Genomic DNA, 42,407 nt, shown 5'->3' with positions numbered 1-42,407 from the left:
CTCTTGGGCCGACGGCACTGATCCGCCAGCTCATGGTCCCCAGCCCGCCAACGCCTCAGCCATTTGTAGCCCACGTCGGGGCTGATCCCGAACCGCCGGCACAGCTCCCGCCGGTTCGTTCCGTCCTGCAAGGCAAGTCGCACAAACTCGCGCCGCTGATCCATTACCGACACCTCGTTCCAGGGCATGGACGGCCTCCCGAATCGACCAATCCAGCCCAGTTTGATGTGTCAGCTATGTCTCCGAACACCTCTCAGTGATCTGTCCGGGCTAAACACTTGATCGGGCGATCCAGTATTCCAGAGACGGTTGTGATTGAGCCGAGACGCCTCGGCGTACTGGATGCCCCGGTCAAGCCGGGGCATGACAGTATCTCTTGTCGCTAAGAGAAGCTTACAGCTGCCCCAGCAGCGTATCGCCGCCGGAGACCTCGACCTTGCCGGGCATCGCTTCGAGGTTCAGCTTCTTCACCACGCCGTCCTCGACCAGCATCGAATAGCGCTTGGAGCGGATGCCGAGGCCGTTGGCGGAGGCGTCCAGCTCCATGCCGATCGCCTTGGTGAAATCGGCGTTGCCGTCGGCGAGGAAGATGGCTTCGTCGCGCTGGTCGGTGTCGCGCTTCCAGGCGTTCATGACGAAGGCGTCGTTGACGGACACGATGGCGATGCTGTCGACGCCCTTGTCCTTCAAGGCATAGGCGTTGAGGAAGATGCTCGGCAGATGCATCTTGTGGCAGGTGCCGGTGTAGGCGCCGGGCACCGCGAACAGCGCCACCTTCTTGCCCTTGAAGATATCGTCGGTGGTCTTCACCTGCGGGCCTTCCGCCGTCATCACGCGGAATTTCGCCTCGGGCAGCTTGTCGCCAGTCTGGATCGCCATTGTCGGTCTCCCTGAATATCGATCCCGCTTATTAGACCGTGCGGCGGGCCTGCACAATATTGCCGGCGGGCGAAGCGGTGAGGGTGGGGCCCCTTCACCGTGATGTCATCAACCGGCGAAGCCGCCCTTGTCGAGGAAGGCCTGCTCTTCCGCGGTGCTGTCGCGGCCGAGCAGGCGGTTGCGGTGGGGAAACCGGCCGAACCGCTGGATGATGTCGGCGTGCTCCCGGGCGTATTTCAGGTTTTCGGCATTCTCGGTGTTCTGAAACAGCGCGACGCAATGCAGCTGGTCGGGCAGGTGCTCGGAATGCATGAAGGGCAAATAAAGGAATTCGAGCAGGACCGGATCGACCCTGGCATCGACACCGCGATCGATCGCCCGGCGGGCGACGTCGCGCGCCAGCGCATCGCTGGCAAAGGCCTGGGGCGTGCCGCGGAACATGTTGCGGGGGAATTGGTCGAGCACGATGACCAGCGCGAGTGCGCCGTCGTCGCTGCCTTCCCATGATGCCAGCTCTCCGGCGATCGCCTTCTGCCACAAAGCAAGAAAGCGGCGCCTGACTTCCGCGTCGAAAGCGTCGCTGCGCTCGTACCAGCGCTCGCGGCCGGCCTCGCGCCAGAAGGCGAGAATGCCCGATGGCGTGATATCGCCGACCGCGGTCATGACCCGGCGACGCGCTTACGCCGCCTGAGCCTTCTTCTCGTCGCGCAGCTCGCGTCGCAGGATCTTGCCGACATTGGTCTTGGGCAGGTCGCTCCGGAATTCGATGTGCTTGGGCACCTTGTAGCCGGTGAGCTGCTCGTGACAGAATTTGATCACGGCGTCGGCGGTGAGGTCTTGATCCTTCTTCACCACGAAAGCCTTCACCGCCTCGCCCGACTTGGAATCGGGGATGCCGATCACGGCGCATTCGAGCACGCCCGGATGGCTCGCGATCACTTCCTCGATCTCGTTCGGATAGACGTTGAAGCCCGAGACCAGGATCATGTCCTTCTTGCGGTCGACGATCTTGGTGTAGCCCTTCTCGTCCATGATGCCGATGTCGCCGGTGCGGAAATAGCCGTCCGCGGTCATCACCTTGGCGGTCTCCTCTGGCCTGTTCCAGTAGCCCGACATCACTTGCGGGCCCTTGGCGCAGATCTCGCCGGCCTGGCCGAGCGGCACCTCGTTGCCGTCGTCGTCGCGGATCGAGATGTAGGTCGACGGCACGGGAATGCCGATCGTCCCCGTGAACTCGGTTGCCGTTGCCGGATTGCAGGTCAGCGTCGGCGAAGTCTCCGACAGGCCGTAACCCTCGGCGATGAAGCAGCCCGTGATCGCCTTCCATTGATCGGCCACGGGGCGCTGCACCGCCATGCCGCCGCCGTTGGAGATCTTCAGCTTCGAGAAGTCGAGCTTCTTGAAATCAGGATGGTGCATCAGGCCGTTGTAGAGCGTGTTCACGGCCGGGAAGCTGTTGACCTGGTATTTTGCCAGCTCCTTGACGAAGCCGGCGATGTCGCGCGGGTTGGGGATCAGGAGATTGCAGCCGCCGGCGCGCACCGCGAGCAGGTAGCAGGCCGTCAGCGCGAAGATGTGATAGAGCGGCAGCGCGCAGACGATCATGAGCTGGTCGACATGCGGCGGCGCGGCGAGCGCCGGCTGCAGCCAGGCGTCGTTCTGCAGGACGTTGGCGACGATGTTGCGGTGGAGCAGGGTGGCGCCCTTGGAGACGCCGGTGGTGCCGCCGGTATATTGCAAGAAGGCGACGTCGCCCGGCGAGAGTTTTGGCTTGTTGAACGTCATGCCGCGGCCGGCCGACAGCGCATCGTTGAAAGAGACCGAGCCGGGCAGCGACCACGCCGGTACCATCTTCTTGACGCGGCGGACGACGAGATTGACGATCACGCCCTTGAAGCCGAGCAGGTCGCCCATGCTGGCGACGATGACGTGCTTCACCTGCGTCCTGGCGATCACCTGCTCGACGGTGTGGGCGAAATTCTCCAGCACGATGATGGCTTCGGCGCCGGAATCCTTGAGCTGGTGCTCGAGCTCGCGCGGGGTGTAGAGCGGATTGACGTTGACCACCGCGAAACCGGCGCGCAGCGCGGCGGCGGTCGCGATCGGATATTGCAGCACGTTCGGCATCATGATGGCGATGCGGGCGCCGCGCTGCAGCCCGCGGCCCTGCAAATAGGCGGCGAGCGCGACCGACATCTGGTCGAGGTCGCGATAGCTGATGGACTTGTCCATGCAGATGAACGCCTTGCGGTCGGCGAACTTGGTGAAGCTCTCTTCAAGAAGATCGACCAGCGATGCGTATTGGGTCGGCTCGATATCGGCGGGCACGCCGGGCGGATATTGCTTGAGCCAGATGCGCTCCATGGAAAACTCCCCTCATCTACCAGAGCCCGCTGTGTCCCGGGCTTGCCTCATTGCCGCCAGTATCGAGCCTGCCGGAACGGGTGGCAAGTCGTCGAGGCTTAAGACATAGGTCAGGGAGTAGCTACTGGAATCGTCGAGAAACCGCGCTGCCGCAGGTGCGAAGCGCGGGAGCCCGGCTCGGCGCGCCGTTAACTGTTGTTGGCCGGCTTGGCGGCGGGCTTGGTCGCGGCCTTGGGCTTGGCGGGCTTCTGATCGCTGCTGGCCGCGGGTTTCTCGGCGGGTTTTGCCGCCGCGTCGTGCTTGGCGGCAGCATGCTTGGGCGCTGTCGGCTTCGCTGCAGTCTTGGCGTCGCTCTTGCCGGCGTTCTTATCGTTGTTCTTGGCCTCAGCCGGCTTGGCAACAGGCTTCGCAGCCGCCGTCTTGGTGTCCTTGGCGCCGTCCTTGCCCGCGTCTTTCGGCTTGTCGGCCGCGTCGGGCTTCTTAGCCACGCGCGACTTCTTGCCACGCGGCTTTGAGGCGGCCTGCTGGTCGGCATCGGCCGCGACCGCCGCGATCAGGGCGGTGCCGGTGCGGGTCGGGCCGGTATAGACCAGCACGGGCTCGGCCGCCGCGGGAGCCGAGGCCATCAGCTCGGAGGCCTTCATCAGAGGCGGCTGGAGGCCGGCGGTGAAGAAGGTCACCTGGGCTTCGCCGCCGGTGGCCGAGGCCGATCCGCTGGTGCCGCCATTGGCCGCAATCAGCGCATCGTCGTCGTCGCTGGCCGGCCGCTTGCGATGGCCGCCGCACATCTCGTCGCGCAGGTTCGGCGGCGAGGCGTCGACCGGCACGAGGTTGTCGACCGTGCCGAGCGAGGGACGCAGCCACGTCAGATTGTCCTGGCTGAAGCCGCGCTCGAGCAGCTGCGCCGCCTTCACCGCGCGCGCCGTGCCGGAATTGGCGCCGAGCACCACCGCGATCAGCCGGCGGCCGTTGCGCGTGGCCGAGGCGACGAGGTTGTAGCCGGAGGCGCAGATGAAGCCGGTCTTGAAACCGTCGGCGCCGGGATAGCGGCCGATCAGCTTGTTGAAATTGCCGGTGGTGCGCTTGCCGAAGCGGATCGCCGGGATGTGCACGAAGTATTCGTATTCCGGCAGGTCGCGCAGGAACGAGCGTGCGAGGATGCCGAGGTCGCGCGCGGACGTGATCTGGCCGTCGGCGGGCAGGCCGTTCGGATTGACGTAGCTGGTCTGCGTCATGCCGAGCTTCTTCGCGGTATCGTTCATCATCGCGGAGAAGCCGTCGATCGAACCGCCGACGCCTTCGGCGAGCACCACGGCCATGTCGTTCGCCGACTTGACCATCATCATCTTCAGCGCGTTGTCGACGGTAAGCTGCGTTCCCGGACGGAACCCCATCTTGGAGGGCGATTGCGAGGCTGCCGTCGGCGATACCGTGAGCAGCGTGTCGAGCGTCAGCCTGCCGTCCTTGACTGCCCTCAGCGTCACATAGGCGGTCATGATCTTGGTGACGGAGGCCGGATACCAGGGAATGGTCGCGTTATCGGCCTGCAACACCTTACCGCTGTCGGCCTCGATCAGCAGCAGCGCTTCGGCGCTGGCCGCGCGCGGCGCAAGCAGCGCGGCACATGCGAGCGTCGCAGCGAACAGGTTGAACAGGGATTTGCGAAGCAGCGGGCGTAGGGCGTGCACTATCCGATTCCGGTCCTTGGAGACCCGCCTGATACGGGCGGTGCTCGTGATCTGATTGTCGGTTCTGAAATCCAGCGCCGCCGCTCGCGGCGTCGCAAACCTATACCGGCTGGTGCGTCGAGAACAGGGGCATGAGCGGGGTATTCCGCAATGAAATAGGCCGAATTTCGACGATCCTGTGGGGACTTGCTAGGGGGATTTGGCAGCAGTCGCAGCAGCCTCAGCGGCTGTCACACTGGCCCGCGTGGTCTCGTGAACCATGAATTGGGCCCTGGCGAGCTCGGCGAAATGGCCGCTCTTGGCCACGAGTTCGTCGAAAGTTCCGCTTTCGATCACCCGCCCGTTCTCGAACACCAGGATCCGCGTGGCGTTGCGGATGGTGGAGAGCCGGTGCGCGATCACGAAGGTGGTGCGGCCCTTCATCACTTCGTCGAGAGCGGCATTCACCTTGGCCTCGGTGACGGCGTCGAGCGCGGAGGTAGCCTCGTCCAGGATCAGGATCGGGGGATCCTTCAACAGCGCGCGGGCGATCGACAGCCGCTGCCGCTCGCCGCCGGACAGCATGCGGCCGCGCTCGCCGGCATTGGTCTCGAAACCGCCGCTGCGCTCGATGAAATCGAGCGCCTGCGCACGCTCGGCCGCCTTGCGCAACTCGGCCTCGGTCGCGTCCGGCTTGCCGACGCGCAGATTCTCCTCGATCGAACGGTTGAACAGCAGCGCCTCCTGGAACACGACGCCGATATTCCGGCGCAGCGAGGTCAGCGTGACGCCGCGCACGTCCATGCCGTCGATCTTGATCAAGCCGGATTGCGGGTCGAAGGCGCGATGCAGGAGCGCGATCGCGGTGGATTTGCCGGCGCCGGTCGGGCCGACCAGCGCGATGGTCTGGCCGGGCAGCGCGGTGAAGGTGAGGTCCTCGATCGCCGGCCGCTTGCCGTCATAGGAGAAGGTGACGTCGTTGAACTCGACGAGGCCGGACAGCCTGCCGGCGTCGATTGCGTCGGGCCGGTCGTGCACCGCGGGCACGGCGTCGAGCACATTGAAGAACTCGCGCAGGCGGGGCGCCTCCATGAACACGTTGTTGATGAAGCTCACCACCTGCTCGAGCTTCTGGATCAGCAGCGTCGCAAAGCTCACGAACATCACGATCTCGCCGACCGAGGTCAGCCCCTGGTCGTGGAGCGCGATGCCGAGCGTGAAGATCGCGAGCACGGTGATGGTGGTGGAGGCGCGCGTGATGACGGTGACGAGCGCCCACCACGACAGCACCGGCATTTGCGCGGCCAGCAACTCGTCGGCGACGGAGCGCAGTCCCTTCACCTCGGATTCGACGCGCACGAAGCTCTGCACCAGCGCGACATTGCCAAGCGCGTCGGAGGCGCGTGCGGACAGCTCGCTATATTGCTCCTCGACCGCCATCTGCATGCCGAAGGTCTTGCGCACCACGAAGGTCGTCAGCGCGGTGAAGACGATGCAGAGCAGGAACAGCAGGATCGCGAGCCGCCAGTTCAGGTAGAGCGACAACGGCAGCAGCACCACGACCGAGAGGATCGCGGCAAAGTGCTCGCGGAAGAAACCGAGCCACAGCCGCCACAAGGCGTCGGTGCCGTTGAGCATCACCTTCATCAGCCGGCCCGAATGGGTGCCGGAATGGAAAGTCAGCGGCAATTGCAGGATGTGCTCGAAATAGTCGGTCAGCACCGCCTGGCGCTGGCGGTGCGAGAGCCGGTCGGCCTGCAAGGCCACGAGCGCGCTGCACATGATGGTGAAGAGCCCGAACGCGACCCAGGCGATGAGGAACGGCCAGGCCGAGCTCGATCCGGCGACCGTCTTGCCCGAGAGTACGTCGACGATGCGGCCGAACAGGACGGGCTCGGCGAATTGCGAGGCGGCGAGCAGGAGATTGGCAAACGCCAGCAGCCAGCCCAGCCGCGCCTCCCTGCCGAGCAGTTCGAGAACACGTGTGTAGAGACGGAGGATGGGCATGCGGCGAGGAACTCGAGCGGATGACGGAGCCCGCATTTTAAGCAGGGATCGCGCGGGAGATATAGCGGAAGAAGTCAGTTTTTCTCAGTTGATCAGCCGCGCCGCCACCGGCGGCAGGAACCGGTCGTCGAAGATGTCGCCCGCCGTGGGCCGCTTGCGGAATTTGAAATCCTGCGCGACCTGCTCGATCGAGCGCTCCAGGCGCGCCGGCTCGACGCCGCCGAGGCCGTTGCGCTTGACCTCGTCGGTCAGGATGTTGTCGACGAGGACGGTGCGCAGGCGCTCCAGCTCCAGGTCGCGGTCGCCGTCGTCGATGCGGCTCGCGGCCTCGTCCGCCGCGCGCGCCGGCTCCTTGATGGTCGCATTGATGCCGGCGATCAAGGCGCGGACGAAGCCCTTCACGGCGTCGGGCTTTGCTGCGGCGAAGGCGGGATTGACCACCACGGCGAAGCCATAGGCCTCGCAGCCATAGTCGGCATAACGCAGCACGACGAGATCGGCTCCGGGCACACCGCGATCGCGCAGGTTCACCGCGGAGAGATAGTTGAAGCCCGCGACGGCATCGACCTGTCCCGCGGACAGGATCGGCTCGCGGACCGCAGCGCCAATCTTGTGGAATTTGACGCGCGATGCCTTGATGCCGTTCTGCTGCGCCAGCGCCGGCCACAGCCGCATCGACAGATCGCCGTCGGCAACGCCGACGGTCTTGCCGTCGAGATCGGGCAAGACATGGATGCCGCGGCTCCGGCGCGCGACGATCGCGTAGGGCGCGCGGTTGAACAGCACGAACACGGCCTTGACCGGCGCGGAGTCCTCCTTGTCGCGAAAGCGGATCAACTCGTTGATGTCGACCAGCGCAAGCTCGCTGTCGCCCTTGGCGACGCGTACGAGCGCCTCCGGCGATCCGGTTGCGCTGTTGAAGGACAGGTTGAGACGTTCGGCGCTGAACCTGCCGTCCTTCGCCGCAAGGAAGAACGGCGCCATGCTCGCGTCGAGCGGGCGGTCGAAGGTGAAATGGATCGCAACGGACGGCGCAGCGGTCTCGGCCGCACTGACATCGCGTGCAACGAGCGTTGCAAGCGAGATCGAGAGAGCCAGCAGGCAACGGAGGGCGGTCGTGTTGAATCCTGACATCAGTTGCGCCGGTTCCGCATTGTTATGGTTTCGTGACGCTTGCGGCGCCGGCCGTGGTCAGTGTGTCCGCGCCAATATGAACGGCGGATGAGCGGCGGTTGCGTCACGATCACGCAACCCCGTTCAGCTTGTGTTGGGGTTGGGGAACCCAACATGGGATGCGGGTGTTTGACAGACATGAGCCTGTCTGCAGGCACCATTCGAGGTCCCAAGGAGGGTCCAGGAGATGTTTGACAGCCTTTCGAAGTTTGCCGGCCGCAAGGCCGTTCTTGCCACTGCCGCGGTGCTGGCGTTGACCGCGGCTGCTCCGACCGCTTCATACGCTGGCGGTCGCCATTGGCACGGCGGTGGAGGCGGTGCGGCCGCAGCTGCGGCTTTCGCGGCCATCGGCACCGGTCTTGCCATCGCCGCGACCCGTGACTCCTACGCCTATGACTACGGTCCGGGCTATGGCTATTACGGCGGCCCCGCCTATTACAGCGGCCCGGCCTACGGCCCCTATTACGGCCCGGGCCCGAACTACCAGTATCAGCGCTATGGCGGCACGGCTCCGTCGGAGCTGTGTGGCCAGGGATATCACCAGAACTGCTACTAGCTCTGGCAGCTGGAGTTGACCATGACAGGCCGTCGCGCTTGCCGCGCCGGCCTGTTTTCTGCTTTTATTGTCGGGCGTTAACACGCCCGCCATTTGTTTAGAGTAGTTTTGAGTACCATGAGTGATTCGCTTGAGCGGCTATATCTGGCTGTGCTCGCGGCCAGGGATCTTGATCCGGCAACATCGCGTACGGCCCGGCTGTTTCAGCGCGGGCCCTCGAAAATGGCAAAAAAGCTCGCCGAAGAGGCCATCGAGGTCGTGATCGATGCCGTCAATGGCGACACCGATGCCGTGATCCGGGAAAGCGCCGACCTCCTGTACAATCTCACCGTGCTCTGGGCCTCTGCGGGCGTCCGCCCCGAGGACGTCTGGCGCGAGATGACGCGGCGGGAAGACATGCTCGGCATCGCCGAGAAGCTGCCGAAATCGTCGATGAAACTGCCTAAGGTCGCGTCACCGCGCGTGGCCGCCAGGCGGCCTATTGTCGCGCTCGAGGGCCGTACCGCGCGCAAGCGCCACTAGAACGTCACAAACTCGCGATGGACAAATCCGTCCTATGGTGCTTCATCGCGGCGCCATGCTGAAACGTATCTACGACTGGTGCATCGACGCCGCCCACAAGCCCTACGCGCTCTGGATCATGGGCGTCGTGTCTTTCGCCGAAAGCTCCTTCTTTCCGGTCCCTCCGGATGTGATGCTGATCCCGATGTCCCTGGCGCGCCCGCAGCGCGCCTGGGTCTATGCGATGGTCTGTACCATCACCTCGGTGCTCGGCGGCCTGTTGGGCTATGCCATCGGCGCACTGTTGTTTGACTCGGTCGGTCATTGGCTGATCCAGGTCTATGGCCTCGGCGACAAGGTCGACGCCTTTCGCGCCTCCTATGCGGAATGGGGCGCGGTGATCATCCTGCTCAAGGGGCTGACGCCGATCCCCTACAAGCTCGTGACGATCACCTCGGGCTTTGCCGGCTACAACGTCGTCCTGTTCATCCTGTGCTCGATCGTTGCGCGCGGCGGGCGCTTCTTCATCGTCGCCATCCTGCTCAACCGCTATGGCGACTGGATCCGGGTCCGGATCGAAAAGCATCTCGGACTCGTCGTGGCGATCGGTGCCGTCGTGCTGGTGCTCGGCTTCGTGGTGGCGATCAAGCTGATCTAGATCCACAGCGCTTTGCCGCCGGGCCGGGTTCGGCTACGGTCGCCGTCATGATGGTTCGATCCGGCAATCCAGCCTTGCGGCTCGGGACGCTGATATCAGCGGTGCTGCTGGTCCTGCTCGGTGCCGCCGGGACCGGATGGCCGCAATCCGCTCCGCCGGCGCTTGGCCTGCAGGAGCAGGGGCCGCAGGCCGCGCCTCAGCCGTCGACGCCCGCTCCATCGGCGCCGCCGGCGCGCGAGGAAAATCCCGGGCTGATCAATGAAATGGGCAAGCTGTTCGACAAGCTGCCCTCGATCCTGCCGCCGATCAAAAGCCCCAGTGAAACCATGAACGACCTGTCGCGGCTGGCCAAGCCCTCGACCATGGTGTCGGGCCGGGTAGCCTGTCCGGCCTCGTCCAACGGCGCGCCCGATTGCAAGCAGGCCGCCGACCAGCTTTGCCAGAGCAAGGGTTACAAGGACGGCAAGAGCCTGAGTGCCGACTCCGCGGAGAAATGCTCGGCCAAGGTCCTGATTCCCGGCAGGGCCCGCAAGCCGGACGACTGCCGCACCGATACTTTCGTGACCAGCGCGCTGTGCCAGAACTGAAGGACGTCGCGCGAGCAGCAAGGAGCGCCCATGAGCCGTACGGAGCAGGACTTCCTCGGACAGCGTGAGATCGCCGACGACATCTATTACGGCGTCCAGACCATCCGGGGTAAGGAGAACTTCCACATCACCGGCATTCCGATGAACCAGGAGCCTTACTTCGTGAAGGCGCTCGGGTACGTCAAGAAGGCCGCCGCCATGGCCAATCGCGACCTCGGCGCGATCGACGCCAAGGTCGCGGATGCGATCATCCTCGGCTGCGACCGCGTCATCGCCGGCGACATGATGGACCAGTTCGTCACCGACTTCATCCAGGGCGGCGCCGGCACCTCCACCAACATGAACGCCAACGAGGTGATCGCCAACCTCGCACTGGAATCGCTCGGCTTCGGCAAGGGTGACTATCAGCACGTCAGTCCCAACGATCACGTCAATTACGGCCAGTCGACCAACGACACCTATCCGACCGCGTTTCGGCTGGCACTGATCCTGCGGCTCGAGAGCTATATGACCGCGCTGCGCCAGCTCCAGGAAGCCTTCTTCACCAAGGGGCGCGAGTTCGACCGTGTCCTGAAGATGGGCCGCACGCATCTCCAGGACGCAGTGCCGATGTCGCTCGGCGCCGAATTCCGGGGATGGGGTACCACCATGGGCGAGGAGGTCGATCGCATCTCCGAGGCACGGGCGCTGCTGCGCGAGATCAATCTCGGCGCCACTGCGATCGGAACCTCCGTCACCGCGGCGCACGGTTATCCCAAGCTCGCCGTCCGGCATTTGAGCGCGCTGACCGGCGTCGACTTCATTCTCGCCGGCGACCTCGTCGAGGCGACCTCCGACACCGGCGCCTATGTGCAGCTCTCGGGCGTGCTCAAGCGCACCGCGAGCAAGCTGACCAAGATCTGCAACGACATCCGCCTGCTCGCCTCCGGCCCGCGCGCCGGCTTCAACGAGATCAACCTGCCGCAGCTGCAGCCGGGCTCCTCGATCATGCCCGGCAAGGTCAATCCTGTGATCCCCGAGGTCGTCAACCAGACCAGCTTCCTCGTCATCGGCCTCGACACCACGGTGACGCTGGCCGCGTCAGCGGGCCAGCTCCAGCTCAACGTGATGGAGCCGGTGATCTCGTTCGCGCTGTTCTTCTCGATCCGCACCATGGAGCGCGCCGTCAACAGCCTGCGCGAGAATTGCGTCGTCGGCATCACCGCCAACGAGGAGCACACCCGCAACATGGTGCTCAACTCGCTCGGGATCGTCACGGTGCTGAAGCCGCTGCTCGGCTACAAGCAATGCGCCGAGATCGCGCGCGAGGGCTATAAGAGCGGCAAGTCGCTGCACCAGATCGTCGTGGTCGAGCGCAAGCTGCTGACGCAGGACAAGTGGGACGAGATGTTCTCGTTCGAGCGGCTGATCAATCCGGATTTGATCGGGTAGGCGTCGCTGTCATTCCGGGGCGCGCGTAGCGCGAGCCCGGAATCCATTTCGCTACGCACATTGATGCCCGATGGATTCCGGGTTCGACGCTGACGCGTCGCCCCGGAATGACGAGGAGAGAATTCCGCACCTTGGAATAGTGTCGCGGCATCCGCCACGGCGACAAAACGCAATACTTGACAGTGGAAAGATTGCCTTGTTGGTATGGCGGTCAACCTTCCATTGACCTGCCAACAGAGGATCGTCCCGCAATGTCCATGCCTGCCTTGTTCAAAGGACGCCTGTCGATCCCCGTGATCGGCTCGCCGCTCTTCATCATCTCGGTGCCCGATCTCGTGATCGCGCAGTGCAAGGCAGGTGTGGTCGGCTCGTTTCCGTCGCTGAACGCGCGGCCGCCGGAGCTGCTCGACGAATGGCTGGCGCGGATCACCGAGGAGCTCGCGGCCTATGACCGCGCCCATCCCGACAAGCCGTCGGCGCCGTTCGCGGTCAACCAGATCGTGCACAAGTCGAACAACCGGCTCGACCACGACATGCAGCTCTGCGCCAAGTACAAGGTGCCGATGATCATCTCCTCGCTCGGCGCACGCGAGGAGCTGAACCAGGCCGTGCACGGCTGGGGCGGCATCGTCTTCCACGACGTGATCAACCAGAAATTCGCCCACAAGGCGATCGAGAAGGGCGCCGATGGCCTGATCCTGGTCGCGGCCGGCGCCGGCGGCCATGCCGGCACCATTTCGCCGCTGGCCTTCGTCGCCGAGACGCGAAAATGGTTCGACGGCCCGATCGCGCTGTCGGGCGCCATCGGCAACGGCAAGGCGATCCGCGCCGCGCGCATCTTAGGGGCCGACTTCGCCTATATCGGCTCGGCCTTCATCGCGACCAAGGAAGCCAACGCGGTGGAGAAGTACAAGGAGATGATCGCGGGATCGACCGCCGACGACATCGTCTATTCCAACCTCTTCACCGGCGTGCACGGCAATTATCTGAAACCCTCGATCCTCGCCGCCGGCATGGATCCGGAAAACCTGCCGACCTCCGATCCCTCCAAGATGAATTTCGGCACCGACGCTTCCGGCGAGCGCGCCAAGCCGAAGGCCTGGAAGGAAATCTGGGGCTCGGGCCAGGGCATCGGCAGCGTCGACGGCATCCTGCCCGCCGCCGAATTGATCGCGCGCTTCAAGAAGGAATACGACGAAGCGATCGATCCGCCGTTGTAGTTTCTCGTGTCCCGGACGCGGTGCAATGCGTAGCATTGCTCCGCAGAGCCGGGGCCCATCGCCGCAAGGCACGGACCCCGGATCAGCAGCGCCCCGCTACGCGCTGCGCAGCGTCCGGGGAACGTCAACCAAGACTGATTAAAACATGCCCCCCATCTACCGCGTCGACGGCAACAGCGTCGTCACCAGTCCGGATGCCGCTGGCCCCTGGGACCGGCGCATGCAGCACGGCTCGGCGCCGGCTTCGCTGGTGACATGGGCGGCCGAGCGCATTCCGACGCCTGTCGCGATGGACATCGCGCGCGTCACCATCGATCTGATGCGGCCTGTTCCGGTGGCGCCGCTCACGATCGTGACCGACGTCTTGCGCGAGGGCCGCAAGATCCAGCTCTGCGAGATCAAGCTGCTGGCCGACGGTGTGCAGGTCGTCGGCGCAACCGTGCTCAAGATCAGGCGCCAGGCGCTGTCGTTGCCCGACGACGTCAAGGCGCTGCCGGTGACGCTGCCCTCGCCGGAGGACTCGCTGGTCGAGGACGGTCACGCCGCCACCAGCCCGTTCGTGCGTTCGGTCTCGATGCGCGCCGCGCGCGGCCGCTTCGGCCAGGCCGGCGCCGGCGCAATCTGGTTTCGTGTCGACCATCCCCTGATCGAGGGCGAAGCGATCTCGCAGGCCATGCGCGCCGTGGTCGCCGCCGATTTTTCCAACGGCACCGCCTCGACGCTCGATTTTCGCGCCTGGACCTACATCAACGCCGACCTCACCGTGAGCTTTGCGCGCCAGCCCGTCGGCGAGTGGATCCTGCTCGACGGCGACTCCTGGATCGGACCCGACGGCGCGGGGCTCGCAATGTCGCGGCTTGCGGACCGGCAAGGCTATTTCGGCCGCGCCGTGCAGAGCCTGGTGATCGAGAAGCGGTAAGCGTGACGGCGGGGCCGCGATGGCTCCTTCCGAATGAACGGCAGACTTCCGCCGCCGCGGAAGGGATGCTCGGCATCCTGCCGGTTCACATTCCGTAGAAGATCTTGATCTCCCACAGCACCACGATGATGGCCGTGATCAACGTGACCGCGGCGACTGCACTTTCCAGGGAAGCGACTCTCATGTCTTACTCCGCTTCCCAGCCCCACCAGAGGTCTAGGTGATTCCCCGATTCGCGGGCAATCGGGCGGGCATCGTCGGCGCGCACTCAGTGGCGCGCTGTGGTGCCGGGGCCACAACGATCACCGTAAAATCCCGGGGTTTTACCCCACCATCCGGTCCCGCCCGCTCCAGAAGCCCGCACGGAGCACCTTCTTGTCCACCTTGCCGACACCGGTCATCGGCAGCTGCTTCACGAACTGGATTTGCTTCGGCGCATGCGCCGAGCCTTTTCGCGTCTTCACGAGGTTGATCAGTTCGTCCGGATCGGGCCTTGCGCCCTCGCGCGGCACCACGATCGCGGTGACGGCCTCGCCCCATTTCTCGTCGGGGATGCCGACGACCGCGACCATGGCGACATCGGCGTGCTGCGACAGCACGTCCTCGACCTCGCGCGGGAAGATGTTGAAGCCGCCGGACACGATCATGTCCTTCTTGCGGTCGAGGATGAACATGTAGCCGCGCTCGTCCTTGCGCGCGATGTCGCCGGTGTGGACCCAGCCGTTCTTCAGCGTCTCGGCGGTGATGTCGGGCCGCTTCCAGTATTCCGCCATCACGTGCGGCGCGCGCACGCAGATTTCGCCGGCCTCGCCGGTCTTCACCTCCTGGTCGTTATCGTCGAGGATCTTGACCTCGCAGGCTGCGATCGGGAAGCCGCAGGACAAAAACAGCTCGGGCGCCTTAAGATCGTGATCGGCCTTGCGCAGCACCGAGACCGGATAGCATTCGGTCTGCCCGTAGAGCTGCGAGAACACCGGACCGATGCGCTCGATACCCTCGACCAGCCGGCTCGGCGACATCGCCGACGCCCCGTAGAGCACCAGCTCGAGCGAGGAAAGGTCGGTCTTATCAAGCGCGGGATGATCGAGCAGCACGTAGATCATGGTCGGCACGAACAGCGTGAAGTTGATGCGCTCGCGCGCGATCGTGGCCAGCACGGCCTCGGGGTCGAATCCCCTCAGCATGTGCACGGTGCCGCCACGCATCAGGGTCGGCAGCACCTTCGTGCCGGCGACATGACTGATCGGGGCGACCGTAAGATAGCGTGCCGCGTCGGGGATCTCGAAATCGGCGAGGATCGCAGCGGCGGCTCCGGCATTCTCGCGGTGATAGCGCAGCGCGCCTTTGGATTTGCCGGTGGTGCCGCCGGTGTAGTTCAGTGTGGAGAGATCGTCGAGACCGGCGAGACACTGCGCGCTGGCGTGTCCCGCGCTCTCGATCGCCGCGAGCAGATCGACACCGTAACCGGCCGGCCCCATGGTGAAGACCGCCTTCAGCCGGGTCGCCCTCGCGGAGAGCTCGCCGCCGCGGTCGCGGAAGGCGGCCGCATCGACCACCAGCATCTCGGCCTCGGAATCCTCGAGCTGGAACAGCTGGTCCTCCAGCGATCCCAGCGGATGCAGCCAGGTGATGCAGAGCCGCGACAATTGAGCGGCGACGCCGGCGCACCAGCTGTCGGCGCGGTTCGCGGTGAGGAAGGCGACGCGCGCGCCCGCCTGCAGTCCAAGCCGCATGAACACGCCCTGGATGCGTCCGATCAGGTCGATCGTGCCCTGATAGCTCAGCGATCCCTCGGGCCACGCGAAAGCGGTGCGGCCGGGATAGCGCGACAGCGCCCGTAGCGTCTGCGCGCAAGTCGGGGACGATGCGTGGAGCGGATCGGACATATGTTTCCTCGTTGCTTTGTCATCGGCTTCTGGCGTGCCAATGTTGCCGGTGACGCTAGCACAGAGACTGCGGGAGAAAACGACAAAGCCCGCACGGCGAGGCGAGAGTGACGAGGAGATTTGCGTGAGGTCGGATCGACTGCAACGTTTCGGCGATCGTCTCGGCCTGCCGCTGATCGCGGCGCCGATGTTCCTGGTGTCGGGCGTCGAGCTCATGGTCGCGGCCTGCAGCCATGGGGTGATCGGAAGCTTCCCCACCGCGAATTGCCGCAGCACGGAGCAGCTGGATGAATGGCTCACCGCGATTGCGACGCGGCTGCGGCAGCACGAAGACCAAACCGGCCGCAAGGCCGCGCCGCTCTGTCCGAACCTGATCGTGCATCGCTCCAATGCGCGGCTCGCGCAGGATCTCGCCGTACTGCTGCAACACAAGCCGGAGATCGTCATCACCTCGGTCGGCTCGCCCGCGCCGGTCTTGGAGCCGCTGCATGACGCAGGCGCGCTGGTGCTGGCGGACGTCGCTTCGATCCGCCACGCCGAACGGGCGGCGGAAGCAGGTGTCGACGGGCTCGTGCTGCTCACGGCGGGCGCGGGCGGGCAGACCGGCTGGCTCAACCCGTTTGCCTTCGTTCGCGCGGTGCGCGCGTTCTACGACGGCATCATCGTGCTCGCCGGCGGCATCAGCGATGGCCGTGCGCTGCACGCGGCAAAAGTGCTCGGCTGCGATCTGGCCTATATGGGCACGAAGTTCATCGCGACGCGCGAGAGCATGGCGGACGAACGCTACAAGCGGATGCTGGTCGAGAGCTGCGCCGACGACATTCTGCTCACCACGGCGTTCACGGGTTTGCAGACCAGCATGCTGAGGCCGTCGATCGTGGCCGCCGGCCTCGATCCCGACGATCTCCCGGCACGGGGCGCGATCGACATCGCCGAGGATATCGACGTTGCCGCGCGCGAGAGCCGGCCAAAGCGCTGGCGCGACATCTGGAGCGGCGGGCACTCGACCTCGGGGGTGACGGACGTGCCGGCGGTTGACGAGCTGGTTGCGCGGACGCTCGCCGAATATCGTGCGGCGGGCGGGCCGTAGGCGCAGCCCGTCGAGCCCGGCCACGACGGTGTGGATCACGGTTAATCCCGGGCTCCTCCGCCCCCCTTATTTAACGGCAGATTAACCAACGCCGGCCAAGAATCCCCCTCACGGCCTGCCAATCAGGGCCGAGAGGGACAGGCGATGGACTTCGATTTTCTCAACAGCAAGACAGCGGCTTCGCTGGACGAAATCCGCGTCCGCGTCGCTCATGCCCTGGCGCGCCACCCGCTGTGCCGCAACGTCCGGTTCGACATCGTCAGCGTCCCCCGCACCCGCCGGGGCGGCAACTGGACGGTGACGCTGCAATCGGTCGAGCCGCGCGCGGTGTGGGAGGCCTCGGAGATCGTCGCCGACATCCAGGACGCCTACGACCTTTCGGCAGCTGCCTGATTTCCTTGAGTTTTCCAGGCGATGTCGCCGCAGTCCGCGCGATTGCCGCCGCGATGGCACGGTTAGGCCTTAATTATCGCCCAGTTTCCGGGCAGTGATCACGTGGACTTGAAGTTGGGCGCGGAGAGACGTTTGTCCAAAGCCATCACCATCGTTGTGCTGACCTGTTTCCTCGTCCTTGGCGCCGCCACCACTGCCATTCTTGGCCGGGACAGCGTGCCCAGCGTCAGCGAAGAGATGATCGCGCAGACGCCTCCGGCCAAGCCGCTCGCCACCAACCGCGCCGCCAAGGCCGACCGTCTGGTTCCGACCCTGGCGCTGGCTTCGGCCGCGATCGAGCCGGTCCAGGTGCCGGCCGACAGGCTTTCGCAGGCACCCGTGCTGGCCGAGCCGTTGCGCCAGGCCTTCGCCGCCGCCACGCCATCCGATTTCCCGATGCCCAAGGCGTCGAGCCTGTCCGAAGCGCCCGCCGCGGCGGAGGTTCCCGCCGTCGAAGTTCCGGCCAAGCCGAAGGTTGTGGCCAAGCCGCAGCCGCAGAAACATTATACCCTGCTGTCCGACGCGCAGATTTCCGGCATCAGGGATCGCCTGAAGCTGTCCTCGTCGCAGGAATATTACTGGCCTTCGGTCGAGACCGCGCTGCGCAACGTTGTTCGCAAGATCTCGGCCAACAAGCTCTCCAATCCGAACGCGCCACCCAGCGCGCAGATCGATCCGAATTGCGACGAGGTCCAGCAGTTGAAGTCGGCCGCCATGCCGCTGCTGTTCCAACTGCGTGACGATCAGAAGGAAGAAGTGCGCAAGCTCGCCCGCCTCATCGGGCTCGAAAAAGTCGCGCAGCAGATCTGACGCGCGGGTTTCCTCCGGGAACCGCTCCTGTATCAGGAACATCTGGCAATCGACGTGCGTTGCTCGCCCCAAAGAGGGAGTGGATCAATGCGCGCCTCGACAGCCTATTTCGTCGGTGCCGGAACTATCGTCGCGGCCATTGCCATCGGTGTTGGCGGCGGCATCGTTGCCGGCAACATCATGAATCCGGTCGCGTCCAAACAGGGCCCGGATACCAGCAAGATGGCGCAGCGCGCCGAATCCGCTGGTGCGCCGGCACAGACGAGCGCTCCGTCGGAACGCGTCAATTATCTCGCCGGCTCGAAAGCCTTCGGCGCAATGATCGCCGCGCCCGCGCAAGCCGAAGCGAAGTCGGAAGCCGCAAAGCCCGACACGCAGCCCACCCAGGCGAATGCCGAACCGCCCGCACCGCCGCCTTCACAAGCGGCCGCGGTTGAGCCACCCAAGGAACAATCCAAGGAACAGTTCAAGGAACAGTCGAGGCCAGCAATCGCATCGTCCTCAAGGGCCGCAAAACCTGCCGAGCAGCAGGCATCGGCCGACCCGGCCTCTTCACCCGATAACGCCTATGCCAAGGCGAGGGAGTCCGACGTGAAGCGCGCTGCGTCAGAGCGGCGCCGGATGGAGCGCCGCGAGCGCTGGGCCGAGCGCCGCCACTACGACACCCGCGAGCAGCGCGGCCTGCGCGACCGCACCGATTGGGACGACGTCGCGCGCAACATCCGGGAAGATTCCGATGCGCATGATTACGCCAGCCGGCCGCGCGGCGGCTTCCCGCAGATCAGGCTGTTCGGATCCGACGACGACTAGCTCAGCCTGCGATGGCGCCTGCAATGGAGAAGGCGCGCCGCCGTCACGTCATTCCCGCGCGCCGCAATCCTTCGAGATAATGCGCACGATCCTCGTCCCGCAACATCGGCAGTTCGCGCGTGATCCAGGCGAGCGAGACCTCGGGTTGGGCCCGGCGCAGACCTTCCAGGGCGGAAGCTGCCAGCGCCGGATCTCCTGACATTCCGGCCGCCGCCGTCAAGACACGGTGCGCGCCGACGAAATCGCCGCGCTGCCGCATCGATTCCCGCGCCATCTGCACGGCTCCGTCATAGTCACGGCCGACGAACCGGGCATAGGCCGCAACCCCGCAATAGATCGCCGCGAGCGGATCGCGCGGGCTCAGCCGCAGCGCGCGACGTGCGGCGGCATCGCCCTCCTGCCATCGTCCGGCGTAGCATAGCGTCACGCCGTAAAAGGCGTGCGCCATCGCGAAGTTCGGATTGAGCGTCAGCGCCAGCTCGAACTCCGCCAGCGCGTCGTCGAAGCGGCGGCGGAACAGATAGGTGTAGGCGAGGCCGTGATGGGCCCAGGCATCCTCGCGATCCGCCTCCACCGCAGCGAGCGCCGCGCGTTCGGCGATCGGCACTGTCGCGGCCATGTCGGCCCAGCCCATATGCGCGCCGAAGATATGGCTGGTCGCGAGCAGGCCCAGCGCCTTGCCATAGGCGGGATCGATCGCGACAGCCTTTTCGAGCAGCCCTTGCGCGGCGGCATTGTCCTCGCGCGTGCTGCGCCAGTGATGCGACAAGGCGCGCATCACGAGGTCCCAGGCATCCAGGCTCCCGGGCGGCTTCTGCTGGGCGCGAAAACTTTCGGCTGCATAGAGCTGCGGCTCGATCGCGGCGACGATCGCCTCGGTGATCTCGTCTTGCACGGCGAAGATGTCGGCGAGCTCACGGTCGTAGCGCTCGGCCCAGAGATGGCTCCCGGTCGAGACGTCATTGAGCTGGGCCGAGATGCGCAGGCGCTCGCCGCTCCGCCGCACGCTGCCTTCGACCACGTAACGCACCCCGAGCTCCTGCGCGACCTCGCGGATGTGCACGGCGCGGCCCTTGTAGACGAAGGAGGAGTTGCGCGCGATGACGAAGAACCAGCGCAGCTTCGACAGCGCGGTGATGATGTCCTCGCTGATGCCGTCGGAAAAATAATCCTGCTCGGCCGCGCCGCTCATATTGGTGAAGGGCAGCACGGCGATCGCCGGCCGCTCGGGAAGCGCGAGTGCGGCGCGCTGCACCCGCGCGGCGTAGCCGGGCTCCGGCGCGATTGCGCCACCCATCGTGCTACCTTTGGCCTCGACATCGCCGACGAAGCGAAAGCCCTTGCGGGCGATGGTGCGGATCAGCGCCTGGCTCGCGCCACTGTCGCCGACGGCCTTGCGCGCCGCGTTGATCCGGCTGGTCAAGGTGGATTCGGAGACGCTGCGCCCATGCCAGATCTTGTCGATCAGCTCGTCCTTGCTGACCACCCGGTCGCGGTTCTGCATGAGGTGGACGACGAGATCGAAGACCTGCGGCTCCACGGCAACGGGAACCTGCTCGCGGCTCAGCTCGCGCCGGTCGGTATCGAGAAGGTGGTCCCGGAACAGAAACTGCACGTTGAAACTCAGGCCTCACTACGAATTGGGCTAGCAAAAAACAAAATGAAATTTGGGTCGAAAACTGTGAGTCTGCCGAAGGGGACACTTGGTTCATCGCGATCGCGTGATGGCAGCCATGCCGTGCGATTGGGGCAGGTTGCCGTGGACGACGTGTCGACCGGATATCTCCGTCCGCAATCGATCCGTCATCCTGAGGTGCGAGGCACGCGCTGCTCCGAATCGCACGCCTCGCACCTCAGGATGACGGAGTAACGGGGGGACGTGTGCCTAACCTCGCCGCGCGGGAGACGCGACGAACTGCGAATCTCCCTTTGCCGAACCGCGTGCCCTGCGTAAGCTATCGCCTACACAAACACCAACCACGAAGAAACGCCCATGCCCGCCTTTGCTGCCTCCACCACCGTGCTCGATTCCATGTTGTTCCGCGACGCCTTCGGTACGCCCGAGATGCGGGAGGTGTTCTCCGACGTCGCGCTGGTGGCTCGCTACGCCGAGGTCGAGGTGGCGCTGGCGAAGGCTGAGGCGAAATGCGGCGTGATCCCGCAGGAGGCCGCCGATCAGATCGCGGCGCGGACCGACGTCGCCGCTTTCGATTTCGATCTGCTCAGGCAGGAGACCGACATCGTCGGTTATCCGATCCTGCCTCTGGTGCATCAGATGGTGAAGCAGTGCGGCGAGGCCGGCCGCTACGTGCATTGGGGCGCGACCACGCAGGACATCATGGACACTGCCGTGGTGCTGCAACTGCGCGCCGCGCTCGGGATCGTCGAACGCGACATCGCCGAACTCCGCCGCATCCTCGCCGATCTCTCGAAGCGCTATCGCGATACGCCAATGGCCGGCCGCACCCATCTCCAGCAGGCGCTGCCGGTGACCTTCGGCTACAAGACCGCGATCTGGCTCGCGATGTTCGACCGCCACGCCGAGCGCCTGGCGCAATTGAAGCCGCGCGTGCTGGTCGGTCAGTTCGCCGGCGCCGCCGGCACGCTGGCCTCGCTCGGCGACAAGGGCTTTGTCGTGCAGGAAGCGCTCTGTGCTGAGCTCAAGCTCGGCGTTCCCGCCTCGACCTGGCACGTCGCGCGCGACGGATTTGCGGAAGGCGTGAACTTCCTTGCGCTCGTCACCGGCTCGCTCGGCAAGATCGCGCTCGACATCATGATCATGGCCTCGACCGAGTTCGCCGAGGTCTACGAGCCCTTCGTCAAGGGCCGCGGCGCCTCCTCGACCATGCCGCAGAAGCGCAACCCGATCTCGTCGGAGCTGATGCTGGCGGCGTCCAAGGCGGTGCGCCAGCACGCCGGCCTGATGCTCGATGCCATGGTGCAGGATTTCGAGCGCGCCACGGGCCCCTGGCACGCCGAATGGATGGCGATCCCCGAAAGCTTCGTGCTGACCGCCGGCGCGCTGCATCAGGCGAAGTTTGCACTCGCAGGCCTCATCGTGGACGAGGCGAAGATGAACGACAATCTCGCGATCAGCCGCGGCCTGATCGTGGCCGAAGCGGTCATGATGGGGCTCGCGCCGCAGCTCGGCCGGCAGGAGGCCCATGACGTGGTTTATGACGCCTGCCGTCAGGCCAACGAGAAGGGCATGAGCCTGGCCGATGCGCTGTCGGCGGACTCCCGGATAGCGAGCCGCATCGATCGCGCCACAATCGAGGCGCTCACCTCACCGAAAAATTACCTCGGGCTCGCGCCCGCCATGGTTGACCGGGTGCTGAAATCGGCAACGCGTTGAAAACCAAAATGCGTGAAACTGCGTATCTTCTCCATGTCGCAAGGTGCTCGCGCACTTGCGTCCCGCGATGCTAGACTTAGATTGAACGACAGACTTTCGGCAGAGGGCCCCGCATGACTGATCACCGCAATTCCGCCACTCCCATCGATCCCGTGAAGCTCGACCGGCTGGCCGAGGTGGCGGTGAAGGTGGGCCTGGGCTTGCGGCCGGGACAGGATCTTCTTCTGACGGCGCCCGCGATCGCGCTGCCGCTGGTGCGGCGGATCGCCGTGCATGCCTACAAGGCCGGCGCCGGCATCGTGACACCGATCCTGTCGGACGAGGAGATGACGCTGGCGCGCTACCGCCACGGCCACGACAGCAGTTTCGATCGTGCCGCCGGCTGGCTCTACGAGGGCATGGCCAAGGCGTTCTCCGACAACACCGCGCGGCTCGCCATCGTCGGCGACAATCCGATGCTGCTGTCGGGCGAGGATCCTTCCAAGGTGGCGCGCGCCAGCAAGGCGAATTCGATGGCCTATCAGCCCGCCCTGGAAAAGATCGTCAATTTCGACACCAACTGGAACATCATCGCCTATCCGAGCCTGTCCTGGGCCAGGCTGGTGTTCCCTGATGATCCCGAGGACGTCGCGGTCGGCAAGCTCGCGGATGCGATCTTCGCGGCGTCCCGCGTCGACCGCGAGGACGCGATGGACAATTGGGCGAGCCACAATGCGGTGCTGCGCGAGCGTACCAACTGGCTCAACGGCCAGCGCTTCCGCGCGCTCCAGTACAACGGACCGGGTGTGGACCTCACCATCGGACTTGCCGACGGCCACGAATGGGAAGGCGGAGCCTCGCTCTCCAAGAACGGCATCAGCTGCAACGCCAACATCCCGACCGAAGAGGTCTTCACCACGCCGCATTGCCGCCGCGTCTACGGCCATGTCGTGAGCTCGAAGCCGCTGTCCTATCAGGGCACGCTGATCGACAACATCGCGGTGCGCTTCGAGGACGGCAAGATCGTCGACGCAAAGGCCTCGCGCGGCGCGGAGGTGCTGAACAAGGTGCTCGACACCGACGAGGGCGCCCGGCGCCTCGGCGAAGTGGCGCTGGTGCCGCATTCCTCGCCGATCTCGCAGAGCGGGCTGTTGTTCTACAACACGCTGTTCGACGAGAACGCAGCATCCCACATCGCGCTCGGCCAGTGCTATTCGAAGTGCTTCGTCAACGGCGCGCAGCTCACCCCGCAGCAGATCGCCGCGCAAGGCGGCAACCAGAGCCTGATCCATATCGACTGGATGATTGGCTCGGCCGAGACCGATATCGACGGCATCTTGCCCGATGGCAGCAAGGTACCGGTATTCCGCAAGGGCGAGTGGGCGAAGTAGCGCGCGTCACCTCTCCCCGCGCGGCTATCCTTCGAGCCGCCCGCTTGGGCGGGGCTCCTCAGGCCGAGGATTGAGTGCGCCGCAGTCGCTCCAGCGCACCGCTGTCGATGAGCCTCATCCTGAGGAGACAGCGGAGCGGTCGTCTCGAAGGACGAGGCGCTCGCTCAGGCCGTCCCGTACCGCCTCACGCCGCCGCGTTGCGCAGCATCGGATTGTTGTCGATGCTGAAGCGGTTGAACAGTGTCGTGAACGGGCTGCCGTCGGTGGCGCGCACGATGGCGTCGGAAGCAGCGATCGCCTCGTAGAGCGCGCCGACGGGATCGTCCGCCTCGCCCAGGTCGAGGCTCTTGAGGATCTCCTCGCGAGCCTCGTTGATGTCGTCCTCGTCGTCGAGCGTCGCCTCCAGCGCCTCCGCCGCACGCCGCATCTCCGCGAGGTCGCCGCCGCCGGAAAATTTGAGGATGTCGAGCCAATAGGGGCGGGCGATGACGAGCTGGACGAACGCCTCGAACGTGTCGGCGATAATTCCTGCGCGGCCCTCCGATGAGACGTAAAGCACATTTTGCGGCGGCAGCAGCACGAACGCGCCGCCGGAGCCGTCACTGCCGATCTGCCGTGGGTTTTCGATGCCGTCGATGGTGAACCAGGGCTCTTCGTCCGGCGTGAAGGAGACATCGAGGCTGACCAACCAGGCGACGGTCTCAGGATTGGCTGTCAGAACCTCGGGCGTGAGGGGCATCAGCGTGGCTCCGTTTTGTGCTTCCGCGCACTTTGTCGCACCCCGGAAAAGATCGGTTCATGTGCTCGAATTTGCAGGGAAATTGCGGCGTTAACCGCTTCGGGCCTGCAACTTCCGGCTGATTGTCGGGGCCTGCGTAAGAAAGAATTAAAAACCGATGACTAGCGTTCCCGGCATCTTTCGAAACAATCCGGGCCGAGACCCGGCAATACTTTATTATATCCCCCGGGGAAGAAGATGTCGCGCGCATTGATTGAAATCGGTAGTTGCAATGTCGAGCTCGAGCTGCGGCCGATCGAGCCGTCCTGGATCATTGAGGGCAATCCCGTGTCGCGCTCGCACATCCTGTCCACCAGTGCCGACGGCACCGCCTCGACCATCATCTGGCAGTGCACCGAAGGCCGCTTCAACTGGTACTACGATATCGACGAGACGATCATGATCATGGAAGGATCGATCGTGCTCGAAAGCGACGGCATGCCGCCCAAGCGCTACGGCCCCGGCGACGTGATCTTCTTCCGCGACGGCGCGCACGCCAAGTGGCATGTCGAAGGCCACGTCAAGAAGATCGCCTTCTGCCGCAAGACCAATCCCGTGATGATCGGCTTCCTGATCCGCGTCGTCAACAAGCTGAAGAAGATCTTCGCCTCCACCGGAGAGCGCCGTCCGGCCTCCCTGATGGGTGCCGGCTAGTCTCAATTCAAGAACGCTTCCCAGCGGCCACGACGGAAGAGGGGGCGGGATCATCCCGGCCCCTCTTCTCGTCATGACGGCAGCTCGAGCCGGTAGACGTCGGTGGCGGTCTGCGAGAACAGCGCGGTCTTCTCGGCCTCGCTCAGGGGTGCGGCGATGCGCTTGAAGGCGTTGAAGATCACCTGGTAGCTGCACTGGCCCTTGTCCGGCGGGAAGTTGCTCTCGAACATCGCGCGCTTGGGTCCGAACGCCTCGATGCAGGTTTCGACGTAAGGGCGCCAGGCCGCGGCGAGTTCCTCGGATGACGGCGGGCTGTCGCGCAAATGGAAGTCGTAGCCGAGCAGGCACATGGCGAGGCCGCCGAGCTTGACCACCACGTTCTCGCATGTCGCGATCTCGCGGATCGAGGCGCGCCATTGTGCAAACACCTCTTCACGCCGTCCTGCAAAGCGGCCGACGCCAGCTGGGCCGCCGCAATGGTCGAGCACGATCCTGGTGTCGGGGAAGGCGCGCGCCAATTCGGTCAGCTCGCCGATCTGCGGATGGAACAGCCAGGCATCGAAGCTGAGGTTCAGTGGGGCCAGGCAGGCAAAGCCTTTGCGGAAAGCTGGATCCTGCAACAGTCCCTTCGGCCGGTTCGCATACATTCCGGCGACGACGGGGTCTTCGTCCCAGGCCGAGGAATGCCGGATGCCGCGGAAGCGGCCATTGCCGGCCGCGATCTCCGCTTCCAGCACCGGCTTGGCCGCCTCGCCCAGCAGCAGATTAGCGTGGCTGACGATGCCGGCACAGATCGCCGCCTTGCCGTAAGCGCCGCTCGCGCTCATCGCGGCGACGCCGTTGGCGAACTCGACTTCGCCGACGGGCCGGAACGCTTCCGGCCCATGCGCGCGATACATCGAGCGGCAATCGACATAGACGGTCGCGATGACGTTGTGGCCTGTCGCGATGTCGGCCGCCATTTCCTCGATGAGATAGCGGTGCCCGCGACTCCAGAGATGGTGATGGGGATCGACGATCGGCCGCAAGGGATCGATGATCTCCTCTTGATGCAGCGCGAGCCAGTCCTCGCGCGGCTCGACGAACAGCCCGCTCGTATTGGCGGGCACACTGCTTGCAGCCATCGGTGTTCGCTCCCTGTCGTCTTTTGAGGGAGGAGCCTAACATCTCACACGCACGCACAGCAGCGCGCATTGCTCAGAGCGCCATGGCAGCGGCGGAAGAGGTGCGCTCCCTCTCCCGCTTGCGGGGGAGGGCTGGGGTGGGGGTGTCTCCGCAATGGGACACTCCCGATGTGGAGAGAGCCCCCACCCGGCGCTACGCGCCGACCTCCCCCGCAAGCGGGAGAGGTTGCAGCGAGCCTGGGGCCCACTGCTTCAACCGACAGCCATCAGATCTCTAGCCCTTCCGCCGCTTCGCCTTCACATCGACTACGAGCCGCCAATCGGTTGCATCGGCCGGTTTGACCTCGCCGAGCCAGTGGAAGGAATCGGCGGTAATTTCCGTAAAGCTCCAGCGCGTCAGTTCGCCGGCCTCCGTCGTGCCTTCCTGCACGATGTCCTGTCCGCGCGGCCGGCCGATCTGCTGGCGGAAGACGCTACGGCCGGGATCGAACCAGGAAATCCGCCACGCATCGATGGTCGGATCGTAGACGCGCAGCGTCGTGCCGTACCAATTGCCCGCAATCGGAAAGGCCGGGCTGCCAGCGGGGCGCGGGATGATCCAGACGTCCTGGACCGCGCGTCCCTCGAGCACCCAGCCAAAATGGATCTCGCCGGGCGCGGTGTGTTTCGCGCCATCGGACCCATGGGCGGTGATCTCGGCATCCCAGTCCCCGACGAAGCGGCCATAGAGCTGGAGCGCCGCTGCATGCTCGGGATTCGGTCCGTCCGCGTGCAAAAGTTTGCCAAAATCGGTCATGTCGATCTCCTGTTGCAGGCAGATCAGCATGACCGGCCGACGGCCGGCTTGGAGAAAATTGCGCGTCAGACCCCGTCGAGGATGATCACCGTCGGCTTCGACGGCAGCGCGTCCCGCGACATCCGGAAGGAACGCTCGGTGCGGCGGTCGATCTCGAACTGCTGGCCGATCCGGCGCATGAAATCGTCGAGCGGGGTGGCGAAGCGGTGCATCGGCAGCACCACCGAAGCGCGCAGCCGCCTGGTGATCTCGGAGACGCCGTCCAGCGACATGGTGTAGGTGCCGTCGATCGGCACCATCACGATATCGAGCCGCCCGATCTGGGCGAAATGGCTGTCGTCGAGCTTGTGATGGAGGTGGCCGAGATGGCCGATGCAGAGGCCGGCGACCTCGAAGATGAAGATCGAGTTGCCGTCGCGGATCATGTCGGTGCCGGCGTCGTCGCCGAAATAGCGGCGGATGTCGGTGGTGACGTTGCGAATGAAGGCGTCACTGATGCGCTCCGACACGATGGCCGGCTTGCCGTCCTCACCCCAGCCATGCAGCACGTGAGGAATGCGCTTGTCGGGAAATAAAGAGTAATGCGTGCTGTGGGCCCGGTTCATGGTGACGAGGTCGGGCAGCCGTCCGACCTGATAGGCGCCGCTATAATCGGTCGCGATGCGCAAGCCGCCGGGCGTGTCGATGAAATAGGTGGAATGGCCGGCATAGGTGATCTCGACCTCGGCGGAGCTGGCGGCCTGCCGGAACGCGACCGGCATGGCCCGCGGCGCAGACTGGGCCATCGCCAGGCATTCGCTGCGCTGTGGCTGCTGGGCGAGGGCAGGGGGCAGGAATGCGCCGAACAGCGCCAGGGCCGTCGAAACAAGTCGCCGCATAAGTCCGTCCCCGATGATGTCAGGGAAAGTCTAGCGTGCATTGCGGCGCGGGGCCAATGGGCTGCGATCAACAGCGCGTCAGTGTCGCACCTCTCACTCCGGCTATCAGTCCCGCCTTCAGTCCCGCCTTGGGCTGAACTTCCAGGTGATCGCAACGAGGCTCGCGGTGATCAGACCGCTGGTGAGGCCGGCGATGGGGAGTGCAAGCAGCAATGCCGCCGTCGCGGCCCAGCCGATCGAGGAGAACGCTTCGGCGAAGGTCGCGAGCCGTGACGAGGTCTGGCGGCGCCGGAATTGGCTGCGCCGGGCCTGCACCCGGAACCACAGCTGGATCGCGGTCGCGGAGGCCGCGCTGAGGATGATCGCGCCGGCACTCACGGCAGCCTGGATCGGTGCGGCGAAGGCCAGTGCGCCGATCAGCGGGCAGAAGATGACGGCGATCGCGATCAGCACCACCTCGATCTTGGCGCGGACGACGGCGGATGGCGTCAGCGGCGCAGTCGCGACCAGGTCGGGGGCGTCCTCGCCCGAGATCGTCAGCCAGGCCAGCCCGCCGGCAAGCTGTCCGGCCGCCATCACGATCACAGGCGTGATCAGCGTCAGCGCCGCGGAGCTGTCGGCGAAACTGCGCCAGAGCAGCAGCGCCGGCGGCACCAGATAGAGCAGCTGCATCAGGGTCTGCGAGATCAGCCAGGGATCGCGCCAGAGCAGCGAGAATTCCTTGCGCCGCAGCGCCTGCTGCCGCGACCCGCCGCGGAAGGGACGCTCCTTCGCGCGCTCGCTGCCGGAGCTGCCGTAAGCCGCGGCATCGATCGCCGTGTCGGCAAAGCGGTGCGAGAAGATCGCCATGACGCTTCCGAGCAGCACCAAAGCGAGCGCCAGGAGCGGCAGCAGCGCTTCGCTGTCGCCCATCGCCGCCCGTGCCGGCCACCACCAGATGCTGTCGACATCGGGAGCATGGGCGGCCACGCTGCCTGAGGTCAGGATGGTGAAGCGCGACAGCGTGCCGTAGGACACGATCGCGGCGACCTGGAGCGCGATCACGAAGCCGGCGCCGATGATCGCGGCGAGGATCTGGGCAATCAGGCGCGTCCGCGCCGGGCCGATCAGGCGAAACAACAGGATGGTGACGGCGATCGCCACCGCCGCGGCCGACAGGCCCATGGCGACGACCACCCCGAATGCGCTGAGCCAGCGCGCGCCGCCGCCGATCACGAGCACATCGATGAACGGCGTCGAGAACAGCAGCGCGATCACGGTGACGGTCAGCGCGATCGCGGCGATGCGGACCGAGAACAGATTGGCCAGCGTCGCCGGTGAGGACATGATCAGGTCGAGATCGGCGCGGGCGTAGAACACCCGCGTCACCGATTCGATCGCCTGCGACAGCATCAAGGTCCAGGCGAGAAAGATCGTCGCCGAGATCACGATCAGCGAGGATTTGTCGAGCGGCAGCTGCAGATCGGCGAAACGGCCGATCACCGCCCAGGCCGGCAGATGCAGCAGCGCGGCGAAGCAGAGTAGACCGATGATTGCGGCGCGCGCCCGCTTGCGTCGTCCGCCGGTCATCATGGCGAACCATTCGCGCCAGGCGAGCCGGAGCTCGTGGCGTGCAAACCAGGAGAGCGCGGTTGCCGAGCTCATGCGGCTTCCGGAAGCGTCACCAGCGCGATGAAGAGATCCTCCAGGCTGGTATCGGCATGGCCGTTCTGCTGGCGCAGCTCGGTCAGCGTGCCTTCGGCCACCAGGCGACCCGCCGCGATCACGCCGATGCGGTCGGCCATGCGCTCGGCGACTTCGAGAATATGCGTGGTCATGATGACGGTGCAGCCGGCGCGGACACGCTCGCTGAGCAGGCCCTTCACGTGGCGTGCGGAAACGGCGTCCAGCCCGGTCAGCGGCTCGTCGAGAATGATGAGGCGGGGATCGTGCACCAACGCGCCGGCGAGCGCGACCTTCTGGCGCATGCCCTTGGAAAAGCCTTCGCAGCGCTCGTGCCGGTGCGGCTCCAGGCCGAGCGAGCCGAGCAGGTCCTGCGCGACCGGCTCCGAGACCGACGGCGCGATGCCCCAGAGGCCGGCGACGAATTCGAGATATTCGAGCGGGGTCAGCTTGTCGTAGATCATGGGCTCGTCGGAGACCCACGCCATCACCTGCTTGGCGGCGACGGGATTTTCGAGCGCATCGATGCCGAAGATCGAGACCGCGCCGGCATCGGGGCGCAGCAGGCCCGCAACCATGCGCAAAGTGGTGGTCTTGCCGGCGCCGTTGGGGCCGACAAGCGCATAGAATTCGCCGGCGTGGATGGTGAGATCGAGGCTGTCGACCGCCAGACGGTCAAAACGCTTCGTTAACCCCAGGACTTCCAGCGCCGACTTGTCCCGCTTCATGACGGCCACACTATCCGGTTTTGCATCGCGCGCGACCATGATCCCAAGATATTTCGGCACCGTGAATCTACGGCCTACAAATTCCGCCATCCGGTTTCGACTAATGGCAAGTCACCGTTTGTTGACAGTAAGGAGCGGTTCAGGCTGAATTGGTTCCGGACAAATGGCGCTAACGCAGCGAAACGACTGCGTAGCGACTGGACACAAGATGCGGCAAGGCGGTCGGGAAGAACCGCCGGTTGCATCGGGAGGATGCGCGGCGATGCTGGATTTCGTTCAGCAGCTGGTCAGCGGTGTTGCGCTCGGCTGCGTCTACGGCCTGATCGCGCTCGGGTTCGTGCTCGTCTACAAGGCCACCGAGGTCGTCAATTTCGCCCAGGGCGATCTGATGATGCTCGGCGGCTTCTTCGCCTTCACCTTCATCGGCATGATGGGCCTGAACTACTGGATCGGCTTTGCCGGTGCGGTGGCCGCGATGGCGCTGTTCGGCATGCTGGCGGAACGGGTGGTGGTGCGGCCGATCCTCGGCTATCCGCAATTCTCCATCATCATGGCCACCATCGGCCTCGGCTATTTCCTGCGCTCGGTCGCCGGCATGATCTGGGGCACCGATGATCTGAAGATCGAGACCCCGTTCAGCCAGGGCGTGCTCCGCATCGGCTCGCTGGTGCTCGCCTACGACAAGCTCTCGGTGATCGCGGCGACGATGATCCTGTGCACGCTGCTCTATCTCTTCTTCAACAAGACCACGCTCGGCACGGCGATGCGCGCCAGTTCCGAGAACATGCTCGCGGCCTACTACATGGGCATCCCGGTCAAGCGCGTGGTGTCGATCGTCTGGGCGATCAGCGCGGCGGTCGCGACCTGCGCCGGCGTGCTGCTGGCGCCGATCACCTTCATCCATTCCAATGTCGGCCTCGTGCTCGGCCTGAAGGCGTTTCCCGCCGCGGTCCTCGGCGGCTTCGGTTCGATCCCGGGCGCCGTGGTCGGCGGCGTCCTGATCGGCGTGATCGAGAGCATGGCCGGCTTCTACCTGCCCGAAGGCTGGAAGGATGTCGCGCCGTACCTCGTGCTGCTCGCCGTGCTGCTGTTGAAGCCGGAAGGTCTGTTCGGCCACCACGTCCGCAAGAAGGTCTGAACGCATGCGCTTCCTGTTCAAGACCGACTATGAGGACGACATCAAGCTGTTCCCGCATTCGGGCTATCTGGTCTCGTACGGCATCCTGCTCGCGCTGCTGTTGATCGCGCCCTATGTGCTCTCCAGTTATCTGATGAGCCAGCTCGTCTTCGTCTGCATCTATGCGATCGTCGGCGTCGCGCTGCTGATCCTGACCGGCTTTACCGGCCAGGCCTCGCTCGGCCACGCCGCATTCCTCGCCATCGGGGCCTACACGGCGGCTTACTTGCAGAAATACAACGTGCCGTTCCCGATCTATTTCCTCGCCGCCGGAGGTCTGACCGGAATCATCGGCGCGATGGTCGGCTTTCCCGCCCTGCGCCTGACCGGCATCTACCTCGTCATCGCCACCATCTCCTTTGCCCTGATCGTCGAGGAGATCCTGGCGCGCTGGGAAAGCGTCACGAACGGCAACGAGGGCATGCGGGTCAAGACACTGTCGCTCTTCGGCGTCACCGTCCCGCGCGACAGCCCGACCTTCTATTTCCTCTGCCTCGCCGTGCTGGTGCTGACCATCGTCGGCACGCTCAATCTGCTGCGCTCGCCGACGGGACGTGCCTTCGTCGCGATCCGCGACTCTGAGACGGCGGCGCGCAGCATGGGCGTCAACGTCGCGCTCTACAAGGTGAAGTCGTTTGCGATCTCGGCGGCGATCACCGGCTTTGCCGGCGTGCTGTTCGCGCACAAGCTCTCCTTCATCTCGCCGGAGATGTTCACGCTGCAGCTCTCGATCGAGTTCATCATCGTGATCCTGATCGGCGGCACCTTCAGCCTGCACGGCGCGGTACTGGGGGCGATCTTCATCGTGATGATCGATCCATTCCTGACGTACCTGAAGGACGACATGCCCGGCATGATCGCCGGTATCGCCGCAACGTTTGGGGCGGGCACGGCGACTGCGGCCAGCATCCAGTCCAAGGTCGCGGCCTTCGCCTCGCTCAACGGCCTCAAGGGCGCGATCTACGGCATCATCATCGTGCTGTTCGTGCTGTTCGAGCCGCTCGGGCTCTACGGCCGCTGGCTCAAGATCAAGCTGTTCTTCCAGCTGTTCCCGCTCTACAAGCGCGCGACCTTCAAGCGGCAGAAGATCTACGTGAAGTCGGAGCGGAACCGATGAGCTACTTCCGCGCCGAGAATTTGTCGCTGCATTTCGGGGGCCTCAAGGCCGTCGACGCGGTCTCGTTCGCGGTCGAGAATGGCGAGATCCTCTCGATCATCGGGCCGAACGGTGCCGGCAAGAGCTCGATCTTCAACCTGATCTCGCGGATCTACCGGCCGACCTCGGGCCGCATCTTCTTCGAGGACCAGGACATCACCGAAGAGCCGCCCTACGACATCGCCAAGCTCGGCATCGCGCGCACCTTCCAGAACATCGAGCTGTTCGAGAACGCGACCGTCCTCTCCAATCTCCTGGTCGGCCGTCACCGCCATTCGACCACGCAGCTCTGGCAGGAGCTGCTGTTCCTGCCCAGCGTGCGCGCCAACGAGAAAGTGCATCGCCGCCGGGTCGAGCAGGTCATCGAGTTCCTCGATCTCGAGCCCTATCGCGACAAGCTGATCTCCGGCCTGCCTTACGGCGTGCGCAAGGTGATCGAGCTCGCGCGCGCGCTGTGCTCGGAGCCGAAGCTGATCCTGCTCGACGAGCCGTCGTCCGGCCTCAATGTCGAGGAGACCGACGACATGTCGTTCTGGATCCGCGACATGAGGAGCGAGCTCGGCATCACCGTGCTGATGGTCGAGCACGACATGTCGCTGGTCAACCGCGTCTCCGATCGCGTCATCGCGCTGAATTATGGAAGGGTGCTGGCGATGGGTTCGCCCGCTGAAGTGCAGCAGCACCCCGACGTCGTCGCCGCGTATCTGGGAGCCTGACGCATGGATGCCGCTGTCACGCCCGAGATCATCTTGAAACTCTCCAACATCGAGAGCTATTACGGGCCGATCATGGCGATCCGCGGCATCTCACTGGAGGTGCCGCGCGGCCGCATCGTCACCCTGCTGGGGGCCAATGGCGCCGGCAAGACCACGGTGCTGAAGACCATCTCCGGCATTCTCGACCCACAGAAGGGCTCGATCGAATTCCTGGGCAAGCCGATCCAGCGCATGGAGGCCGACCGGATCGTGCGGCTGGGCCTCAGCCACGTGCCGGAGGGGCGCGAAGTGTTCCCGTTCCTCTCGGTGCGCGAGAACCTGATGATGGGGGCCTATCCGCGCAAGGACCGTGACGGCGTCGCGGAGGATCTCGAACGCGTCTATGGTTACTTTCCGCGGCTGAAGGAGCGCATCAACCAGCCAGCCGGCCAGCTCTCCGGCGGCGAGCAGCAGATGCTCGCGATCGGACGCGCCCTGATGAACCGTCCGACGCTGCTGCTGCTCGACGAACCCTCGCTCGGCCTGTCGCCGCTGCTGGTGAAGGAGATCTTCACCATCATCCGCCGCGTCAACGAGGAGCAGGGCATGTCGATCCTGCTGGTCGAGCAGAACGCCAAGGTGGCGCTGGAGACGGCGCATTACGGCTACGTGCTGGAGATCGGCCGCATCGTGATGAACGACACCTGCGACCGCTTGATGCATTCCCAGGACATTCAGGAGTTCTACCTTGGCGCCAAGGAAGCGGGCGCGCGAGGCGAGCGGCGCTGGAAAAAGAAGAAGACGTGGCGTTAGGGGCAGACTTGGCGTTAAATGGACGAGCCCATCCGTAAGACATAGACCGCCGGCAAGGCAGGCAGCGGAGGCAGGCGACAAGGAGGAGACGTGCATGGCCCGACCGGCGGTGCTGACGGTCGCTGATACGATCGCGAAGAGCTTCTTGTGCGCTGCGGAGACGCGGGGCGATCGGCCGGCCATCCGCGAGAAGAAATTCGGCATCTGGCAGCCGACAAGCTGGCGCGAATGGCTGGCGATATCGAAAGAGATCGCCTACGCGCTTCATGCGACCGGCTTCATGCCCGGCGATGTCGCCTCGATCATCGCCAACGCCGTGCCGGAATGGGTCCATGCCGACATGGGCATCCTGTGCGCCGGCGGCGTCGCTTCGGGCATCTACCCGACCGATGCGTCGTCCCAGGTCGAATATCTCGTCAACGATTCCCGGACGAAGGTGATCTTCGCCGAGGACGAGGAGCAGCTCGACAAGATCCTCGCCTGCCGCGCGCGCTGCGCGAGCCTGCAGAAGATCATCGTGTTCGACATGGAGGGCCTCAGCGGCTTCTCCGACGACATGGTGATGTCGCTCGACGAGTTTCGCGCGCTCGGCCGCAATCACATGGTCGGCCGCGAGGCGCTGTGGCAGGAGATGATCGATAGCCGCAGCGCCGGCGATCTCGCCATCCTGGTCTATACGTCCGGCACCACCGGTCCGCCCAAGGGCGCGATGCACGCCAACCGCAGCGTCACGCACCAGATGCGTCACGCCAATGACTTCATCCCGGCGCAAGAGGACGAGGACAGGCTGATCTTCCTGCCGCTGTGCCACGTCGCCGAGCGCATCGGCGGCTACTACATCTCGGTCGCGCTCGGCTCGGTGATGAATTTCGCCGAGAGCCCGGAAACCGTGCCGGACAATTTGCGCGAGGTGCAGCCGACCATCTTCCTCGCGGTCCCCCGCATCTGGGAAAAATTCTACTCCGCCATCACCATCGCGCTGAAGGATGCGACCCCGCTCCAGCAATGGGTCTATCGCCGCGCCATCGGCATCGGCTATCGCATGGTCGATTACCGGATCGAGGGCAAGCCGCCCCCGCTGTCGCTGCGCCTCGGAAGCCGGATCGCCTACCGGCTCGCATTCCGCAACATCCGCCGCATGATCGGACTCGATCGCTGCCGCGTCGCGTTCACCGGCGCAGCGCCAATCGCGCCGGAGCTGATCCGCTGGTATCTCGCGCTCGGCATCGACATGCACGAGCTCTACGGCCAGACCGAGAATTGCGGCGTCGCCACCATGATGCCGGCGACGCGGATCAAGCTCGGCTCGGTCGGCACCGCCGTGTCCTGGGGCGAAGTTGCGCTGTCGCCCGACGGCGAGATCCTGATCAAGGGCGACTTCCTGTTCATGGGCTACCTGAACCAGCCGGAGAAGACCGCCGAGACCATCGATTCTCGCGGCTGGCTGCACACCGGCGACGTCGGCACCATCGACAACGAGGGCTTCGTCCGGATCACCGACCGGATGAAGGACATCATCATCACCTCCGGCGGCAAGAACGTCACGCCGTCCGAGATCGAGAACCAGCTCAAGTTCTCGCCCTACATCTCCGATGCGGTCGTGATCGGCGACAAGCGGCCGTATCTGACCTGCCTCGTCATGATCGACCAGGAGAACGTCGAGAAATTCGCCCAGGACCACGACATTCCCTTCACCAATTATGCGAGCCTGTGCCGGGCGACGGAGATCCAGGATCTGATCGGGCGCGAGATCGAGCAGGTCAACGGCAATTTTGCCCGCGTTGAGACCATCAAGAAGTTCTACCTGATCGAGCGCCAGCTCACCCCGGAGGACGAGGAGCTGACGCCGACCATGAAGCTGAAACGCGGCTTCGTGAACAAGCGCTACGCCGCCGAGATCGAGGCGATGTATCTCCAGCGCGCGGTCGCTTGAGCATGATCCGGAGGATCATGCTCAAGCGAGATGGATTTGAGAAAATGGCGAAGGCTTGAGAGGCCCGATCCTTCGCTCAACACGGGCCACTGAAGGAGGAGACTGCAATGTCGAAATCGCTGAAGGCGCTGGGCCTGGCGGTGAGCGCCCTTGCGCTGACCTGTCTGCCGGCCACCGCTCAAACCAAGGTCACCAATGAGGGCATCTCGGCATCCGAGATCGTCATCGGCACGCATCAGGACCTGTCGGGGCCGATCAAGGGCTGGGGCGTGCCGGTCTCCAACGGCATGAAGATGGCGGTCGAAGAGATCAACGCGGCGGGCGGTGTCCAGGGTCGCAAGATCAAGCTTGTCGTCGAGGATAGCGGCTACGATCCGAAGAAAGCCGTGCTGGCTTCGCAAAAGCTGATCGAGCGCGACAAGATTTTCGCGATGGTGGGACCAATGGGATCGCCGACCGTGCTCGCTGCGCAGGATATCCTGCTCGACGCCGGCGTGCTTCAGCTCTTCCCGCTGACGGCGGCCGAGTTCACCTTCAAGTTCGATGCGGCCAAGCCGCAGGAGCGGCTGAAGTTCAACAACCTCCTGCCCTATGTCGAGAGCACGCGCGCAGCGCTCAAATACATGATTGAGGCAAAGAACTTCAAGAAGCCGTGCATCATGCATCAGGATGACGAGTACGGAAAAAACGTGCTCGATGGCTTTAACCAGCAGCTCGCCGCCATGAAGGTGCAGCCGGCCTCGATCACGAGCTACAAGCGCGGCGCCTCCGACTTCTCGGCGCAGGTCGCCAAGATGAAGTCCGACGGCTGCGACCTCGTCGTGCTCGGCGCGGTCCTCCGTGAGCCTATCGGCACCATGACCGAGGCCAGGAAGCTCGGCTGGGAGGTCACCTTCCTCGGTGCCACGCCCGTCAACGTGCTCGAAGTGCCGGCGCTCGGCAAGGAAGTGGTGGAAGGCTTGTATGCCGCTTCGAACTTCGAAATTCCCTACGAAGACACCGCGAAGGGAAAGGTGAAGGACTGGCTCGTCAATTACAAGAAGATGTTCAACGCCGACGCCAACACTCAGGCGATCATCGGCTACAATGCGGTGATGACGTTCGCGCATTATGCCAACAAGGCTGGCAAGGATCTCACTGGCCAGAAGATGCTCGACGCGCTGGAGTCCGGCGACAAGTTCCAGGATATCTTCAATTCGCCGCCGACCGTGTTCTCGAAGACCAACCATCTCGCCACCACGGTCACCCAGGTGCAGCAGGTGAAGAACGGCCGTTGGGTCCTGGTGAAGGACAATCTGATGTTTTGATGCGGACTCTCTCGCGGCGAGTTCAGTGCACCCTCTCCCCTTGTGGGAGAGGGTGGCTCGCCGCGTAGCGTCGAGCCGGGTGAGGGGTCTCTATCCTCACGAATAGTCTAGCGTGTGAAAGAACCCCTCATCCGTCGCGCTCGCGCGCGCCACCTTCTCCCACAAGGGGAGCAGGAAGAAGCACCTACGATCCCCCGCTCGCCGTCCCCGAATTCACCGGGGCCAGTTCGTCCTCCCTGCAGCGCCAGCCGTCGGCGGCTTTGACGAACGCAAAAGTGCGCTGGATCCTCAGGCGACGCGTCACGTTGAAGGCTTCTGCCGAACGCTCCTTGTTGGCGGCGCTGGGCTGCGGAAGACCCGTCCTGGCGTCCCAGCAGGTGCCGGTGCAGCTGGATGCAACCTTGCTGCACATGGTGAAGGGCGCCAGCACCGCCATCTCGATTTCGGCGGTGACCTGCGCCTCCTGCTCGGTCACCTGGCTGTCGAGCGCGTAGACGCGGTTGATGCGGAGGAAGCTGCCGCACGAATTGGCCGCATGGATCCGCGCCGCGCAGAAGTCGACCGCGTCGGTGTCGGGGATGCGGGCCGCGACCTGCCGGCCGAACACCTTTTTGGGGTCGCCCTTCGCTGCGCGGATCTCGTCGGCTTTGTGCTTCAAATGGTCGGCGAGACAATCCTCTGCGGATTCGAGCTCCTGGAGCGGTACGTTCTCTTTGCCGACCAGATTGCATTTGCGATCGCGCTCTCGTGTCCACCTGCCATATTCGGCGAAGGCAAAGCGCGCCGCGGTCGGGTCCAGTCTGCCGATCAGGCCGAGCACCTGGCCATTGAGCTCGGTTTCGGCGAGCGCCAGCGACGGGTCCGCACAGATCACCGCGCCCGCCGCGGTGTTGGCCGCCAGACAGTCGAAATCCGGATCGCGCACGATCGCGGCGCGCTCCTCGGTCACCTTGAGCAGGCACGCCCTCACCCGCTCGAAATCGCCGGGACGGATCGCGGTCTGGCCGACGATGCCGCAGCCGAGATTGCGCTGGCGGATCCAGATCGCGTTCTCTTCGATCGCAGGCAGGCGATCGGGCAGGCGGGCGAGCCGCGCCTCGATCGCGATGTTAAGCTTCTCGGCGGCGGCGGCGAGCGTGGCATCGCCGCAGAACAATTGATTGCCGGGGTCGCGAATCTGCTGGCAGTTGTTCTTGGCGAACAGCGGCAGCTGATCGGCGATGGAGCGGTCGGACTGCGCTGACGCGGGTGAGGCGAGCGGCAGCAGCGCAATCACAGTCAGCACGATGAACCGCATTCCAGTCGCCCCCGCAAAGCCGTGGCCATGCTAGCCGCCCGGATCGCGTGGTGGAATGGGCTTTTGGTGAACGGAGGTTCGTAGCCCGGATGGAGCGCAGCGCAATACGGGACCGGCTTTAGTGGTGGGAATCCCGGATTGCGCTGCGCTCCGTCCGGGCTACAAGATAGATCAACGTGCCTCGGCGGCCGCCATCGAGACCTGCATCGGTTCGTCGACATATTTCATCACGGCCGACTGATGGAGCGCGAACAGCGGCTGGTAGCTCCGCGCAGCGTCGTCCTCGACCATTGCCATGCGGCGGTTGTCGAGCATCAGCCAGTGGCCGTCGAGACGCGCTGCGACAACCGCGTGCTCCTCGCCGGCCCTGACGTCGCGCACCACGAGGATGCGGAGGTCCTCAGGCGCAACGCCCGCCAGCCGCAGCGCGGCCAGCTTGGCGATGGCATAGTCCTCGCAGTCGCCGGCGCCGCGCGCGAAGGTCGCTAGCGGCGAGCTCCAGACGTCGTCGATGCCGTCATTGGCGGCCCGAATGGCAAGGTTGATGGCGCGGTTGGTCTCGCCGAGCCGTGCGCGGCCGTCGCGGGCGCGGGCCTGGTCGACGATGGCGAGCAGCTTCAGGGCCGCGGGCGAAGCGCAATTGTCCCGGTCACCATCGCATAGCGCGAGCTGCACCATGTCGCCGTCGAGCTTGTCCTTCAGCGCGAGCCATTTCTGTTGCAGGCTGCCGGCGGAGATGGCGAAGGCGAACACGCCGAACGGCTCGGCGGATTTGCGCACGAGAAGACCTGCGCCCGGCGACAGCAGCGTGCCGGCGCGAAGCTCAGCGGCTGATCCGAGCAGGACCAATCCGCACAGGACAAGGATTGCGCGCCAGGCGCGCGAGCGAGCAGCGGTCTCCATCTGACATCCCCTTCCCAAGCTTCGCCAGATCCCCCTCGACCTGAACGTGCCGGGCTTTGTTGCTTTCGCGGAGATAGTGCGAGACGGGCCGTTTTGTTCTGCTTAACGCGCCCGGCTGGGGTTCCAAAACCGGGGAACAGCCTGAAATGGACCTGCCCAAATTGCGTAAAATTTTACGATTCGCCGGCTAGGAGGTGTTCGGCTGCCGCGAAATGGAGCCAATTGCAGACACAGGTTGTGGGGAGTGCCGAATCTGGGTCCTATAGCTAACGCCCCCCTATTTCATGGGGTTCTGTTAGTTAGGTCACAGATTTAACTCCGTATTTGCCGCAGGATGCCGCGGGACCTCGCGAAGGAAAGATGACGCAAGTATCTGTTCGGTCGCTATGCGGCAGATTACTTTGGATGACTGGAAATGCGTGGAAACAGGCCGAATTCGACTTCAGAATATTTGAAAGATTACTTTCGCTTCTCTGTAGCGGCGCCAAGCCGTGGGGCCTCCTGGGGCCAAGTGATGCGAAATCACACAAGCAATAGATGGTATCGCTAAGGACTTGCTAATGCTATGCAAGCTTAGGCGGTCGATACTTACTTAAATTTTAACCCTTTTTACGGTGCCCGGTTGAACTACGCTGGCCAATTTGACGCCGCGATTTCCTTGGACGGCCAGGGTTCCCGCTCGCCCGCCGGCGGCGCTCATGTCGATTCCTTTACGGCGAAGGCGCATGGCCACGTGCCCGAGGGCGCGTTCGTTGTTCCCGACCCCAACCTGATCTTCAACGCCGAGTTCAAGCGCGCGGGTCTTGATCTCGTGCTGTCCCACGAGGGGCACGAGTTCGTCGTTCACGATTATTTCAGGGGCGACAAGCGCGCCGCGCTCGCCTCGCCCGACGGCGCCCATCTCACCGGCGAAATCGTCAACGCGCTTACGGGCCATGTCCAGGTCGCTCAAGCCGCCCCCGGCGGCGCGGCCGCAGCCCAGGTCATCGGCCATGTCACCAAGCTCGTGGGCAGCGCGACCGCGATCCGCAACGGCGTCTCGGTCATCCTGAACAACGGCGACAACGTCGAGAAGGGTGACGTGGTCTCGACCGGCGCGGATTCCACGCTCGGCATCACCTTCATCGACGGCACCGTATTCGGCCTGTCCTCGAATGCGCGGATGGTGCTGAACGAGATGGTCTACGACCCCAACGGGTCGAGCAATTCCTCGCTGCTCAGCCTGGTTGCCGGCACCATCACCTTCGTCGCCGGCGAGACCGCCAAGCACGGCGACATGAAGATCGATACGCCGGTTGCCACCATGGGCATCCGCGGCACCGCCGTGCTGACCCAGATCAACTTCGTCGTTCCCGCCGGTGGCGGCGATCCGCAGCCGCAGGCGAGCTTCCAGGTGCTGGTCGAGCCGAACGGCACGACGGGCTCCTATATCCTGTTCGACAAGGTCACGCTGCTGCCGATCGCGACGGTCAACCAGGCCGGCCAGATGATCCAGATCAGCGGCGGCAACGTCTCGATCTCCAATGCGCTGATGTCGCCGGACGTGCAGAAGCTGATCACGGACGTGTTCACGCTGAAGTTCACCGACAACAACACCAACACCAAGCTGACCACGAACTTCACCGACACGCTCACGCCGATGGGTCTGGAGGTGGTGTTCAAGTCGGGGGGCGGCGCCGTCGCGACCGCGACATTCGTCAATCTCAATCCGCAGGGATCGGAGGCGCCCAGCACGTCCGCGCCGCCCATCGTGCGTATCCCCGGCCAGCCGATTGTGCAAAGCTTCGACGCCGGCGGCAACGTGAAGACGGCGTTCGCGCTGACCGAGCGTGCTGACGCGACCGGCGACACGCATTCCGATACGATTTCCGGCCTGATCAGATTCGTCGATCAGAACCTCGGCGACCGACCGACGGTGAGCGTCAGCCTCGCCGAAGCGCCGAACTACGTCTACAAGGACGCCGGCCAGCACGACGTCACCGGCTCGCTCTCGGCGCTCCAGAAGCAGGACATCGCGGCGACGCAGATCCAGATCAACGTCGCCCCCGACGCTGCCAACGAAAACAACGGCTCGGCGGTCTGGACTTACACGATCCCGGACAAAGTCTTCGACTTCCTCGCCGCCGGCGAAACGCTGACGCTGACCTACATGGTCCGCGTCGACACCAATTTCTCAGTCAGCCCAGAGTCGAAGCTCATCCCGATCACCATTACGGTCACGGGCACGAACGACAAGCCCACCGTCGCGACGTCAGGCGGAACTGTCATCGAGAAGGTCGGGACCGGCAACGAGACTCTGGATACGATCACAGGCACCGTCACCTTCACCGACGTCGACCTGACGGACCGGCCGATCGTGAATGCCGCGCTCTCGTCCACGCAGCCGTTCAAATATCTCGATGCCGAAGGCAACGATATCACGTCGACGCTGACGCCGCAGCAACTCGCGGCGATCGCCGCCGTCGAGGTGCCGCTGACCGTGGTACAGGGCGCAGGGAACGGCAACAACGGCTTGGCCACCTGGACCTACAGCGTTCCCGACCATCTGTTCGATTTCCTCGCCAAGGGCGAGAAACTGACGCTCAATTACGTGGTGCAGGTCGACGACGGACACGGCGGCGTCGTCAGCACCCCGATCACGGTGTCGATCAACGGTGCGGACGTCAATGTCGAGGGCACCAACGACGTGCCGACGATCGTCGAGGACGACACCATCCCGACCGGTGCGGTGACCGAGGACACGGCGGCCACGCTCGCCGCCAACGGGATCATCGCCTTCAACGACCCTGAT

The 42,407-nt window shown here is 64.7% G+C and carries 38 protein-coding genes (1 of these 38 running past the window's edge); 21 read left to right on the top strand and 17 right to left on the bottom strand.

The window, feature by feature from the left end:
• From AABA84_RS26765 to AABA84_RS26735, 7 genes are all read right to left on the bottom strand, one after another.
• The coding region (locus AABA84_RS26765) for a helix-turn-helix domain-containing protein (RefSeq protein ID WP_338313665.1) at positions 1 to 188 on the bottom strand (188 nt) is incomplete at its 3' end.
• A gap of 205 nt (positions 189 to 393) precedes the next feature.
• Positions 394 to 879 carry a peroxiredoxin gene (locus AABA84_RS26760; RefSeq protein ID WP_018321314.1) on the bottom strand — a complete coding sequence of 162 codons (486 nt, stop codon included), beginning with the start codon at positions 877 to 879 and terminating at the stop codon, positions 394 to 396.
• A gap of 108 nt (positions 880 to 987) precedes the next feature.
• Positions 988 to 1,542, bottom strand: a complete 555-nt coding sequence (locus AABA84_RS26755; protein WP_212245923.1) for a DUF924 family protein — start codon at positions 1,540 to 1,542, stop codon at positions 988 to 990.
• A 15-nt stretch (positions 1,543 to 1,557) separates the two neighbouring features.
• On the bottom strand, positions 1,558 to 3,243 hold the full coding sequence (locus tag AABA84_RS26750) for a long-chain fatty acid--CoA ligase (protein ID WP_212245921.1): 1,686 nt from the start codon (positions 3,241 to 3,243) through the stop codon (positions 1,558 to 1,560).
• Positions 3,244 to 3,431: 188 nt separating this feature from the next.
• Positions 3,432 to 4,931 carry a D-alanyl-D-alanine carboxypeptidase family protein gene (locus tag AABA84_RS26745; RefSeq protein WP_338313664.1) on the bottom strand — a complete coding sequence of 500 codons (1,500 nt, stop codon included), beginning with the start codon at positions 4,929 to 4,931 and terminating at the stop codon, positions 3,432 to 3,434.
• 189 nt (positions 4,932 to 5,120) lie between these two features.
• Positions 5,121 to 6,917 carry a glucan ABC transporter ATP-binding protein/ permease gene (locus tag AABA84_RS26740; protein ID WP_338313663.1) on the bottom strand — a complete coding sequence of 599 codons (1,797 nt, stop codon included), beginning with the start codon at positions 6,915 to 6,917 and terminating at the stop codon, positions 5,121 to 5,123.
• Between the two features lie 84 nt (positions 6,918 to 7,001).
• A complete protein-coding gene (locus AABA84_RS26735) occupies positions 7,002 to 8,051 on the bottom strand; it encodes an ABC transporter substrate-binding protein (protein ID WP_338313662.1) in 1,050 nt (349 codons plus the stop codon).
• A gap of 226 nt (positions 8,052 to 8,277) precedes the next feature.
• Between AABA84_RS26735 and AABA84_RS26730 the strand changes: the two genes are divergently transcribed.
• The 7 genes from AABA84_RS26730 to AABA84_RS26700 all read left to right on the top strand — a co-directional run bounded on the left by AABA84_RS26730 (position 8,278) and on the right by AABA84_RS26700 (position 13,962).
• Positions 8,278 to 8,646, top strand: a complete 369-nt coding sequence (locus AABA84_RS26730) for a hypothetical protein (RefSeq protein ID WP_212245905.1) — start codon at positions 8,278 to 8,280, stop codon at positions 8,644 to 8,646.
• Positions 8,647 to 8,763: 117 nt separating this feature from the next.
• Positions 8,764 to 9,168, top strand: a complete 405-nt coding sequence (gene hisE / locus AABA84_RS26725; protein ID WP_063200315.1) for a phosphoribosyl-ATP diphosphatase — start codon at positions 8,764 to 8,766, stop codon at positions 9,166 to 9,168.
• Positions 9,169 to 9,202: 34 nt separating this feature from the next.
• Entirely contained in the window at positions 9,203 to 9,805 is a 603-nt protein-coding gene (locus AABA84_RS26720; protein WP_212245897.1) for a YqaA family protein, read from the top strand.
• 47 nt (positions 9,806 to 9,852) lie between these two features.
• Entirely contained in the window at positions 9,853 to 10,392 is a 540-nt protein-coding gene (locus tag AABA84_RS26715; protein WP_338313661.1) for a hypothetical protein, read from the top strand.
• A 30-nt stretch (positions 10,393 to 10,422) separates the two neighbouring features.
• A complete protein-coding gene (locus AABA84_RS26710; protein WP_212245893.1) occupies positions 10,423 to 11,823 on the top strand; it encodes an aspartate ammonia-lyase in 1,401 nt (466 codons plus the stop codon).
• 251 nt (positions 11,824 to 12,074) lie between these two features.
• Positions 12,075 to 13,043 (top strand): NAD(P)H-dependent flavin oxidoreductase, encoded by a 969-nt coding sequence (locus AABA84_RS26705; protein ID WP_008133678.1) that lies wholly within the window; start codon positions 12,075 to 12,077, stop codon positions 13,041 to 13,043.
• Positions 13,044 to 13,188: 145 nt separating this feature from the next.
• Positions 13,189 to 13,962, top strand: a complete 774-nt coding sequence (locus AABA84_RS26700) for a thioesterase family protein (protein WP_338305752.1) — start codon at positions 13,189 to 13,191, stop codon at positions 13,960 to 13,962.
• A gap of 323 nt (positions 13,963 to 14,285) precedes the next feature.
• Here AABA84_RS26700 and AABA84_RS26695 read toward each other — a convergent pair whose 3' ends face one another.
• Positions 14,286 to 15,848: an AMP-binding protein gene (locus tag AABA84_RS26695; RefSeq protein WP_212245889.1), complete on the bottom strand. Its 1,563-nt coding sequence runs from the start codon at positions 15,846 to 15,848 to the stop codon at positions 14,286 to 14,288.
• A 124-nt stretch (positions 15,849 to 15,972) separates the two neighbouring features.
• On the opposite strand from AABA84_RS26695, the gene AABA84_RS26690 reads away from it, so the two are divergent.
• The 4 genes from AABA84_RS26690 to AABA84_RS26675 all read left to right on the top strand — a co-directional run bounded on the left by AABA84_RS26690 (position 15,973) and on the right by AABA84_RS26675 (position 18,990).
• Complete coding sequence (locus AABA84_RS26690) at positions 15,973 to 16,938, top strand: NAD(P)H-dependent flavin oxidoreductase (RefSeq protein WP_338305751.1); 966 nt, start codon at positions 15,973 to 15,975, stop codon at positions 16,936 to 16,938.
• Between the two features lie 144 nt (positions 16,939 to 17,082).
• Complete coding sequence (locus AABA84_RS26685; RefSeq protein WP_028140683.1) at positions 17,083 to 17,331, top strand: hypothetical protein; 249 nt, start codon at positions 17,083 to 17,085, stop codon at positions 17,329 to 17,331.
• Positions 17,332 to 17,463: 132 nt separating this feature from the next.
• On the top strand, positions 17,464 to 18,180 hold the full coding sequence (locus AABA84_RS26680; RefSeq protein ID WP_212245885.1) for a hypothetical protein: 717 nt from the start codon (positions 17,464 to 17,466) through the stop codon (positions 18,178 to 18,180).
• Positions 18,181 to 18,267: 87 nt separating this feature from the next.
• Positions 18,268 to 18,990, top strand: coding sequence for a hypothetical protein (locus tag AABA84_RS26675; RefSeq protein ID WP_338313660.1), 723 nt, complete (start codon positions 18,268 to 18,270; stop codon positions 18,988 to 18,990).
• Between the two features lie 43 nt (positions 18,991 to 19,033).
• On the opposite strand, the gene AABA84_RS26670 is transcribed toward AABA84_RS26675, so the two are convergent.
• Positions 19,034 to 20,605 (bottom strand): winged helix-turn-helix domain-containing tetratricopeptide repeat protein, encoded by a 1,572-nt coding sequence (locus tag AABA84_RS26670; RefSeq protein ID WP_212245881.1) that lies wholly within the window; start codon positions 20,603 to 20,605, stop codon positions 19,034 to 19,036.
• A gap of 378 nt (positions 20,606 to 20,983) precedes the next feature.
• Here AABA84_RS26670 and pcaB point away from each other — a divergent pair, with 378 nt between their 5' ends.
• Both pcaB and AABA84_RS26660 read left to right on the top strand, forming a co-directional pair.
• Positions 20,984 to 22,345 (top strand): 3-carboxy-cis,cis-muconate cycloisomerase, encoded by a 1,362-nt coding sequence (gene pcaB / locus AABA84_RS26665; protein WP_338313659.1) that lies wholly within the window; start codon positions 20,984 to 20,986, stop codon positions 22,343 to 22,345.
• A 113-nt stretch (positions 22,346 to 22,458) separates the two neighbouring features.
• On the top strand, positions 22,459 to 23,715 hold the full coding sequence (locus AABA84_RS26660; protein ID WP_212245877.1) for an aminopeptidase: 1,257 nt from the start codon (positions 22,459 to 22,461) through the stop codon (positions 23,713 to 23,715).
• 184 nt (positions 23,716 to 23,899) lie between these two features.
• Here the strand turns inward: AABA84_RS26660 and AABA84_RS26655 are convergent, their stop codons facing one another.
• The gene (locus tag AABA84_RS26655) at positions 23,900 to 24,454 is read right to left on the bottom strand and encodes a hypothetical protein (RefSeq protein WP_212245875.1); all 555 of its coding nucleotides are present in this window, start codon (positions 24,452 to 24,454) and stop codon (positions 23,900 to 23,902) included.
• A 237-nt stretch (positions 24,455 to 24,691) separates the two neighbouring features.
• Between AABA84_RS26655 and AABA84_RS26650 the strand changes: the two genes are divergently transcribed.
• The gene (locus AABA84_RS26650) at positions 24,692 to 25,147 is read left to right on the top strand and encodes a cupin domain-containing protein (protein ID WP_028140678.1); all 456 of its coding nucleotides are present in this window, start codon (positions 24,692 to 24,694) and stop codon (positions 25,145 to 25,147) included.
• A gap of 71 nt (positions 25,148 to 25,218) precedes the next feature.
• Here the strand turns inward: AABA84_RS26650 and AABA84_RS26645 are convergent, their stop codons facing one another.
• The 5 genes from AABA84_RS26645 to AABA84_RS26625 all read right to left on the bottom strand — a co-directional run bounded on the left by AABA84_RS26645 (position 25,219) and on the right by AABA84_RS26625 (position 30,335).
• Positions 25,219 to 26,271, bottom strand: coding sequence for an amidohydrolase family protein (locus AABA84_RS26645; RefSeq protein ID WP_338313658.1), 1,053 nt, complete (start codon positions 26,269 to 26,271; stop codon positions 25,219 to 25,221).
• Between the two features lie 274 nt (positions 26,272 to 26,545).
• Positions 26,546 to 27,067: a hypothetical protein gene (locus AABA84_RS26640; protein ID WP_338313657.1), complete on the bottom strand. Its 522-nt coding sequence runs from the start codon at positions 27,065 to 27,067 to the stop codon at positions 26,546 to 26,548.
• A 65-nt stretch (positions 27,068 to 27,132) separates the two neighbouring features.
• Positions 27,133 to 27,945 (bottom strand): MBL fold metallo-hydrolase, encoded by an 813-nt coding sequence (locus AABA84_RS26635; RefSeq protein WP_338313656.1) that lies wholly within the window; start codon positions 27,943 to 27,945, stop codon positions 27,133 to 27,135.
• A gap of 117 nt (positions 27,946 to 28,062) precedes the next feature.
• Positions 28,063 to 29,589, bottom strand: a complete 1,527-nt coding sequence (locus AABA84_RS26630) for a permease (protein ID WP_338313655.1) — start codon at positions 29,587 to 29,589, stop codon at positions 28,063 to 28,065.
• A complete protein-coding gene (locus AABA84_RS26625; RefSeq protein WP_338313668.1) occupies positions 29,586 to 30,335 on the bottom strand; it encodes an ABC transporter ATP-binding protein in 750 nt (249 codons plus the stop codon). Before AABA84_RS26625 ends, AABA84_RS26630 begins: the two co-directional genes overlap by 4 nt.
• Positions 30,336 to 30,597: 262 nt before the next feature.
• Between AABA84_RS26625 and AABA84_RS26620 the strand changes: the two genes are divergently transcribed.
• The 6 genes from AABA84_RS26620 to AABA84_RS26595 all read left to right on the top strand — a co-directional run bounded on the left by AABA84_RS26620 (position 30,598) and on the right by AABA84_RS26595 (position 37,416).
• Positions 30,598 to 31,473 carry a branched-chain amino acid ABC transporter permease gene (locus tag AABA84_RS26620; protein ID WP_018321344.1) on the top strand — a complete coding sequence of 292 codons (876 nt, stop codon included), beginning with the start codon at positions 30,598 to 30,600 and terminating at the stop codon, positions 31,471 to 31,473.
• 4 nt (positions 31,474 to 31,477) lie between these two features.
• Complete coding sequence (locus AABA84_RS26615; protein ID WP_212245862.1) at positions 31,478 to 32,629, top strand: branched-chain amino acid ABC transporter permease; 1,152 nt, start codon at positions 31,478 to 31,480, stop codon at positions 32,627 to 32,629.
• Positions 32,626 to 33,384: an ABC transporter ATP-binding protein gene (locus tag AABA84_RS26610; protein WP_212245860.1), complete on the top strand. Its 759-nt coding sequence runs from the start codon at positions 32,626 to 32,628 to the stop codon at positions 33,382 to 33,384. Before AABA84_RS26615 ends, AABA84_RS26610 begins: the two co-directional genes overlap by 4 nt.
• Before the next feature lie 3 nt (positions 33,385 to 33,387).
• Positions 33,388 to 34,176, top strand: coding sequence for an ABC transporter ATP-binding protein (locus AABA84_RS26605; protein WP_091955832.1), 789 nt, complete (start codon positions 33,388 to 33,390; stop codon positions 34,174 to 34,176).
• Between the two features lie 94 nt (positions 34,177 to 34,270).
• Positions 34,271 to 36,109: an AMP-dependent synthetase/ligase gene (locus AABA84_RS26600; protein WP_338313654.1), complete on the top strand. Its 1,839-nt coding sequence runs from the start codon at positions 34,271 to 34,273 to the stop codon at positions 36,107 to 36,109.
• 107 nt (positions 36,110 to 36,216) lie between these two features.
• Complete coding sequence (locus AABA84_RS26595; RefSeq protein ID WP_212245856.1) at positions 36,217 to 37,416, top strand: ABC transporter substrate-binding protein; 1,200 nt, start codon at positions 36,217 to 36,219, stop codon at positions 37,414 to 37,416.
• 184 nt (positions 37,417 to 37,600) lie between these two features.
• Here AABA84_RS26595 and AABA84_RS26590 read toward each other — a convergent pair whose 3' ends face one another.
• Positions 37,601 to 38,713, bottom strand: coding sequence for a lysozyme inhibitor LprI family protein (locus AABA84_RS26590; RefSeq protein ID WP_338313653.1), 1,113 nt, complete (start codon positions 38,711 to 38,713; stop codon positions 37,601 to 37,603).
• Between the two features lie 171 nt (positions 38,714 to 38,884).
• The gene (locus AABA84_RS26585; protein ID WP_212245832.1) at positions 38,885 to 39,616 is read right to left on the bottom strand and encodes a transglutaminase-like cysteine peptidase; all 732 of its coding nucleotides are present in this window, start codon (positions 39,614 to 39,616) and stop codon (positions 38,885 to 38,887) included.
• A 658-nt stretch (positions 39,617 to 40,274) separates the two neighbouring features.
• Between AABA84_RS26585 and AABA84_RS26580 the strand changes: the two genes are divergently transcribed.
• Positions 40,275 to 42,407, top strand: the 5' end (the start) of a protein-coding gene (locus AABA84_RS26580) for a VCBS domain-containing protein (RefSeq protein ID WP_338313652.1). It continues 3,129 nt past the right edge of the window; the window shows 2,133 of its 5,262 coding nt (coding positions 1-2,133); the start codon lies at positions 40,275 to 40,277; its stop codon lies beyond the right edge, outside the window.

Origin of the sequence: Bradyrhizobium sp. TM239 (genome assembly GCF_036247985.1) — a bacterium.
GTDB lineage: Bacteria > Pseudomonadota > Alphaproteobacteria > Rhizobiales > Xanthobacteraceae > Bradyrhizobium > Bradyrhizobium ottawaense.
The sequence above is the reverse complement of the archived record's forward strand: the minus strand, read 5'-3'. Positions and strand labels throughout refer to the sequence as shown.

What these genes read in the sequence shown, in the direction of transcription:
- AABA84_RS26760 (WP_018321314.1), bottom strand. Translation starts at nt 879, where the DNA reads ATGGCGATCCAGACTGGCGACAAGCTGCCCGAGGCGAAATTCCGCGTG.
- AABA84_RS26755 (WP_212245923.1), bottom strand. Translation starts at nt 1,542, where the DNA reads ATGACCGCGGTCGGCGATATCACGCCATCGGGCATTCTCGCCTTCTGG.
- AABA84_RS26750 (WP_212245921.1), bottom strand. Translation starts at nt 3,243, where the DNA reads ATGGAGCGCATCTGGCTCAAGCAATATCCGCCCGGCGTGCCCGCCGAT.
- AABA84_RS26740 (WP_338313663.1), bottom strand. Translation starts at nt 6,917, where the DNA reads ATGCCCATCCTCCGTCTCTACACACGTGTTCTCGAACTGCTCGGCAGG.
- AABA84_RS26735 (WP_338313662.1), bottom strand. Translation starts at nt 8,051, where the DNA reads ATGTCAGGATTCAACACGACCGCCCTCCGTTGCCTGCTGGCTCTCTCG.
- AABA84_RS26730 (WP_212245905.1), top strand. Translation starts at nt 8,278, where the DNA reads ATGTTTGACAGCCTTTCGAAGTTTGCCGGCCGCAAGGCCGTTCTTGCC.
- hisE (WP_063200315.1), top strand. Translation starts at nt 8,764, where the DNA reads ATGAGTGATTCGCTTGAGCGGCTATATCTGGCTGTGCTCGCGGCCAGG.
- AABA84_RS26720 (WP_212245897.1), top strand. Translation starts at nt 9,203, where the DNA reads ATGGTGCTTCATCGCGGCGCCATGCTGAAACGTATCTACGACTGGTGC.
- AABA84_RS26715 (WP_338313661.1), top strand. Translation starts at nt 9,853, where the DNA reads ATGATGGTTCGATCCGGCAATCCAGCCTTGCGGCTCGGGACGCTGATA.
- AABA84_RS26710 (WP_212245893.1), top strand. Translation starts at nt 10,423, where the DNA reads ATGAGCCGTACGGAGCAGGACTTCCTCGGACAGCGTGAGATCGCCGAC.
- AABA84_RS26705 (WP_008133678.1), top strand. Translation starts at nt 12,075, where the DNA reads ATGTCCATGCCTGCCTTGTTCAAAGGACGCCTGTCGATCCCCGTGATC.
- AABA84_RS26700 (WP_338305752.1), top strand. Translation starts at nt 13,189, where the DNA reads ATGCCCCCCATCTACCGCGTCGACGGCAACAGCGTCGTCACCAGTCCG.
- AABA84_RS26695 (WP_212245889.1), bottom strand. Translation starts at nt 15,848, where the DNA reads ATGTCCGATCCGCTCCACGCATCGTCCCCGACTTGCGCGCAGACGCTA.
- AABA84_RS26685 (WP_028140683.1), top strand. Translation starts at nt 17,083, where the DNA reads ATGGACTTCGATTTTCTCAACAGCAAGACAGCGGCTTCGCTGGACGAA.
- AABA84_RS26675 (WP_338313660.1), top strand. Translation starts at nt 18,268, where the DNA reads ATGCGCGCCTCGACAGCCTATTTCGTCGGTGCCGGAACTATCGTCGCG.
- pcaB (WP_338313659.1), top strand. Translation starts at nt 20,984, where the DNA reads ATGCCCGCCTTTGCTGCCTCCACCACCGTGCTCGATTCCATGTTGTTC.
- AABA84_RS26660 (WP_212245877.1), top strand. Translation starts at nt 22,459, where the DNA reads ATGACTGATCACCGCAATTCCGCCACTCCCATCGATCCCGTGAAGCTC.
- AABA84_RS26655 (WP_212245875.1), bottom strand. Translation starts at nt 24,454, where the DNA reads ATGCCCCTCACGCCCGAGGTTCTGACAGCCAATCCTGAGACCGTCGCC.
- AABA84_RS26650 (WP_028140678.1), top strand. Translation starts at nt 24,692, where the DNA reads ATGTCGCGCGCATTGATTGAAATCGGTAGTTGCAATGTCGAGCTCGAG.
- AABA84_RS26645 (WP_338313658.1), bottom strand. Translation starts at nt 26,271, where the DNA reads ATGGCTGCAAGCAGTGTGCCCGCCAATACGAGCGGGCTGTTCGTCGAG.
- AABA84_RS26640 (WP_338313657.1), bottom strand. Translation starts at nt 27,067, where the DNA reads ATGACCGATTTTGGCAAACTTTTGCACGCGGACGGACCGAATCCCGAG.
- AABA84_RS26635 (WP_338313656.1), bottom strand. Translation starts at nt 27,945, where the DNA reads ATGCGGCGACTTGTTTCGACGGCCCTGGCGCTGTTCGGCGCATTCCTG.
- AABA84_RS26630 (WP_338313655.1), bottom strand. Translation starts at nt 29,589, where the DNA reads ATGAGCTCGGCAACCGCGCTCTCCTGGTTTGCACGCCACGAGCTCCGG.
- AABA84_RS26625 (WP_338313668.1), bottom strand. Translation starts at nt 30,335, where the DNA reads ATGAAGCGGGACAAGTCGGCGCTGGAAGTCCTGGGGTTAACGAAGCGT.
- AABA84_RS26620 (WP_018321344.1), top strand. Translation starts at nt 30,598, where the DNA reads ATGCTGGATTTCGTTCAGCAGCTGGTCAGCGGTGTTGCGCTCGGCTGC.
- AABA84_RS26615 (WP_212245862.1), top strand. Translation starts at nt 31,478, where the DNA reads ATGCGCTTCCTGTTCAAGACCGACTATGAGGACGACATCAAGCTGTTC.
- AABA84_RS26610 (WP_212245860.1), top strand. Translation starts at nt 32,626, where the DNA reads ATGAGCTACTTCCGCGCCGAGAATTTGTCGCTGCATTTCGGGGGCCTC.
- AABA84_RS26605 (WP_091955832.1), top strand. Translation starts at nt 33,388, where the DNA reads ATGGATGCCGCTGTCACGCCCGAGATCATCTTGAAACTCTCCAACATC.
- AABA84_RS26600 (WP_338313654.1), top strand. Translation starts at nt 34,271, where the DNA reads ATGGCCCGACCGGCGGTGCTGACGGTCGCTGATACGATCGCGAAGAGC.
- AABA84_RS26595 (WP_212245856.1), top strand. Translation starts at nt 36,217, where the DNA reads ATGTCGAAATCGCTGAAGGCGCTGGGCCTGGCGGTGAGCGCCCTTGCG.
- AABA84_RS26590 (WP_338313653.1), bottom strand. Translation starts at nt 38,713, where the DNA reads ATGCGGTTCATCGTGCTGACTGTGATTGCGCTGCTGCCGCTCGCCTCA.
- AABA84_RS26585 (WP_212245832.1), bottom strand. Translation starts at nt 39,616, where the DNA reads ATGGAGACCGCTGCTCGCTCGCGCGCCTGGCGCGCAATCCTTGTCCTG.